This is a genomic window from Streptomyces sp. f51 (genome assembly GCF_037940415.1).
Lineage (GTDB): Bacteria > Actinomycetota > Actinomycetes > Streptomycetales > Streptomycetaceae > Streptomyces.
In genome coordinates this window covers 4,693,936-4,750,243 of the sequence record NZ_CP149798.1, presented here as the reverse complement: position 1 = coordinate 4,750,243, position 56,308 = coordinate 4,693,936, and the positions used below count along the sequence as shown (strand labels likewise).

The following is a 56,308-nucleotide window of genomic DNA, read 5'->3' as shown; positions in this document are numbered from 1 at the left end:
TGTGCCACCATCGACGTCGTCCATCCCCCAGGGAAATTCCCCCAAAAAGGGCTATCCCTAGCTGCTAGGAGAGTTTGTGCTCACTGTCGGTGACAAGTTCCCCACGTTCGACCTGACCGCCTGCGTCTCGCTGGAGAAGGGCCAGGAGTTCGAGCAGATCGACCACAAGACCTACGAGGGCAAGTGGAAGATCGTCTTCGCGTGGCCCAAGGACTTCACCTTCGTGTGCCCGACCGAGATCGCGGCCTTCGGCAAGCTGAACGACGAGTTCGCCGACCGTGACGCCCAGGTCCTCGGCTTCTCCGGCGACTCCGAGTTCGTGCACCACGCCTGGCGCAAGGACCACGACGACCTGCGTGACCTGCCCTTCCCGATGATGGCCGACTCGAAGCACGAGCTCATGCGCGACCTCGGCATCGAGGGCGAGGACGGCTTCGCCAAGCGCGCCGTCTTCATCGTCGACCAGAACAACGAGATCCAGTTCTCCATGGTGACCGCCGGCTCCGTCGGCCGTAACCCCAAGGAGGTCCTGCGGGTCCTGGACGCCCTCCAGACGGACGAGCTCTGCCCGTGCAACTGGACCAAGGGCGAGAACACCCTTGACCCGGTCGCCCTGCTGGCCGGTGAGTGACCTTCCATGGCCCTCGACGAACTGAAGTCCGCGATACCGGACTACGCCAAGGACCTGCGCCTGAACCTCGGTTCGGTGATCGGCAACAGTGACCTGCCGCAGCAGCAGCTGTGGGGCACGGTGCTGGCCTGCGCGATCGCCACGCGCTCCCCGCGCGTGCTGCGCGAGCTGGAGCCCGAGGCGAAGGCCAAGCTGTCGCCCGAGGCGTACACCGCCGCGAAGTCGGCCGCCGCGATCATGGCGATGAACAACGTCTTCTACCGCACCCGCCACCTGCTCTCCGACCCGGAGTACGGGACGATGCGGGCCGGTCTGCGGATGAACGTCATCGGCAACCCGGGTGTGGAGAAGGTCGACTTCGAGCTGTGGTCGCTCGCCGTCTCCGCGATCAACGGCTGCGGCCAGTGCCTCGACTCGCACGAGCAGGTGCTCCGCAAGGCCGGCGTCGACCGGGAGACGATCCAGGAGGCGTTCAAGATCGCCTCCGTGCTCCAGGCCGTCGGCGTCACGCTGGACTCCGAGGCGGTCCTCGCCGAGTAGTCCCCGCGCACACCGGGCGGCCTTCGGCCCGCTCGCACTTCACAGGGCCCCGCCCACCGTCATGGTGGGCGGGGCCCTGTGCGTCGCGCGAGGGCCACCACGGCACCGGCCGGTTGCCCGACGGCGGGACCGGCGGCGGCCGGGTGTCCTGTGGCCCCGGGGGCAGGATCGATGTCGGGCCGGCATCCCGGAGGCCGGACCGGCGTCGGAGGGTTGTCCGGTGGCCCGGAAGCCCGGTGGCCCGGAGGCGGGATCGGCGTCGGGCGGTTGCCCGGAAGCCTGGTGGCGCCCGGAGGCGGGATCGGCGTCGGACGGTTGTCCGCTAGCCCGGTGGCCCGGAGGGGTGCCCGGAGGCGGGATCGGGCGGTTGTCCGGAAGCCCGGTGGCCCGGTGGCCGGACCGGCGTCGGGCGGTTGCCCGGAAGCCCGGTGGCGCCCGGTGGCGGGATCGGCGTCGGGCGGTGCCGGGGGCTGCCGTCGGGTCAGGTTCTGTGGGCCGGGGACGCGTCCACCGCGGTGGCGCCGCGGGGCTCGGGCGCGTGGCGCAGATCCGCCTCGTTCGCGTACGAACGCAGGTACGCGACCACCGTGTTGGTCACCGCGACCAGCGGCACCGCGACGACCGCACCGCCGATGCCGGCGATCATGCCGCCCGCGGCGACCGAGAGGACCACCGCGAGGGGATGGACGCGGACCGCGCGGCCCAGGATGAAGGGCTGGAGGATGTGGCCCTCGATCTGCTGGACGGCGAGGACGCCCACGAGGGTCATGAGGGCGATGAAGACCCCCTGGGTCACCAGCGCGACCACCACCGCGAGCGCCCCGGAGATCACCGCGCCCACCAGCGGGATGAACGCGCCGAGGAAGATGAAGACGGCCAGCGGCACGGCCATGGGGACCTTGAGGAAGTAGATGATGATGCCGATGCAGATCGCGTCGATCATCGCGACGATCACCGTGCCGCGGACGTACGCCGTGAGCGTGCGCCACGCGCGCGGGCCCGCGCCCGCGACCCCGGGACGGGCGGCGGCCGGGACGAGCTTGAGCGACCACTCCCAGATCCGCTTGCCGTCGTAGAGCAGGAACAGCGTCGAGAACATCGTGAGGAGGATGCCCGTCAGCGCCTCGACCACCACGGTCACGCCCTGGAGGCCCGCCGAGGTGATCTGGTCCGTGTTCGCGCCGATCGCCTCGCGGAGGTTCTTCGCGATCTTGTTGATCTGCTTGTCGGTCACGTGGAACGGGCCTCTGAGGAGCCACTTGCGCAGCTCGTCGATGCCGTCCTGGATCTGGTTGGAGAGGTTGTCGATGTTCTCCTGGACCTGCCAGACCACGAACCAGCCGATCAGCCCCATGATGACGAAGCCGAGGATCGCGGTGAGCGCGGTCGCGAGCCCGCGCGGCACCCGGTGACGCGTCAGCCGGGCCACCGTCGGCTGGAGCAGCGCGGTGATCAGCAGCGCGGCCACGAAGGCCAGCACCACCAGTTGTACGGCGCTGATGACCCGCATCAGGACCCAGACGGTGCCCGCCAGGATCAGCAGCCGCCAGCCGGCCTCGGCGGCGACACGCACCCCCCAGGGCACGGCGAGGGCGGGGTCGGGACGGTGGGGCGCCGGTGTGTACGCGTACGCCGTGGCCTTCTCCTCGGCGGGACGCTGGACCGGGAGCGCGGAGGCGTCGCCGTCCACCGCCGGAACCTCGGGGGACCCGGACGGACCGGAATCCTCCGGGACGGCGGCGGGAGCGTCGAGGACACGTCCGCCGAGGCCGTCCTCGATGCCGAGGGGGCCCCGCGACTCCATCTCGACCTCGGCCCGGCGTTCGTCCAGCCGTTCACCGAGTTCGGTGAGTCCGGCGCCGAGCCGGCCGAGCCATCCTGGTACACGCGACATGATGCGTCCTTTTCCCCCGCTGCTCCCCACCACTCCCCCCCTGGAGTCGTCGGGTCCGACCGTACATGGCCGAAGCCCCTCCCCCTAGGACGGGGAGGGGCTTCGCAAGGTTGAGCGGCCGGTGAAAGGCGTGGTGCCTAGTACCAGCTGTTGGCCTGCCAGAACGACCAGGCGTCACAGGGACTGCCGTAGCGGCTGTTCATGTAGTTGAGGCCCCACTTGATCTGCGTGGCCGGGTTCGTCTGCCAGTCGGAGCCGACGGACGACATCTTGGAACCGGGCAGAGCCTGGAAGAGACCGTAGGCACCCGAGGATGCGTTGACAGCCCGGTAGTTCCAGCTCGACTCGTGGTTCACGATGTTGCTGAAGCACTGGAACTGACCGCTCGGCACCATCTGGGCCGCCATCGCCTGGATCTGGGCGACGGTGTACGAGGCCTGGACGGAGAAGCTGGAGGCGTCACGCGTCGCGGAGCGGCTCGCCGCTTCCGAGGCCGCCTTGCGCGCCTTGGCCTCCTTCTCCGCCTTCGCCTCAGCAGCCTTCTGCTTGGCGACGGCGTCGTCGGCGGCCTGCTTGCGTGCGGCTGCCTCCGCGTCCTTCTTGGCGCTCGCGTCGGCGGCGATGGCCTGGGCGTCGGCCTGCTGCGTCAGGGACGCGGTCTGCACCTGGGCCTGCTGGCCCGCAGGTATGTCAGCGAGGAGAGTCGAGTCGCTCGCCGTCGCCTCGGCATCGTTCGAGGGCTGGGCGACGCTGCCCGAGGCAACTCCGACCACGCTTCCGACAGCGGTGACCGCGGTGGCCGAAGCCACTGCGAATCCCCGGACCGAAATCCGGCTCACACGGTTTCCTTCCAGCATCGCCCGTTTAGGTGACCCTCGCGGACGCAATCGTGCCCCTCGGCGCTGGCCTCCCAACTGCGGGGTCACGGGGAGACACGGGCCCGGTGGGCAACTCCCGCTGAGGGAGCGCCGCGTGGTGCGCGGGCGGCATACGACGGCTCTATGGAGTTCTGAGGTTCCGGTGTTGCCGTACCGCTGGGGATACAGCTGTGTCGTATGCGGGGCCTGACAGGAGTGAGACTCTAGCCGTAACCCGGCTCCGCATCGCAATTCCGTGTCGCGTGTGAAAGCTCACACCCCGTTTGCCTCAGCTGTTTCCTGGAAACACCGGCGCAGCAAGACGCCGCCCGGCTAGGCTCTTCGCCTTTGCCGGACGGCGCCAACCAGCGTGTATGCACCACCCTTTGACCAGGTGGTACAGCCGGGGTCAGATCTGCCCGTCCTCCAGCATTTCGGTCACGAGTGCCGCGATCTGGGACCTCTCGGAACGATTCAGCGTGACGTGCGCGAAGAGCGGATGGCCCTTCAACTTCTCTACGACGGCGACCACTCCGTCGTATCGCCCGACGCGCAGATTGTCCCTTTGTGCCACGTCATGGGTCAGAACGACCCGTGAATTGGCCCCGATACGGGACAGAACGGTCAACAGGACGTTCCGTTCCAGGGACTGGGCCTCGTCCACGATCACGAACGCGTCGTGGAGGGAGCGGCCGCGGATGTGCGTGAGCGGCAGGACCTCCAGCATGCCGCGCGCGGTGACCTCCTCGATGACATCGCGGCTGGTGACCGCCGAGAGCGTGTCGAAGACCGCCTGGGCCCAGGGGCTCATCTTCTCGGACTCGGAGCCGGGCAGATAGCCGAGCTCCTGCCCGCCCACCGCGTACAGCGGCCGGAAGACCATCACCTTCTGGTGCTGACGGCGTTCCAGGACGGCTTCCAGGCCCGCGCACAGCGCGAGCGCGGACTTGCCGGTGCCGGCCCGGCCGCCCATCGACACGATCCCGATGTCCGGGTCGAGCAGCAGATCCAGCGCGATGCGCTGCTCCGCGCTGCGGCCCTTGAGCCCGAACGCCTCACGGTCGCCGCGCACGAGCCGGACGTCGCCGTCGGCGGTGACACGGCCGAGGGCCTTGCCGCGCTCCGACTGGATCGTCAGCCCCGTGTGCACGGGCAGGTCGGCCGCTTCGGGGACATGGACACGCCCCTCCTCGAAGAGGACGTCCACCTGTTCACCGGCCAGGTTCAGTTCGGACATCCCGGTCCAGCCGGAGGAGCCCGTGATGGCGAGCTCCGCGCGGTACTCCTCGGCGAGGAGACCCACGGAGGACGCCTTGATCCTGAGCGGCAGGTCCTTCGAGACGACGGTGACGTCGTACCCCTCGGCCTGGAGGTTGCGGGCGACCGCGAGGATGCGGGAGTCGTTGTCCCCCAGGCGGTACCCGCTGGGCAGGACGCTGGGGTCCGAGTGATTGAGCTCGACGCGTACCGTCCCGCCGAGGTCCCCGACCGGGATCGGGGAGTCGAGGCGGCCGTGCCGGACCCGGAACTCGTCGAGCAGGCGCAGCGCCTGCCGGGCGAAGTAACCGAGTTCGGGATGGTGCCGCTTGGCCTCGAGCTCCGTGACCACGACGATCGGAAGCACGACTTCGTGCTCGTCGAAGCGGCTCAGGGCATTCGGGTCGGCCAGCAGGACGCTGGTGTCGAGAACATAGGTGCGCCGGTCTGGCGTGCGGCGCTTTGTGCTGGTCACCACGGAAGGACGTACCCCCTCGGATGAGGTCGGGGAGCGACGAAGGAGATCTGGACCGGTTCGCGGCACCGATGCACGGGCCGAAAACCGGCCCTCCGCTTCGTCCGTGCTGACCGCACGATCGGGCTGGTGCAAAGGGCCTCCCGGGCGGACGGCCCCGTGCCGTCCGCTGAGATACGACACCCGTGGTTCGGGCATCGACCTGCAAGGCTTATGCCCTCGAACGAGCCAAGCCATGCCAGGGCATATGACGGCGCGTTCGTTAACTCCCGATGACGTACGTCCCTCCAGGGCGCCCCCGGTGACGAGGGGCACCCCGGTATTCAGCCTCCGTAACGGCGGTGTCGCGCCGCGTAGTCGCGCAGGGCGCGCAGGAAGTCGACCTTGCGGAAGGCGGGCCAGAAGACTTCGCAGAAGTAGTACTCGGAGTGGGCGGTCTGCCAGAGCATGAATCCGGACAGCCGCTGCTCGCCGCTGGTGCGGATCACGAGGTCGGGATCGGGCTGGGCCCCGGTGTAGAGGTGCTTGCCGATGAGGTCGACGTCGACGCGGTCCGCGAGGTCCTCCATCGAGGTCCCCTTGTCCGCGGCGTCGAGGATCATCGCGCGCACGGCGTCGGCGATCTCCTGGCGGCCGCCGTAGCCGATGGCGACGTTGACGACTATCCCCTCGACATGGGCGGTGGCCTCCTCGGCCTCCTTGAGGGCCGACTGCATCGGGGAGGGCAGGATGTCCCGCGTCCCGACGTGGTGCACCCGCCAGCGGCCGTCGGCCGCCAGGGTGCGCACGACGCCCTCGATGATGCCGAGGAGCGGACCGAGCTCCTCCTGCGGGCGGTCGAAGTTGTCGGTGGACAGCAGCCACAGGGTGACGACCTCGACATCGGTCTCGGAGCACCAGCCGAGGAATTCCCCGATCTTGTCCGCTCCGGCCCGGTGTCCCTGGGCGGTGGTGGAGCCGGCGGCCTTCGCCCAGCGGCGGTTGCCGTCCATGATGACCCCGATGTGCTTGGGCACCTGGTCGTGGTCGAGGTGGCCTTCCACCCTGCGTGCATAGAACCTGACCAGCAGACGGCGCAGGTTGTCGCGCAAGGTCACGTGTTGTCAGCCCCTCCGTGCGGATCGGACAGCCGCGCCCGAGCACAGTCCCTGTCCATATGGCGGTCCCCCGGGGCGAAGCCTACCCCTGCGAAACGCGGGGGCTGCCGAGGGCCCTGTGCACCCTGGCATAGGTTCGTCCCCATGAACGACCCCACTCTGTACCGGGCCGCAACGGAGCGGTACGACTCGATGGAATACCGGCGTACGGGCCGCAGCGGCCTCAAACTGCCCGCGGTCTCGCTCGGCCTGTGGCACAACTTCGGCGACGACCGCTCGCTGGAGTCCCAGCGCGCGATCCTGCGCCGCGCCTTCGATCTCGGTGTCACCCACTTCGACCTCGCCAACAACTACGGACCGCCGCCCGGCTCGGCGGAGCTCAACTTCGGCAGGCTACTGAGGGAGGACTTCGCCCCCTACCGGGACGAACTGGTCATCTCGACCAAGGCCGGCTACCTCATGCACCCCGGCCCCTACGGCGAGTGGGGCTCCCGCAAGTATCTGCTGTCCTCGCTGGACGCCTCGCTGCGGCGGATGGGCACGGATTACGTCGACATCTTCTATTCTCACCGCTTCGACCCGGACACCCCGTTGGAGGAGACGATGGGCGCGCTCGCGTCCGCCGTCCAGCAGGGCAAGGCACTGTACGTCGGCGTCTCCTCGTACAGCAGCGAGCAGACGGCGGAGGCGGCCCGGATCCTGACCGGCATGGGCGTCCGTCCGCTCATCCACCAGCCCTCGTACTCGATGCTCAACCGCTGGACCGAGGACGACGGCCTGCTCGACACGCTGGAGGCGGCCGGGATGGGCTGCATCTCCTTCGCTCCGCTCGCGCAGGGCCTGCTGACCGGCAAGTACCTCCAGGGCGTCCCGGAGGGCTCGCGCGCCACCCAGGGCAAGTCGCTGGACCCGGGCCTGCTGAGCGATGACGTCGTACGCCGGCTGAACGGGCTGAACTCCATCGCGGCCCGGCGCGGCCAGTCGCTCGCCCAGCTCGCGCTCACCTGGGTGCTGCGCGACCAGCGGATGACCTCCGCCCTCATCGGCGCGTCCAGCGTGCGTCAGCTGGAGGAGAACCTGGAGGTGCTGGCGGCCCCCGGACTCACGGACGAGGAGCTGAAGGAGATCGACACGTTCGCGGTGTCGACCGAGGGCACGAACATCTGGGCCCAGCGGCACTGAGTCACCGGAACCCCGGGCCGCGCGGGACGGTCCGTCCGGGGGGGCGCACGGGGGCGCCTGCCGGACGGGCCGTCGCGGGCACAAAAAACGGGCCGGTCCGTGGGGGGGAGACGGACCGGCCCGAGGGGGGGTTTCCACCATAACCCTTCGTAAGTGATGCTGCGTGCATCCGCGTGCCACAACTACTCTCCGGAGTCGCCCGGCAACGCCATGACGAGCATGGAACCATCGATTCCGGGTGTGATCATGGCCGAATCACGGCTGATTCAAAGGGATTCGCGGAGGATCGGCAGAGATCCAATGGGTCTGTGTGCGTTCTGGGGACGTGGGACCTGCTTGTCCACACATACTCCGGGCGGGTGACCGGCGTGGCGTCCCCGCGCTTGACCGCTCCGCTAACTTCGCACGCATGGCCACCTTCACGACGGACACGACGGAGGGGGCGTCCGAGCCGGTGCCCCTGGAGCTCGCCACCACGGCGCGGGCCCGGCGGCGGGGGCTGCTCGGGCGCCGGGGGATCCAGGGCGCGCTGCTGCTGGCACCGGCGAACTCGGTGCACACGCTGGGGATGCGGTTCGCGATCGACGTCGCCTATCTGGACAGGTCGTCGCGGGTCCTGGCGGTACGCACGATGCGCCCGGGCCGGCTGGGGCTGCCACGACCCCGGGCCCGGCAGGTCCTGGAGGCCGAGGCCGGGTCGATGGAGCGGTGGGGCGTGCGGCGCGGCACGCGGATCACCGTCCGGCACGCCTGACGCCATGTCACCGGGCAGGGCAGCACCGCGCAGCCCCCTCCTCTGCGCGGTGCCACACGCGCAGCTTTGCTGACGCGAATTACCTTGGCCTGAACTTACGTGAGCCTGACATCGCTGGCGACAGCCGCCGGATAACGATGTGGAAACCCCGTGCGGATCTTCCGCACGCGACGTGCCCCAAGGGGCGCTCCTCGGCCGGTGATCCGGACGGACACCTCGCGCCGAGCGCCCGCCATTGGGAGGTTTTCGGTCAATCTGCTCCGGCCGGCCCGGACTACGGCCGGAGGGCTTGCGGCTCGGGGGCCCAGGGACTGGAGCTCCGATCGCCACCTCCCGGGAGGTCCGGGGGCCCGGGGAATCGAGGGACGGACGAGCCGACGGCCCGTGAGCCGGCGGGCCGGGTACCGGGCGCCGTGGGTCGCGAGGGTCCGGGTCCTAGGGCGCCGTGGTGTCGCGCTCGTAGCGCAGGAGGGCCACGCCGTTGCCGAAGGTCCGCGACTCGACGAGGCGGAGGTCGGTGGGCGCCTGGGCCTCGGGGAACAGCGGCTTGCCGGCCCCGATGAGGACGGGGTGCACGTACAGCCTGATCTCGTCGACGAGGCCCAGCCGCAGGAACTCCGCGGCGAGATCGGCGCCGCTGAGCGCGAGGTCCCCGCCCTCCTGGTCCTTGAGCGCCCGGATCTCCTCGGGCACGACCTCCCGTACGACCGTGGTGTGCCCGGTGCCGCGCTCCAGCGTCCGGGAGAACACCACCTTGGGGATGTTGCGCCAGATCCCGGCGAACTCGGCCATCTCCGGGCTGATGTCCGGGTCCTTGTCGGCCGTGGGCCAGTAGGCGGCCATCAGCTCGTAGGTCACCCGTCCGGACATCAGGGCGCCGAAGCCTCTGACCAGGTCGTTGAAGTGCTGGTGCAGTTCGGCGTCGACCCGGTGCCAGTCGATCTCGCGGTTCGGGCCCTCGATGAATCCGTCGAGGGACACCGACGACATCAACACGATCTTCCTCATGGCTGACTCCATCGACCTCGTGCGCGACCCGTTCGTCGGGGGCATGCTGCCAGGAGGCAGGGCCCTGGAGAAGATGACGCGCGCGTCAGGCGCTGTTCCCGCCGGCGGCGCCCCTGGGAAAGGTCACCTCCACCCGGCGGTTCTTGCGGCGGCCCTGTTCCGAGGTGTTGTCGGCGATCGGGTAGTCCTCGCTGTAGCCCCGCACCTCGAAGGTGATGTCCGCCTCCGCGGAGCCGAGCGCGGCGGCCAGCAGGTCGTGCACCTGCTCCGCGCGCTTCTTGGAGAGGGTCAGGCCGTGCGCGTACGAGCCGAGGTTGTCGGTGAACCCGAAGACGCGGACGGTGGTGGCGTGCTGGGCCTTGATCTCGTCCGCGATCGCCTGGATACGGGACTGGGAGTCCGGGTTGAGCGTCGAGCTGTCCTTGGGGAAGAGGACTTCCGCCTGGAGCGCGAAGGTGACGTCCGCGTTGGTGTCCTCACGGCGTTCCTCGCCGCCCAGGTCCTCCACGACCGACTTGATGTCCAGCACCTTGGCGGGCGCGAGGGTCGCTCCGTCGGCGAGCTTGAGCCCGGGGCTGTTGGCGTCGACCTCGGGGGGCGGGGAGGTGGTGACGCTGCCGGGCGGGGCACTGGGGTCCCCGCCGTCCGCGTGCGCGGGGCCCGGGAGGCCGAGGGTGATCAGCACGGCGAGGGCCGTGAACGTGGTCGCGGCAGCGCGGGGCGGGAGGGCCATGGCTCAGCCCTCGGAGATCTCGATGGAGGCGGGTGGCATGGAGCCGACCTGGAAGTCGACGGCATTCGTTCCGGCGGGGGGTGCGGGGAACTGGGCGAACCAGTCGGCCGACTTGCCGGCGTCCACACCGCCTCCGTCGAACTTGGTGCACAGGCAGCGCCCCTGGGTGTCCCGCAGGACCAGGTACTTCTTCTTGCCCTTGCTGTCGGTCAGCGAGGCTCCGGCCATGGAGGCGCCGTTCCTGCTCAACTCACGCTCGTCGCCACGCCAGTTCGCGGCGACCCAGAACTGGCCGCCGCCGTTGGTCACCGTCCCGCTGACGGTCACGAATCCGCCTTGGTCCCGCACCGCCGAGGTGATCGTGAGGGTCACGTCGTCACCCTTGACCTCGGCCAGTACCTGGTCCTGACTCGCCGTCGGCGACGCCTGCTTCCCGTCGTCGCCACCCCCCTTGGTCGCCTGAGGGGATGACGGGACCGCCTTCGGCTTGTCGCCTCCGGCTCCCCCGCCGCACCCGGACACCGTGAGGAGCAAGCCCATGCTGATCGCCACCGTGGCCATGACCCTGCGGCCCTTCATGGTGTGCCGGAGATCCATCGGTACGGCTTCCTCTCACTCGGCCAGATGCACTGAGAACAGCACGGACGCGTCGGGAAGGTCGTCCGAATGGAAATGTTCGGGATCGATGTCCACACTGTGCCCGGCGCAATCCAGCCGGACGGGCTTCTTGGGGTCCGCGTCGGCGGCGAACGTGCAGCGCGGCTCGATAACCGCGGTCGCCTGGGCCGTGGCATGGCGGCTCTCCGTGCCCGGGATGATCGAGGCGCCGACCGTGTACCTGGTCTGGATCGCCACGTGATAGCCGGGGAAGCCGTTCACGACGGTGGGCTGGGCCCCGCCCTGCACCGTCGAGTCGTTCTCCGCGGCCAGCCGGTCGGCGGCGGCGGACGCGCCCGCGCCCTGGAACTTGTCGCCGCCGAGCCAGTCCAGCCAGTGGTCGTCCGTGCCGACGGCTCCGGACAGCCCCTTCATGAGCTCGTCGCGGGAGTCCTGCGCGGCCGCCAACGCGGCAGCGTCCGCCGCGGATTGAGCTCCATTGCGGGCGGACGCTGCTTGGGCGAAGACGAAGAAGGCGAACGCGGCGAAGAGCAGAATCCCCGTCAGCCAGATATAGATGGGGAGGGTCTGCCCCCGGTCGCCGCGGACCGATCGGATCAGCCGCCGGTGACCTGGGTGACCGCGTTCCTGATCGCGCCGGAGATCATTCCGTCCAGGCCGATCTGGTCGATCAACGTGAAGATCCCCGCGATGATGATCATCAACCCCGCGTACTCCACGAACCCCGCCCCCGCGTCCCGGTGGGCGCCCCGCGTGCGGGAGATCACCGTTCGGGTCCATGTGGTGAACCTGTTCATCAGGACTGCCCTCCCTGCCGAGGCCACTAACGACCCGAGCACCGTACGTGAGAAGTCGCCTACCGCGAGTGGGCCCAGGGGCCCAACTTCGCTGGTGATGAGCCCGGGGCGGAGTCATCGGCTCCACCCCTCGCGCGTCGTGCCCAGCCAGTGGGCGATCGCTTCACTGCGCGAGGAACTGTGCAGCTTCGCGAAGATGCGATTGATGTGATTCTTGACCGTCTTCTCCGCGATGAAGCAGGTGGCGGCGATCTGGCGGTTGTTCATGCCGGCCGCGATGAGGTCCATCACCTCCACCTCCCTAGAGCTCAGGCCGAACGCGGACTGATGGACGGTATGGCGGTGAAGTCCCGCCGCCGGTAAGGGCCGAGCCCCCGAAGACTGTGCCACAGCCGGTTGCAGATGCGAAGAGAACGAGGGGGGTTGGTACGAAACTCCGAGTGAATCCGGGACAGTCGGGCGTCCGTGGCGTACGTCCCGTACGGCGGCGATGAGTTCGGCCGCCGTGAACGCGCCATGGACGAGATAGCCGGACGCGCCCCTGCGCAGCGCCTCCGCCACGACCTCGGGTTCGCTGCTGTACGTCAGCATCATCACGGGGGCGATCGCGCACAGTTGGGGCAGTGCGGTGAGGCCGTCCGTGCCGGGCATCCGCACGTCCAGGAGCACGACGTCCGGGGTGAGGAGGGCGGCTCGGTCCACCGCCTCCGCTCCGTCGCTCGCGGTCGCGACGACCGCGATGTCGGGGTGCGCGTCCAGCAGCGCGGTCAGCCCGGCCCGTACGACCGGATTGTCGTCGGCCACCAGAACACGCAGGGACGGGCCGGAAAGTGCCTGGTCAGGCATGTGCGGCCTCCTCTTGGGAAGTGGGGGGAACGGACAGGGCGGCCGTCGTGAGCGGGAGGGTCAGCCGGACCTCGGTCCCCCCTGCGGGCGACCGGTCCAGGGCGATGAGGCCACCGGCGCACGCGGCGCGTTCCGTCATGCCGAGCAGGCCGAAATGGCCGGATCTCGTCCAGGCGGCGAGCGTCGCGGGGGTCGTGGGCACGGGCAGACCCGTGCCGTCGTCCCGTACGAGCAACGTGAACCGGCTTTGCGCCAGGTCGAGTTCGATCGTCACCGTGCGCGCCTCGGCGTGACGGTGGGCGTTCTCCAGGGCCTCGGCCACGATCGCGAGGACGTGGTGGGCGGCGGTGCTGGGCAGGACCGGGTGCGCGCCCCGGTGCCGTACCGCCGTGGCCACACCGGTACGGGCCGCGAAGTCGGCGGCCATGGCGTCGAGTTCGGGGCGGAGGTCGATGTCGGGGTCGGTGAGGTCGGTGTGCCGCCGCAGGTCCGACAGGAGGGTGCGGGACTCGGCGGCGGCCAGGCGCGCGGCGTCCGCGACCACGGCCGCCTGCCGTTTGAGCGCCCGCGGGTCCCCGTCGTCCGCGGAGGCGGCGAGGGCCTCCGCGGCCAGCGCCAGGCCGTACAGCGTCTTGGCCACCGAGTCGTGCATCTCGCGTGCCAGGCGGGCCCGTTCGGACTCCACGGCCTCCGCGACGGCGAGCCTGCTGGTCGCCTCGGCCAGCGCCTGTCCCGCCGTGCCGAAGCGGAACAGCAGATTGCGCAGGGTCACTCCGATGATGCCGGCGCCGACGCAGAACCCGGCGATGAGCAGGGTGCTGGAGCCCGCTCCCGGCCGGTGTTCCCAGGCCCTGAACACCGTGAGCAGCACGACGAGCTGGAACCCGGTGAAGACCCCGGCGCCGCGCCAGCCGTACAGCAGGCCGGACAGGAGCGGGGTGCAGACCGTGGCGTAGGCGAGGGGGGAGGCCGGGGAGGCGGTCAGGAGCAGGACCGCGCCGAAGGAGAGGTCCAGGCCCATCAGCGTCGGGTGGGCGAGGAGGCGGGGACCGAAGCGGTCCCAGTCGCGGAGCATCGCGTACGAGCCCATGACCCCGAGGACGGCCGCGGCCAGGACCGCCCAGCGCAGGAGGCCGCCGGTGGCGTTGGTCATCGCGAAGGGGGCGCCGACCACGATGGCCGCCAGGCGGACGGCGAAGGCCTGCCGGCACAGGGCCTGGAGGGCGTTGAGCTGGAGGCGGATGCCGCCGGGCGCGGGCTCGTCGTCCGCGAGGTAGCCGGTGCCCCGGTCGCGGCCGCGCGCGAGCCGGAGGAGCCGGTTCGCGCGGCTCCGGGCGAGCCGGAGGGTCCGGCGCGGGAGCTCGCGGACCGCGTGACCCCGGCCGCCGGGAAGCCCGTTCATCAGCGCCCCAGGATCGAGCCGAAGTTGGTGCCCGAGCCCAGGAACATGCCCGTCGCGATGAGGATCATCGTCGCCGGGAGCATGAACACCAGCGTGACCATCGTGGCCTTGGGGATGGTCTTGGCGGCGCGGCGGCGGGCGTTCTGCGCGTCCGTACGGCGCATGTCGGTGGCCAGCTGGATGAGGGTCTCGGCGATGGGTGAGCCGAGCTCCTCGCCCTGCTGGAGCGCCGAGACGAACTGGGCCACCTGCTCGGACGAGTTGCGTCTGCGCAGTTCGTCGAAGGCCTGGCGGCGGCTGACGCCCATGTCCATCTGGCGCAGGGTGATGCGCAGTTCGTCCGCCCAGGGCCCCTCGTACTTCTCCGCCACGCGGTCCAGGGCCTGCCGGAAGCCGAGGCCCGCGGAGACGACGACGGCGAGGACGTCGAGGAAGTCGGGCAGGGTGCGGTCGATGACCTCCTTGCGCTCCCGGACGGCCTGCCAGATGAGGGCGTCCGCCGCGACCAGCCCGAAGGCGAACGTGAGGACGGCGAAGAGGAGCTGGCCGTTGGAGAGGAACACCAGGCCGAGGACGACGCCGAAGACCCCGTACACCGCGCGGCGGGCCGCGTAACGGTTCAGGGTCAGACCGCCGGGGTTGCCCGCCATGTCGATGCGCCGGCGTTTGGCGTCCACGCGCCGGGGGCCCATCAGACGCAGGACGGTCGGCGCGAAGCGCATGCCGAGACGGTCGACGGCCGAGTCCGCCACCGAGACACGGGAGCCGCCGACCTCCAGGGCGAGCTGGAGGTCGCTGGGGAGTTTGACCTCGGAGCGGATCATCCGGACGCCGAGGAGGACGCCCGCGACGGCCGCTCCCATCAGGACGGCGAGCAGCAGCGGCAGCATGGTGGCCCTCCCTCACACTTCGATCTTGCCGAGGCGACGGATGACGAAGAAGCCCACGGTGTAGAGCCCGAGGGCGAGCAGCACGAGGCCCTGCCCGAGCGGGGAGCCGGTGACACGGGCGAGCGCTCCCTCGTTCGAGGAGTTGATCAGCACGAGCGAGCCGATGCCGAGGAAGGGGACCGTGAAGGCGGTCGCGTTGACCTCGGAGAGCATGGTGCGGACCTCGCGGCGGGTCTCCTTGCGGTCTTCCAGGGTCTGGGTGAGGTTGCGCAGGGAGCTGACGACGGAGCCGCCCGCCTTGTTGGCGAGGACGAGGGTGGTGACGAGGACGATCAGCTCGCGCGAGGGCAGCCGTTCGGAGAGTTCCCCGAGGGCGTCGTCGATCGTGCGGCCCAGCATCAACTGGTCGGCCACATGGGCAAGTTCCTCGCCCGCCGGGGCCTCCAGCTCCTCCGCGGCCATGGCGAGGGCCGTGCGCAGGGCGAGACCCGCGGCCGTGGCGTTCGCCAGCAGGCGTGCCACGTCGGGGAGTTGGTTGATGAACGCCTCGATGCGTTTCTGGCGCTGCCAGTTGAGGAAGACGGCCGCGCTCCATCCGCCGAGGATCGCGGCGATCGGGCCGAAGAAGGGGGCCAGGGTCGAGGCCGCGATCAGCCACAGGGCGACGATCACGGCGGTGACGTAGGTGAAGAACTCGCCCGCCGTGAGGTCGAGCCCCGTGGCCGTCAGGCGCAGATGGATCGTGCGGCCGAGGCGGGTGCGGCGCAGTCTGCGGTCGACGCCCGCGAAGCGGCGGGTCCGGCCGCCTTCCGTGTGCGGGCGGCCGCCGCCGGAGAGCCGTTCGTAGAGCTCCCGTCGCTGGGCGCGGCCCGAGGCGTAGATGTGCACGCCCGCGACGGCGAGCGTGCCGCCGAGGAGCGTCCCGCCGAGGGCGAGGAGCGCGGGGTCGTTCATGGCTGCCTCCCTTCGGAGGTGAGCGGGGCGGGGGTGGACGGGGCGGGGGGGGACGGGGCGAGGGTGGACGGGGCTGGGGTGGGAGGCACGGGGGTGCGAGGCACCGGGGTGGGCCTCACGCGGGCGGGACGCGTGGGCGCGGCGGGCTCGGAGGCGGGGTGATCGACGGCGGGGGATCCCGCGGTCGCGGGTTTCGCGGCAGGGGGCGTCATCCGATGGCCTGCCTCGTGTTGAGCGCGTCGATGGCCTCGGCGACGCCGAAGGCGGGCGGGAGCGGCTCGTTGGCGACGTACAGCTTCTCCGCGACGGAACGCGGCAGCGGCAGGTGCTCGAAGTGGCCTCGCACCACGCGGTCGGCGCCGACCGGGCGGGGCACGAAGCGGGTGACCGGGGTGACGCGGAACTGTTCGCGGCCGTGCGAGACGAGCAGCGCGACCTCCGTGACCTTGCGGGAGCCGTCGGCGTGCCGGGACAGCTGGACGACGACGTCGACGGCCGAGTTGATCTGGTCCTTGAGCGCCTCGAAGGGGATCTGGACCTCGGACATCGAGCCGAGGGTCTGGAGGCGCATGAGGGCGTCCTCGGCGGAGTTGGCGTGGACGGTGGCGAGCGAGCCGTCGTGGCCCGTCGACATGGCCTGGAGCATGTCGAGGGTCTCGCCGCCGCGGACCTCGCCGACGATGATGCGGTCGGGGCGCATGCGCAGGGAGTTGCGGACCAGGTCGCGGATGGTGATCTGGCCCTTGCCCTCCACGTTCGGGGGGCGCGATTCGAGGCGGATGACGTGCTCCTGCTGGAGCTGGAGTTCGGCGGAGTCCTCGATGGTGATGATGCGCTCGTGGGAGGGGATCAGTCCGGAGAGCGCGTTGAGCAGGGTGGTCTTGCCACTGCCGGTGCCGCCGCTGACGATGACGTTGAAGCGGGCCCGCACGAAGGCCGCGAGCAGCATGAGCGTCTGTTCGTCGAGGGAGCCGAGGCCGATGAGCTCCGGGAGGGTGTACGCCCGGGGGAAGCGGCGGATGGTGAGGGTGGGGCCGGTCAGGGCGAGCGGCGGGATGATGACGTTGACGCGCTCGCCGGTGGGCAGACGGGCGTCGACCATCGGGTTGGACTCGTCGACGCGGCGGTTGACCGTCGAGACGATGCGCTCGATGGTCTGCATGAGCTGCTCGTTGGACGCGAAGCGCAGCGGCAGCTGTTCGACGCGGCCCGCCCGCTCGACGAAGATCGAGTCCGGGCCGTTGACCATGATCTCGGTGATGGACGCGTCGGCCAGGAGCGGTTCGAGGACGCCGAGTCCGAGTGCCTCGTCGACGACCCTGCGGATCAGCTGGGAGCGTTCGGCGGTGGAGAGGACCGGGCCCTCGCGGCTGATGATGTGGCCGAGGACGCGTTCGAGACGGACCCGGCGTTCGGCGGCCGCCAGGCTGGACATCTCGGCGAGGTCGATCTCCTCCAGGAGTTTGGCGCGGTAGACGGCGACGAGGTGTCCGTCCTCACGGGCGGGTCCGCCCTCGTCGGGGGCGGCGATGCGGGATCGCAGGCTCATGGTGTCGGCTCCTCCCGGTCAGTCGTCGGTGGGCATGGTGGCGTGGCGGGTGACGTCGTAGCCGCCGAAGAGGGGGATGACGCCGGGGACGTGGACCTGGACCGTCGCGGTGGTGGTCTCGGCTCCCCTGTCGGGGGTGACCCGCGGGTCGAGCCATCCGCTGACCGCGGCGCGTCCGGCGGCCCCGCCGTCACCGCCCTGCGAGGCGACCCGCGCGGCGGCGCGCGCCGCGGTACCGGCCTGGTTGACGCCGTACCCGATGAGCCCGAGCTGGACGGCGGCCAGCCCGACGAGCAGCAGGATCGGCAGGAACCCCACGAACTCCAGGATGGAGACACCCCGGTCGTCCAGGGGCCGGCGCGCGGGCTCGGGAGCGGACGCCGGTGCGGCCGCCGGCGCGCGGTGGGTCGGGGGCGTGCCGGTGCATCCGTCCGCCGCCGCTGGATCGGACGTCGGCGCGGTGTGCGGCGTCGCCCGATCCGGACGTGAGCGACGGACAGACGACGTACCGGCACGCCCCCTTCCGCCGGGTGCCGTCCGCGGGTGCGTCTTCATCGGTCGTCCCCCTCCAGCGCCGCGCCCGCCTTGCCCCGTACGCGGAAGCCCGCGTCGAAGCCCGGGAAGAACAGCGGGACGTCGACCTGGACGGTGGCCGTCATGACCTGGCCGTCGGGCCCGCAGGCGATGTCCGCGCCCTTCCAGGAGCCCGGCAGATGCTTGCCCCCGGCGGCGGCGCAGGCGCCCGGTACGTCGCCGTGGACGGCGTAGGCCGCGGTGGCGGCCCGTGCCGCCTCGTCCGCCGCGTTCCCGGCCAGCGAGTACGAGTAGCCGTAGAGCACGCACTGCCACAGGATCGTCATGACGACCAGCAGCAGCGGGAACATCCCGGCGAATTCGAGGGTGACCGCCCCCCGGTCGCCGCCCCGGCCGCGCAGCGAGAGTGCGCCCCGGTCCGGGACGGAGGCCTTGCGGCGTCTGCCGCCGCCCCCGCCCTCCTGGGGGACCACGAGACCGAGGTCGCCGGCGAGGGCCCACAGCGCCTGCTTGACGGTCGAGCGGGCGTCCAGGTCCTGGAGCCGGCCCGCGTCGACGACCGACTGGAGTTCCTTGAACGCGGCGGGGATCGCGGTGCGGGCCACCCGGGTGCCGGTGACGCGTTCGACGAGGGACGGCTGGATCTCCGTACCGCGGGCGAAGCGGTTCACGACCGTCGTGGTCTCCTCCGCCTTGCGGATCTGGAGGCGGTCCCACATCCGGACCATGCGTTTGGCGGCGCGTACGGCGATGACGTCGGGGGTGACCAGGAGCAGGGCCTGGTCGGCCATCTCGACGACCGCGGCCGTGGCGGAGTTCATCTGGGATCCGCAGTCGACGACCACGACGTCGTGACGTGAGCGCAGTGCCCCGAGGACCTGGCGGGCGACCCGGTCGGTGACCTCCTCGCCGCGCTCACCCTCGCCGGGGGCCAGCAGCAGGGCGACACCGCTGTCGTGGGTGTAGACGGCGTCCTGGAGCACGCGCGGGCTGATGTCGGTGATGGCCGCCAGGTCGGCCACCGACCGGCGGAACTGCACGTCGAGGTACGAGGCCACGTCGCCGGACTGGAGGTCCAGGTCGAGCAGGGCCACGGTGCGGCCCGAGGCCTTCGCGGCGAGGGCGAGCTGGACCGCCGTGACGGTCGCGCCGACCCCGCCCTTCGCACCGGTCACGGTGACGACGGTGCCGCCGGGGCCCGTATACAGCTCCGGCGCCCCGCTGTGCAGATGGCGGCGCATTCCTGCGGACCAGGCGGCGGCCGCCTGGACGCGTTCGGCGAGGGCGTCGTAGCCGAGCGGGAGGCCGATGATCCCGCGGGCGCCGGAGTCCATGGCGGCGGTGAGGACGCCGGTGCTGGTGTCGGCGGTGATGAGGACGACGCCGACGGCGGGGAAGCGCATCACGAGGTCGCGGATCAGGTCCAACGCCGGTACGGGGCCGATGCGTTCGTGCACCAGGACGACTTCGGGCAGCTCGTCCAGCGAGTCGGCGGCCAGCCGGGCGAGGGTGTCGAGGAGCGCGGTCGAGTCGGGTACGGGCGGGGCGGGTTCGGTGTCGGCGAGCTGGCTCAGCAGGGTGGTGAGCGCGCGGGCCGAGTCGATGTCCCCGACGGCGGGAAGGATACGGATGGTCATCGGCGAAGCTCCTCGCTGGCGTACCGCGTTCCGGTCCCGGTGGGCATGGACCTCATGCGCGGCCTCCTACTTGTCCTCGTCGAGGGTGTACGTACGGTCGCCGGGCGCCACGATCGTGTCGGAGCCGCCGGCGACCAGGGCGAGCCGGACGTGCTCGGCGAACGACTCGGCGTAGGCGACGCGTTGGGCGTCGGCGGTACCGAGCGCGAAGGTGATCGGGACGGCCTGGGCGGCACTGTTGCGCCGGTCGGCGCTGGACTGGTCGGGTTCGAGGGCGGTGAGCTTGCCGACGTCGATGACGCGGGCGTTCTCGACGATCACCTTGGACTGGTCCCGGCCCTTGTCGTTCTGCGCCTTGAAGGTGGCGTAGATGTTGACCCGCGACCCGGGGTCGATCTTGCCGGCGACCCCGGTCGACGCGTCGATCATGATGGCTATCTCCTGCTGCCCGGGGGCGAGCTGCGGCTTGTCCACGATCATGTCGGCCTGGAGCAGGGAGCCCTTCTCCAGCCGGGTGACGGCGATCTTCCCGCGGATCCGCGCGAGGTCGGTGACCGCGGTGGACGACAGCCACCGCTCGGGCATCGAGATCTTCTCGAACTGGTCGGCCGACAGCTCCTTGTAGGGCGCGATGTCGCTCTTGAGGCGGTACGCCGTGACCTCCGGGCCGACCTTGGAGTTCACGTCGCGGATCACCGAGAGGACTCCGGCGAAGGCGCCGAGGGCGCACAGGACCGAGAGGGCCAGCAGGATGACGCCGCGGCGCTGGCGCGAGTTCACTGAATCTCACCTCGTGGGGCGGTACCGGGGACTGGACCGGGCTGTCGTTCCTGGGTGGGGCGGTGGTGCCTGGGTGGCGCGGTGGTGCCTGGGCGGGACGGTGGTGCCTGGGCGGGACGGTGGTGCCTGGGCGGGACGGTGGTGCCTGGGCGGGACGGTGGTGCCTGGGTGGGGCGGCGGGGCCCAGGGGCCTAGGTGGCGCCCCGGGGAAGGGCGCGTACCGGAGAGGCTGCCCGGACGGGGGCGGCCGGATGCTCCTCGGCGGAGGGCGGGGACAGCGGGGCGGCGCAGAACCCGCAGCGGTCACCGATGAGTTCGAGGCCGCACCAGCGGCACGCGTCGCGCCGGACGGAGGAGACGAGCTGGTAGAGGACCGAGACGTCGTACAGTCCGGCGGCGAACTCGACCAGTTTGCCGGTCCCCCACCAGCGGACCGATTCCCCGGGCAGCGGGACGGTCGCGGTGCCCTGGACCTGCCAGGCGGGCGCGAGGGTGGAGGTGACCCAGTCGGACGGCGGCTGGCCCGCGGCCCAGAGCAGCCGGGTCCCGAACTCCGGTCCGGGCAGCTCCTCCTGGCCGATCCGGATCAACTCGGCCCGGGGGTTGGCGAGTACGGCGAACTGGGCGCCCGGGACCCAGGACTTGGCGTGCGACTTCAAAGAGACCGGGACCCGGTCCAGCTTGGCCACGGAGCCGAGCAGGGCGCCCGCGTAGATGTAGTGGGCGAGCAGCCGGGCCGCGGAGGCGAGCACGCCGGGGCTGAAGTCGCAGACCGAGAGCTGGCGCAACTGCTGGGCCAGCAGGGCGATTCCGAGCGGTGGCAGGTCGATGCCGAGCAGCGCGATGCGGTCGCTCTCCAGGACGGAGCGGACGGTGTGCAGCCGCTGGGTGACCGCGTTCCCGGTTCCGGCCGGGTACAGGGAGATGACGTACCCGTGCTGTTCGATGAGCGCGTGCATCCCGGTGAGGGAGTCCTCCAGGGTGCCGAGCGGCTGGACGACCGCCGGCGGGGTCTGCCGGTCGTGCGGCGGGAGCACCAGATCGGGACTGGTGACGGCTATCGCGGTCGGCACGGCACACACCCCGTTCACTGCGGCAGGGTGGTCAACCACCGCCTCAGATCGCCCCTTTGTCGCCACAGAGCGCTCACGGACGTTCCCATACGGCCGCGGATCGCCACTGTGACGCCCTCTTGCATCAGCACCATATCCACGGCATGGCCCGCTCAACACAGAATCACCGAGATCATCTCACCGAAGGTGCGGGCGTGATCAACGGAGAGTAAGCCGCCTCAAAACAACTGGGCCCTCCCATAAGGGTGTTGAGAATGCCGCGGGGCTTGACAACCCGATTGGTCTGGACCAACTTGTATCCACCGGCGGTGGCCACCGTTCCGTTCCCCCTCCCCTCCCCCACTTCTCCCTGGAGGACCCAGTGGACCGCGTCATCCGTATGCCCGGACGGAGATGGGCGGGAGCCCTCGCCGCCGCCCTCACCGCCTCGGTGCTCACCCTCACGGGGCTGGCCGGCCAGGCCCAGGCCGCCGACGTCAACAACGTCAAGAACGGCGGCTTCGAGTCCGGCCTGAGCAACTGGACCTGTTCGGCGGGCAGCGGCACGACCGTGTCCTCCCCGGTCCACAGCGGCGCGGCCGCCCTGAAGGCCACCCCCGCGGGCCAGGACTTCGCCCAGTGCTCGCAGTCCGTCGCGGTCAAGCCCAACTCGACCTACACGCTGAGCGCCTGGGTCCAGGGGTCCTACACCTACATCGGGGCGAGCGGCACGGGGACCACCGACGTCTCGACCTGGACGCCCAACACCACCTGGACGCAGCTCTCGACCACCTTCACCACCGGCGCCTCGACGACGTCGGTGACGGTCTGGACGCACGGCTGGTACGGACAGCCCGCCTACCTCGCGGACGACGTCTCGGTGTTCGGGCCCGACGGCGGCGGTGGCGGCGACCCGGCCCCCACGGTCCCGGCGACCCCCGCGGGCCTCGCCGTGTCCTCCACGACCTCCTCGTCCGTCTCGCTCGCCTGGAACACGGTGTCGGGCGCGACCGGCTACAACGTGTACCAGGGCGGTTCGAAGGTCCAGGCGGTGACCGGGACCTCCGCGACGATCTCGGGGCTCACCGCCTCCACGGCGTACTCGTTCCAGGTGAGCGCGACCAACTCGGCCGGTGAGTCGGCGAAGTCGTCGGCCGTCACCGGGACGACGACCGCGTCCGGTGGCGGAGGGGGCGGCGGTACCGTTCCGGCGCACGCCGTGACGGGCTACTGGCAGAACTTCAACAACGGTGCCACCGTGCAGACCATCGCCGCCGTGCCGTCGCAGTACGACATCATCGCCGTCGCCTTCGCCGACGCCACGGGCACGCCGGGCGCCGTGAGCTTCACGCTCGACTCGGCCGGCCTCGGCGGCTACACCGTCGACCAGTTCAAGGCCGACATCAAGGCCAAGCAGGCCGCGGGCAAGAAGGTCGTCATCTCCATCGGCGGCCAGAACGGCACCATCTCGGTGAGCGACTCCGCCTCGGCCACGAACTTCGCCAACTCCGTCTACTCCCTGATGCAGACGTACGGCTTCAACGGCGTCGACATCGACCTGGAGAACGGCCTCAACGCGACCTACATGTCCCAGGCGCTGCGGTCCCTGTCCGCGAAGGCGGGCTCGTCCCTGGTCATCACCATGGCCCCGCAGACCATCGACATGCAGTCCACGTCGAACTCGTACTTCCAGACGGCGCTGAACGTCAAGGACATCCTCACCGTCGTCAACATGCAGTACTACAACAGCGGTTCGATGCTCGGCTGCGACGGCAAGGTCTACTCGCAGGGCTCGGTCGACTTCCTGACGGCACTGGCCTGCATCCAGCTCCAGGGCGGCCTCGACCCGTCCCAGGTCGGCCTCGGCCTGCCCGCCTCCACCAGCGGCGCGGGCAGCGGCTACGTCTCCCCGACCATCGTGAACAACGCCCTCGACTGTCTGACCAAGCTCACCAACTGCGGTTCGTTCAAGCCGTCCAAGGCCTACCCGGCGCTGCGCGGCGCGATGACCTGGTCGACGAACTGGGACGCCTCGTCGGGCAACGCCTGGTCGAACGCGGTCGGACCGCACGTGCACGCCCTGTAGTCCCCCCCGCCTCCTTCCCCTTCCCCGGCGGTGCCCCTCGGGCCCCGCTCGCCGCAGCCGCGGCGGGCGGGGCCGTCGCCGTTGCCCAGGGCCGGCAGGGGGCGTGTCCGGTGCCGCTCGGCGCGGCTGATTCCCGCCGACGCCCTTTGTCGTCTCTTGACCTGCTCATGCCATGACCCTCACCATGAGCGCCACACCGCACCAGACACGTCACCTTGAGCCACTCCCCAGCTCCGCTCCCCCACAATTCCGGAGATCCCGGGATTACCGGAGAAACAAGGAGACTCCATGCGATTTCGCCCACGTGGCAGCGCACGCGCCGACGGCAGGGGCAGCGGCGGCCGGCGTTCCGCCGCCCTCGCCGTCCTGGCCGCGCTCGCCCTCGCGGCTCCCCTGACCGCCACCGCCACCGACGCGACGGCGAGCGGGGCCAGGACCCTCCACCCCTCGCCCGACGACGTCAGGCAGTACGAGATCCACCAGAACTCGACCCCCGCGTCCCGGACCGAGATCCAGCGGTCGGGGGTCACCGTGGACGAGGCCGACCGGGAGAGCGTCGTCGTCTCGGGCCGCGCGGACCAGATCGCCGCGCTGCGCCGGCGGGGCTACGACGTCACCCCGCTGGGCGCGGCGCCCGACCGCTCCGCCGCCGGCGTACGCCTGTTCGACTTCCCGACGGCGGACGCGAAGTACCACAACTACGCCGAGATGAACGCGGAGATCGACCAGCGGCTCGCGGCCTATCCGAACATCATGAGCAAGCGGGTGATCGGCAAGTCCTACCAGGGCCGGGACATCGTCGCCATCAAGGTCAGCGACAACGTGGCGACCGACGAGAACGAACCCGAGGTCCTGCTCACCTTCCACCAGCACGCCCGCGAGCACCTCACGGTGGAGATGGCCCTGTATCTGCTGCGCGAGCTCGGGGCCGGCTACGGCAGCGATTCCCGGGTCACGAACATGGTGAACAACCGCGAGATCTGGATCGTCCCCGACCTCAACCCGGACGGCGGCGAGTACGACATCGCGAGCGGCTCCTACCGTTCGTGGCGCAAGAACCGCCAGCCCAACTCCGGTTCCTCCTACGTCGGTACGGACCTGAACCGGAACTGGAACTACAAGTGGGGCTGCTGCGGCGGCTCTTCGGGCTCCACGTCGTCCGAGACCTACCGCGGCGCCTCGGCCGAGTCGGCGCCCGAGGTGAAGGTGGTCGCCGACTTCGTGCGCGGACGGGTCGTCGGCGGCAAGCAGCAGATCACCGCCGGGATCGACTTCCACACCTACAGCGAACTCGTGCTGTGGCCGTTCGGGTACACCACCTCCGACACGGCCACCGGAATGACGGCGGACGACGCCGCCGCGTTCAAGGCCATCGGACAGAAGATGGCCGCCAGCAACGGGTACACGGCCGAGCAGGCCAGCGACCTCTACATCACGGACGGCTCGATCGACGACTATCTCTGGGGCACCCAGAAGATCTTCGACTACACCTTCGAGATGTACCCGACGTCCAGTTCCGCGGGCGGCTTCTACCCGCCCGACGAGGTCATCGAGCGCGAGACGTCCCGCAACCGCGACGCGGTGCTCCAGCTCCTGGAGAACGCCGACTGCATGTACCGGTCCATCGGCAAGGCGGCCCAGTACTGCCCGTAGGGGACCGCGCGCCGGCAGCACCGGCCGCCGGCAGGGGATCCGCGCGCCTTCCTGACGGGGCGCGCGGATCCCCGTACCGCCTACGGCTTCTCGACGGCCTCGGCCGCGTCCGCCGTGTCCTCGGCCCCGGAGACCTCGGAGTCGGTGCTCACCGCGGAGTCCTCGGGGCCCTCCGGCTCCGCCGTCACCGCGGACTCCTCCGCGGCCCCGGCGTCGTCGCCGTCCTCGAAGTAGGCGTCCAGGACGGCGTCGAGCTGCTCCTCCCACTCCTTGAAGCGTGCCCGGGCGTTCGCCTCGATCTCTATCGGATACCAGCGGCGCTCCGGCGTGTGCACCGTGATGGTGAACCGCTTGCCGAAGCGCGGCGACTCCGTCTCGACCGCGCCGATCTCGTCCCAGCGGAACTCCGCCTCCTGGTCGTCCAGGCGCAGCAGGACACCGCTGTGGTCGGCCCGGATCGAGGCGCGCCGGTCGGAGGCCTCGAAGACGGGACCGCCGGCGACGGGACCGGACTCCGGGTCGGCCGCGGAGACGGTCTCCTCCTCGGCCACCGGCTCCTCGGGCACGGACTCCTCCTCGGACACGGTCTCCTCCGAGGTCCCGGCGGCGGGCGCCTCGTCGGACGCCGCCTCGCCGGAGACGGTCTCCTCCTCGGCGACCTCCTCGACGGTGGCCTCCTCGGCCTCCACGGCCGCGTCCTTCGGCTCCGCCGGCACGGGTGACGTAAGCCCGGGGATGTACGCCGGGTTCACCGCGGCGGCGTCCAGGGGCTGGCTCTTCGAACCTATGCGCTGCTCCACAGCGGGAAGTATGGTCGAAGATCCTGTGCGGAGCACAGCCAGGCCCGAATTGGCGATGCCACTGTTACACGAAGGGACTCATCGCGGCGGCCACGGCGAACCCGGCGACGGACAGCACCGATTCCAGGACGGTCCAGGTCCTCAGCGTGTCGCGCTCGCTGATGCCGAAGTACTTGGCCACCATCCAGAAGCCGCCGTCGTTGACGTGCGAGGCGAAGATCGAACCCGCCGAGATCGCCATGATGACCAGGGCGACGAAGGCCTGCGAGTGGTGGCCCTCGGTGAGCAGCGGCGCGACGATGCCGGCCGTGGTGACGATCGCGACGGTCGCCGATCCCTGGGCCACGCGCAGGACCAGCGAGATCAGATAGGCCAGGACGATCACCGGGAGGCCGACGTCGTTGAAGGTGTCCGACAGCGCCTGGGCGACCCCGCTGGCTTTCAGCACCGCGCCGAAGACACCGCCCGCGCCGACCACGAGCAGGATGTTGCCGACCGGCTTGAGGGACGAAGTCGACACCTTCTCCAGGGACTTGCGGGACCAGCCGCGCCGGATGCCGAGCAGGTGGTAGGCGAGGAGCAGGGCGATGGTCAGGGCCACGAACGGGTGGCCGAAGAACTCGATGACGGAGCGGAGGGTGGAGGGGTCGAGAGCGATCGAGGAGAAGGTGGCCGCGAGGATCAGCACCAGCGGCGTACCGATGATGCCGAGGACCGTGCCGAGCGGCACCGGCTCCTCCCGGGGCTCCACCCCCGACGCCCGCTGCTCCTCGACGACGGCCCGCCTGGCCTCGGCGGCCGCCTCGACCATGTCCTGCGGTACGGGCACGAAGAGACGCCTGCCGATCCAGGCCGCGTAGACCCAGGCGGCCAGCACGGCGGGGACGCCGCAGACGATGCCCATGAGGACGACCCAGCCGAGCTGGACGTGCAGCAGTCCCGCGGCGGCGACCGGGCCGGGGTGCGGCGGCAGGAAGGCGTGGGTCATCGAGAGACCTGCGAGCAGCGGCAGGCAGTAGAGGAGGATGGATTTGCCCGACCGTTTGGCGGCGGCGTAGACGAGCGGCGCGAGGACGAAGATGCCGACGTCGAAGAAGACCGGGATGCCGAAGATCAGGCCGGTCAGGCCCATGGCGAGCGGCGCCCGCTTCTCCCCGAAGAGGCCGAGCAGCCGGGAGGCCAGCACCTCGGCGCCGCCGCTGACTTCGAGGATCGCCCCGAGCATCGTGCCGAGGCCGATGATGATCGCGACATGGCCGAGGATGCCGCCCATGCCCGACTCGACGACCGAGACGGCGTCGGACCTCTGGACCGTGCCGAACAGTTCCGTGACGGAGAGTCCGGCGGCGAGGCCGACGGCTATGGAGACGGCGAGCAGGGCGACGAACGGCTGGAGCCGGACCTTGATGATCAGGAAGAGGAGGAGCGCGATGCCGAGGGCGGCGACCGTGAGCAGTCCGGCGGTGCCGTCGAGGAGGAGCAGGAGACCGCCGGTGTGCGGTGGGGCCGGTGGGGCCGGGGCTGTCGCTGCGAGCGGGTACGACGACATGTCGGGGGAGCCTCTTTTTCGTCAGTCCGTGGGGGCTTTCGGGCAGGGCGGATCGCGGTGCGGCTCCCCGGGGATGGTGGGGTGCCGCACCGTGACGTCGTACGGGGTGCGGGAGTCGCGCGGGTCGCGCCGGATGTGCGGGGCGCGCGGTGGCGCCGGAGCCGGGCGGGTGTGGGCCCGGAGGGGACGTCAGCCGAGGACGGCGAGGACGTCGATCTCGACGAGGAGTCCGGCCGGCAGGCCGACGTAGACCGTCGTGCGGGCGGCGGGGGGCGCGGTGAGGCCCTGCTCCTCGAAGTACTGGTTGTAGATCTCGTTCATCTCGGCGAAGTGCCCGGTGTCCGTGAGGTAGACCCGGATCATCATCGCGTCGTCCCAGCCGGAACCGCCCTCTTCGAGAATGGCCTTGACGTTGGCGAGGGTCTGGAGGGTCTGCTCGCGCAGGGTCGGGCCCGCGGGCGTCGGAGGCCGGCCCTCCTCGGCGGGCAGGAAGCCGACCTGCCCGGCGACCTGGAGGATGTTCCCCTTCCGCACGCCGTGCGAGAACCGGGCGGGCGGGGTGGTGTGGGTCGACGGGGTCAGGGCGATCTTGTCGGTCATGCGGTGCTCATTCCTTCGGGTCTTCCTTCGTGGGGGCTTTGCCGGAGTAGTCGCGGCTGATGGCGTCCGCCGTGCGGCGCACCAGTGGGAGCAGGGCCAGGAGTTCCTCGGCGGTGACGACGACATTGGGCGCGGAGACCGACATGGCGGCGGCGACACGCCCGTCGGCGCCCCGGACGGGGGCGGCGACGCAGTTGATGGACTCCTCGTGGCCGCCGAGGTCGGTGGCCCAGCCCTGTTCGCGCACCGCCGCGAGTTCCTTGAGGAAGGCGGGGGCGCCGGGGGTCGAACGAGCCGTGTACATGGGGTAGTCGAGCCGCTCGGCGACGGCGCGGCGCTCGGCCTCGGGCAGATCGGCGAGGAGCAGTTTGGCGACCGCGGCGACGGTGATGGCGACGGGCTTCCCGATCCGGGAGTACATGCGCACCGGGTAGCGGCTCTCCACCTTGTCGATGTAGAGCACCTCGTTCTCCTCGTACACGGCGAGGTGGACGGTGTGTCCGCAGCTCTCGTTGAGGCGGACGAGGTGGGGGTGCGCGATCTCGCGGACGTCGAGGTTCTCGACGGCCTCCTGGGCGAGGGCGAAGAGCCGGGCGCCGAGCCGGTAGCGCTGGTCGGACTGGCGGTACACCAGGCCGTGTTCGTGCAGGGTGCGCAGCAGGCGCAGGGCCGTGGACTTGTGGACGCCGAGCCGCTCGGCGACCTGGCCGAGGTCGGCGGGGCCCTCGGCGAGCAGCGGCAGGATGCTCAGCGCTCGGTCGACGGTCTGGCTCATGGCGTACGTACCTCCTCGGCGGCCCGTGCGTCGGCTTCGGTCCAGCCGGGGCCGAGACGAAGTGTCCCCCAGGCACGGTCGTCGAGAGCCGCCAGCTTGTCGGCGAGCCCCCGGGCGGGGGGCTCGGCGAGGTCGCCGGGGACGGTGAGGGCGGCGGCGGCCGTCAGATGGCCGTGCCGCAGCCGGTCGCGGGCGGGCAGGCCGCGCAGGGTGGCGGAGAGGAATCCGGCGGCGAAGGCGTCTCCTGCGCCGACGGCCGCGACGACGTCGACCTGCGGGGCGGACACGAGGACGGCGGTGTCGGCGGCGCCCTCGTTCCCGGCGAACATGACGGCTCCGGACCCGCCGTCCTTCACGACCAGGACGCCGGGTTCGGGCAGCGCCTCGCGGATCGCCCGTGCCCCGTGCAGACCCCAGGCGTCACGGGCCTCGTCGTCCCCGACGAAGACGATGTCGGCACCGCGCGCGAGGTCGAGCAGGACGCGCGGGCCCTCGGGACGGCCGCGCCACAGGGCCGGTCGGTGGTTCACGTCGAAGGAGACGAGGGGGCGGCCGGCTCGAGGGGCGGTCAGCTCGCGCATCAGGTCGAGGCAGCCCTCGGAGAGCGCGGCGGTGATGCCGGACAGATGGAGCACGCGGCCCGAGCGCGCGGCGGCCAGGTCCGTGTTCCGCGCCGTCATGGCCGAGGCGGCGGATCCGGCCCGGTAGTAGGCGACCTCGTGGGCGTCGGTCGCCCGGTCGCCCGCGGTGCGGAAGTAGACCCCGGTCGGACGGTCGGGGTCCCTGCGCACGGCGGAGGTGTCGACGCCGTACGCGGTGATCGCCTCCACCAGATGGTCGCCGAACCCGTCGGCGCCGACCCTGCCGACCCAGCGGGCCGAGTGACCGGCGCGGGCGAGTACGCAGGCCACGTTCGACTCGGCGCCGCCGATGCCCCGTTCGAAGGACGGCACGTCGGCGAGGCGTCCGGCCCGGGTGGGCAGGAAGGTGACCATGGACTCGCCGAGCGCCACCACGTCGACGGCGCCGGTGCCGGCGTGGCTGCCCGTGTGGCCGCCCGCACCGGTTCCGGTGTCGGGAGTCACGGGACCCTCGGGTCCGTCGCTGCTCACGATGGGCGGGCTCCTCGCTCTGGCGGCCGTCGGCGGCGAACGGCACCGTTGACCCTGCGTCGGCTGGGATGTTAGACAGCTGCGAACGACATACGCAACGAGCGTTGCACATGATGCAATGCCGAACAGGCCGAGGAGGCCCCATGAGCGCCGAGACCGCCGCCGCACCCCTGGCCGCTCTCGCGGCGGAGCGCGTCGACCACCGCTTCAAGGGCCTGCCGCCGGACGCCGACGGACTGAGCGTCGGCGAGCTGACCGCCCAGCGCCGGAACCTCTTCACGGACGGCTTCGGCACCCCCGTCCTCACCCTCTCCGCCGAGCGGCTGACCCACAACCTCGAACTCATGGAGACGTACGCCACCCGGCACGGACTCGCCTTCGCGCCGCACGGCAAGACGTCCATGGCACCCCGGCTGTTCTGGCGGCAGATCGAGCACGGCGCCTGGGGCATCACCCTCGCGGTCCCCCACCAGGTGCGCGTGGCAAGGGAGTTCGGCATCGACCGGATCTTCCTCGCGAACGAGCTCGTCGACCCGGCGGCCCTTCGCTGGATCGCCTCCGAGCTGGCCGCGGACCCGGACTTCACGTTCGTCTGTTACGTCGACTCCGTGCGCGGGGTGGAGCTGATGGACGCCGCGCTGCGCGGCTGCGCCCGCCCGGTGGACGTCGTCGTCGAACTCGCGGCGGGCGCGGGCGCAAGGACCGGCGCGCGGACCGAGGAGGAGTGCGCGGCCGTCGCCGACGCGGTGGCGGCGACCGGGACCCTCCGGCTGGCCGGCGTCGCCGGGTACGAGGGCGAGGTGCCGGACGCGAACCCCGAGCGGGTGCACGCCTGGCTGCGGCGGCTGACCGCGCTCGCGGCGGACTTCGACGGCGCCGGGCGGTTCAAGGACGTCGACACGATCGTCGTCAGCGCGGGCGGCAGCGCCTGGTTCGACGCGGTCGCCGACGTCTTCGCGGAGATCCCCAGACTCTCGCTCCCCGTCCTGAAGCTGCTGCGTTCGGGCGCGTACGTGTCCCACGACGACGGCCACTACCGCAGGCTCACCCCCTTCGTCCGCGTCCCGGGCGAGGGCGCCCTGCACCCGGCGTTCCGTCTCTGGTCCCAGGTCGTCTCCCGGCCCTCGCCCGAGCAGGCCTTCACCAACGCGGGCAAGCGGGACGCGGCCCACGACCTCGACCTGCCCTGCGCCCAGGTGGTGCGCCGCGACGGAACCGAACGCCCTGCGGCCGGCATCGAGGTGACCAGGCTCTCCGACCAGCACGCCTGGCTGAGCACGGCCCCCGAGGCGGACCTGGAGGTCGGCGACTGGGTCGGCATGGGCCTGTCCCACCCGTGCACGTCCTTCGACAAGTGGCAGCTGATCCCGCTGGTCGAGGCGGACGGCACGGTCGTCGACTACATCCGTACGTTCTTCTAGGGACGGGAGAGGCTCATGGACGACCTCGCCGACCTGGTCATCCAGGACGCGGACGTCGCCGACGGCAGCGGCGCGCCCTCCTACCGCGCGGACGTGGCGGTCAAGGGCGGCCGGATCGTCGCGATCGTGCGGGAGGCCGCGGCGGCCGGCTGCCAACGGCCGCGCGGCACGCGGGAAGTGGACGCCGAGGGACTGGTCCTGTCCCCCGGCTTCATCGACATGCACGCGCACAGCGACCTCGCGCTGCTGCGGGACCCGGACCACAGCGCGAAGGCCGCCCAGGGCGTGACCCTCGAAGTCCTCGGCCAGGACGGCCTGTCGTACGCGCCGGTCGACGACCGCACGCTGGCCGAGGTCCGCCGGACGATCACCGGCTGGAACGGCCACGGCGACGACATCGACTTCGACTGGCGCTCCGTGGGCGAGTATCTGGACCGCCTCGACCACGGCTTCGACGGCCAGGGCATCGCGGTCAACGCCGCCTACCTCGTCCCGCAGGGCACCGTCCGCATGCTCGCCCTCGGCTGGGAGGACCGCGAGGCGACTCCCCAAGAGCTGGACCGGATGCGGCGGTTGGTGGCCGACGGGCTGCGCGAGGGCGCGGTCGGCATGTCCTCGGGACTGACGTACACCCCCGGGATGTACGCCCGTGACGCCGAACTCACCTCCCTGTGCCGGGTGGTGGCGGAGTACGGCGGCTACTACTGCCCGCACCACCGCTCGTACGGGGCCGGCGCCCTGGAGGCGTACGAGGAGATGGTGGCCCTCACCCGCGAGGCGGGCTGTCCGCTCCATCTCGCCCACGCCACCATGAACTTCGGGGTGAACGAGGGGAAGGCGCCGGAGCTGCTCGCCCTGCTCGACGAGGCGCTGGCACAGGGCTCGGACATCACCCTCGACACCTATCCGTACACCCCCGGGTGCACCACCCTGGCGGCGCTGCTGCCCAGTTGGGCGGGCGAGGGCGGCCCGGAGGCCCTGCTCGCCCGGCTGCGGGACGACGACACCGCCGAACGCGTCCGTCACCACATGGAGGTCCTGGGCGCCGACGGCTGCCACGGCGTCCCCGTCGCGTGGGAGACCGTCGAGATCTCGGGGGTGAACGACCCCGGTCTCGGCGCGTACGTCGGCCGGACCGTCCTGGAGTCCGCCGCCCTGCGCGGCGAGGAACCCTGGACGACCGCCCGGCGATTGCTGGTCGAGGACCGGCTCGGCCCCACGATCCTCCAGCACGTCGGCCACGAGGAGAACGTCCGGACGATCATGCGCCACCGCGCGCACACCGGCGGCTCGGACGGCATCCTGCACGGCGCCAAGCCGCACCCGCGCGCCTACGGCACCTTCCCGCACTATCTCGGCCACTACGTCAGGGAGTCGGGCGTCCTGACCCTTGAGGAGTGCGTCGCCCATCTCACCGGCAGGCCCGCCGCCCGGCTGCGGCTGCCCGACCGGGGCCTGGTCCGCGAGGGCTACCGCGCCGACCTGGTCCTGTTCGACCCGGCGACGGTCGCGGCGGGTTCGACGTTCGCGGCGCCGCGCACCCTGCCGACCGGCATCCCGCACGTCCTGATCGACGGGCGGTTCGTGGTCGAGGACGGGCGCAGGACGGACGTCCTCGCGGGACGGGCGGTCCGCCGCACGGCGTGACCGCCCGCCCTCCCGCGGTGTTACGGCTTGGGCAGGACGCACCCGCTCAGGCTCAGGTCGAGCTTGTTGCCCGTCGTGAAGCAGGCCGGGATCTGGTAGGTCTCCTCGGCGTAGTTGATGCCCTGGCGGACGGTGACGGTGCCGTTCGCGTCGACCTCGCACGGGTTGTCGACCGTGCAGCGTTCGCCGCTCTCGTTGCCGGTGTTGTTGACGGCGACGACCTTGCCGGTGGACTGGTCGACGACCGGTGAGCCCGAGGTGCCGCCGATGGTCTGGCAGGCGGAGGTGTAGCGGACCGAGTCCTTCCAGGTCCAGTCACCCTCCTTGAGGCGGTACACGAACCCGTCGATGGTGCAGCTGTAGAGACGCTTCCAGTAGCCGGAGGCCACCGTGATGGCGGTGCCGGCGACCGGGTGCGTGTCCTGCACGGTCAGCGCGCTGATGCCGTACGAGTTCTTGATGGTCGCGTAGGTGCTGGTGAGCTGGTAGATCGTGATGTCCGTGTCGGTCATGGTCGAGTACGCGACCTTGTTCGCGCGCAGGGTCGCCACCCTGGTGCCCGCCGAGTTCAGCAGACCGAAGGTCCGGCTGGAGGACTGACCGACGATCACCTCACCGGGGTCCGGGAAACCGGTCTCCAGGCAGTGCCCGTTGGACAGCACGAGCGCCGGGTCGGAGTCCGCCGAGTTGGGGAAGCGGATGACCGAACCGGAGCAGTTGCTGAGCGAGACGGTCCCGGCGAGGCTCACGGCCTTGAGCGTGGGCGCCACCGCGTGGGGAGCGGATGCCGCCGTGTGACGTACGGGCGCCACCGCGTGGGGTACGGGTGCCACCGTGGGGGGAGCGGGTGCCGCGACCGCGGGTGCCGCGCCCGCCCCGGCGAGCACCAGGGCGAACAGAACGGCGACGAGAGGCTTTCTCATGTGGGGGTCCCCTCTTGCGACTTGGGGCCGCCGGAGGTCGTCCAGCGGCCTTCCGCTGACCGGAGGTCTTCCGGTCAGTTGTTGTCATGCGCATTGTGAGGGGAGAGGGAGAAGTGAACAAGGAGCGGTTTCCGGCCTAGGACGGAGACGATCCGGGGCGCGTCCGTCCGGGAGGCGACGCACTCCGGCCGGACCTGGCGGGGCCTGACCGGGTCCGACCGGACACGGCGGCGGGACCTGACCGGGCCTAGCCGCCGTGTCCGTGGCCGTGCCCGTGGCCGTGACCGCCGCGGGTGCTCGTGGCCGAGGGGGCCGGGGCGTCCGAAGGGGGCGCGGTGGTGGCGGAGGCCGGGGGCGCGGAGGACGCGGGGTCCGTGCCGGCGATCGCGGGGTCCGTGGACGCCGTCGCGGATGTGGTGGCGGTGGCCGTCGTGGTCACGGTCGCCCCTGTGGAGGCGGTGGCCGCGCCGGCGGAGGCGGTGACCGCACCGGGCGGGGACGTGGTGGCCGGCGGGGCCTGGAGGGGCCGCGCGGAGGCGGTCGCGGTGGGGCCGCCGCCGGCCTCGGCGGGGCCGGTGGCGCGATGGGCCGGCCGGGCCGTGGACGAGGGTGTGCCGCCCGGCGCCCCGGTCACCCCCGAGTCGAGGGCGCCCACGGTGACGACACCGAGGACCACGACGACGGCCGCGCCCCCGGCCACGGCGAGCCGCCGGTTGTTCCGGCCGCGCCTGCGGTGCCGCATCCGCTCCCGGCGCGCCCGCTGCCCGCCGGGGACGACGGGCAGGGCGGTGGTGTCGTCGCCGTCCGTGTACGCCTTCCGCCAGCCGTGCGCCTCGGCGGGATCGGCGTACGTCTCATAGGCCAAAGGCGTCGTCCCGTCGCTCTGCGGGAGGTACACCGTCGGCCGGGCTTCGGGATCTCCGGACTGCCAGGACATGATCGCGCATTGTAGGGACCACCAGGGCTTTCGGCGCCGCCGGAGGGCACGGCCGCCGCGAGCGACACGTCTCACGTGGTGAAAAACACGCCCCGGTGCGCGATCGGCCGCCGTAAGCTCACGGACATGCAGGTGATCCAGTCCACGAAGCTCGCCAACGTCTGCTACGAGATCCGGGGTCCGGTTCTCGAGGAGGCGATGCGGCTCGAAGCTGCCGGTCACCGCATCCTCAAGCTCAACACGGGCAACCCGGCCGCGTTCGGCTTCGAGTGTCCGCCGGAGATCCTGGAGGACATCCTCCGCAACGTCTCCTCGGCGCACGGCTACGGCGACGCCAAGGGCCTGCTCGCCGCCCGTCGCGCGGTCGTCATGCACAACCAGACCCTCGGCATCGAGACGGACGTCGACCACGTCTTCATCGGCAACGGCGTGTCCGAGCTGATCGTGATGGCGATGCAGGCACTGCTGGACGACGGCGACGAGGTGCTCGTACCGGCCCCGGACTACCCCCTGTGGACCGCGGCGGTCTCGCTGTCCGGCGGCACGGCCGTGCACTACCGCTGCGACGAGCAGTCCGACTGGATGCCCGACCTCGCGGACGTGGAGCGGAAGATCACCGATCGCACCAAGGCGATCGTCATCATCAACCCGAACAACCCGACCGGCGCGGTCTACGACGACGCGATGCTCCGGGGGCTGACGGACATCGCCCGGCGCCACAACCTGCTGGTCTGCTCCGACGAGATCTACGACAAGATCCTCTACGACGGCGCCACGCACACGGCGACCGCCAAGATCGCCCCCGATCTGCTCACCCTCACCTTCAACGGCATGTCGAAGGCGTACCGGGTGGCGGGCTACCGCGTCGGGTGGATGTCGGTCTCGGGGCCGCGCGCGCACGCCGCCTCGTACATCGAGGGTCTGACGATCCTGGCGAACATGCGGCTGTGCGCGAACATGCCGGGCCAGCACGGCGTGGTGGCGGCGCTCAGCGGACGCCAGACGATCAACGACCTGGTCCTGCCGGGCGGGCGCCTGAAGGAGCAGCGGGACGTCGCCCACGAGCTGCTGACGCAGATCCCGGGCGTGACCTGCGTGAAGCCGAAGGGCGCGCTGTATCTCTTCCCGCGCCTGGACCCGAAGGTCTTCAAGGTCAAGGACGACCGGCAGATGGTGCTCGACCTGCTGCGGGCCGAGAAGATCATGGTCGTCCAGGGGACGGGCTTCAACTGGCCCGAGCCGGACCACTTCCGGGTGGTGACCCTGCCGACGGTCGCGGACCTGACGGACGCGGTGACCCGGATCGGCACCTTCCTGGACGGCTACGGCCAGCCCTGACCCCCGCCGGGACGCGACCCCGCTCACCCTGCGTGCGCGCCGCGTCCCAATATGCGAACCAGCTCAACTTTAGACGAAATCCAAGCTAGGATGGCTTCCTGTCAGGCACAGGAGGCCATCCCATGTACGAACCGATCCGCTCGAAGTCGGTCCACACGATGGCCGGCGCCCCCTCCTCGGACTTTCCCCACCGGTCGCGCGAGGAGGAGCTGGACATCCAGCTCGCCGGTCACCTCGCCGCACTGCTCGCCGTCACGGACGAGATCCGCGCGCTCGCCCCGTCCGCCGACCTGGACGCCGGCGCCGAGCGTCTCACCGAGCAGGTCGCCCGGCTCCGCGGCGGTGCCCCGCTCCGCACCCAGGCCGCCGCCCCGGCCGCCCCCGAGCCCGAGGAGTCCCATCTCGTGACCCTCCACCGGCGGGCCCACGCGCTGGCGGGCCGTGCCCTGGTCGTCGCGGCCTCCCGCGCCGACACGGCCGCGGCGATCCTCTCCGCCGAGCGGATGGACGCCCACGCCCCGGTCGCCGAGCCCCGCGAGCTCGCCGCCCGCTGACCCCCGGGCCACCCGCCCGCGGTCCCCGCACGGCCCCGGTCCGCGCGTCTTCGAGGACGCCCGGACCGGGCGCCACACCCGGCCTTCCCGGCCCGCTCCCCGCCCCGCCCGGCACCCCGCGCCGGCCGCCGGGCGGCGCCCTCCCCTCCGGTTGCGTACCGGGACCCGGTGGTCACCTCGCGTTCACTCCCCGAGACGGGGAACGTTGGATTCCGAGGTGCACGCTCCAGGCGTGAGACGCATAGCGGGAATCGTCCTGGCGGTCCTGTTGATCGGCGGAGTGGCAGCAGCCGTCGTCGCGGGCCGCACCGGTCAGGACAAGGGCACGGCAACGAAGACCGTGCACGGAGTGATCGGTTCGGAGAAGGCGGAGTTCTTCTCCGATCCGGCCGTGGTGAAGGCCCTCGCCGCCAAGGGCTACACCGTGAGGACGGAGACCTCGGGTTCCTGGGCCATGGACGGCCTGAACCTCAAGGGGTACGACTTCGCCTTCCCTTCCAGCCAGGCACCGGCCGACGAACTCGCGGACAAGTACCACGTCCGCCAGCCGCTGCCCCGGCCCTTCTACTCACCCCTCGTCGTGGTGGCCCACCGCAGCGCGGCCCAGGTCCTCGCCGCGAACGGGCTGGCCACCCTCGACAGGAACACCGGCACGCTTCGGATGCGCGCCTATCTCGACGCGGCCCGGCACGACCGGACCTGGCAGCAGCTCAAGGGCGCGGCGGCGCACGGTGAACTGACCGGCACGCTGTACATCGCCAGCACCGACCCGGAGACCTCCAGCTCCGGCGCGCTCTACCTCGCCGCCGCCTCCTATGTCGCCGACGGCGGGCGGGTCGCCGACGGCGACGCGGCCGTCGGCCGCACCGCGCCCCTGATGCACCGGCTCATCAGCGTCCAGGGCGCCCAGCAGCCCAGCACCGACGCCGCGTTCCACGACTTCGTCAGCGGCGCGGGCAACCCGCTGGTCCTCGTCTACGAGTCGCAGGTCGCCGCGCTGCTCGCCGAGGGCCAGGACACCGGCGACCTCACGGTCCTCTACCCGGACACCACCGCCAACAGCGACCACACGGTCGTACCGCTGACGCCCGCGGGCCGCGCGCTGGGTGAACTCCTCAGCACCGACCCGGCGTTGCGCGCACTCGCGGTCCGGCACGGATTCCGTCCGCAGGGGTCGACCGGCGAGTTCACGGCGGCCACCGCCGCCCACACGGCCTACCTCAACCAGAAACTGACCGGCGTCCGGCAGGCGCCCGTGCCCGCCTACAAGGTGCTGCACGAGATGGCGCGCCGGGCCGGGAACTAGGGGGAAACGCACATGACCACCGACGACACGTTCACCCTCACCCCGCCCGAGGCCGTGGCCCCGGTGCCCCCCGAGAAGGCCGGCGGACTCGTCCCCGTCGACCCGGGGGTGCGGGACGACATGGCGCGCAGGGCCGCGGAGTACGTCGAGGGACTCGCCGTCCTTGACGCCCGCTCCCCCGAATTCGCCGGCAAGGTGGGCGAGATCGCCGGCCTGGGCGCGAACGAGATGCGCGGCGCCGCCGCCCAGTCCAACCGCATGCTGGAGCGGACGATCCGCAGCCTGCCCTCCACGGGCGAGGACGCCCAGTCGCACGTCGCCGGCTCGCTCGTCGAACTCCGGCGCGTGGTCGAGGACCTGGACCCGCGCGACCTGTCCGCGAGCAAGGGCAGGAAGTTCCTGTCCAGGCTGCCCGGCGGCAACAGACTGCGCGACCACGTCGCCAAGTACGCTTCCGCGCAAGGCACGTTGAACAGGATCGTCGGCGCGCTGCGCGGCGGTCAGGACGAACTGCGCCGCGACAACGCGGCACTCCAGACCGAACGCGTCCGGCTCTGGGAGACGATGGGCAAGCTCCAGGAGTACGTGGTGCTGACCCAGGCCCTGGACACCGCGGTGGAGGCCCATGTCGCGGGCGTCGACGGCACCGACCCTGCGCAGGCCGACACGCTCCGCTCCGACGTGCTCTTCCCGGTCCGGCAGAAGCACCAGGACCTGCTCACCCAGCTCGCGGTGTGCGCCCAGGGCTATCTCGCGATGGACGTGGTCCGGCGCAACAACGACGAACTCATCAAGGGCGTCGACCGTGCGGCCACCACCACCGTCTCCGCCCTGCGCATCTCCGTGATGCTCGCCTCCGCCCTCGACAACCAGCGCAAGGTCGTCGAGCAGGTCAACGCCCTGCGCGGCACGACGGAGGACCTCATCCGGGGCAACGCCGAGATGCTCTCCACCCAGAGCGGGGAGATCCAGCGCATCGCCGCCGACCCCGCCGTCGGCGCCGAGACCCTGCGCACCGCCTTCCAGGAGATCTACCGCACCCTCGACGCGATCGACACGTACAAGGCCAGGGCGACCGAGACGATGGCCGCGACCGTGGAGTCCCTGACCTCCGAACTCCAGAGCGCCGGAACCTACTTGGAGCGCAGCAGGACCCGGGGCGCACTGGAGGGCGGACAGGGATGAGAGTCCTCCGGCAGGCGGCGTGCGCCGCCGCGGCCCTGCTCGCCGTCACGGCCTGCACCGCCCACGGGGGCACGAAGTCCGGGGACGACGGCGCCCCGCGGCCCGGCACCCTGCGTGTCCTCGCCTCCAGCGAACTCGGCGACATGAAGCCGGTGCTCGACCGGATACGGCGGGACACCGGCATCACCGTCAGACCCACCTACATGGGCACCCTCGCCGCCGTGGACCTGATCGCGCGCGGCGCCTCGGACGACCGGTACGACGCACTGTGGCTGTCCTCCGACGCCTATCTGCATCTGCGCCCCGAAGCCGCGAGGAAGGTCGTCTCCGAGACGCCGGTCATGTCGAGCCCGGTGGCCATCGGCGTCAAGCCGGCGACCGTGCGGGCCCTCGGCTGGCGACCGGACGACGTCACCTGGTCGCAGGTGGAGAAGGCCGTGGCCGAGGGAAGGCTCACGTACGGGATGACCGATCCGGCCCGCTCCAACTCCGGTTTCTCCACGCTGATCTCGGTGGCCTCCGCGCTGTCCGGCGCCCAGTCGGCGCTCACGGACGCCGACGTGGCCAAGGCGACGCCCAGACTGCGGGAGTTCTTCAAGGGGCAGAAGCTGACCTCGGGTTCCTCGGGCTGGCTGGCCACCGCCTACGAGCGGCGTGGCACCGTGGACGCCCTGCTCAACTACGAGTCCGTCCTCAAGGGGGTGAAGGGGCTGACCGTCATCCGCCCGCGCGACGGCGTGGTGACGGCCGACTACCCGCTCTCCTCCCTCGCCGCGTCGTCCAGGGACACCCGCGACGAGGTCCGCCGGCTCGCCGACGCCCTGCGCGCGCCCGCCGCCCAGAAGCTGATCACCGAACGGACGCACCGCCGCCCGGTCGTCGCCTCCGTCGCCCCGGCCGCCGGACTCGGCACCGGACGACGGCGGGAACTCCCCTTCCCCGGAAGCCGGTCCGTGGCGGACCATCTCCTCGACTCCTACGAGAACACGCTGCGCCGGCCCTCCAGGACGGTGTACGTCCTCGACACCTCGGGCTCGATGGACGGCGACCGCCTCACCCGGCTCAAGAAGTCCCTCGGCGACCTGACCGGCGACTTCCGCGACCGCGAGGAGGTGACGCTGATGCCGTTCGGCTCCCGGGTCAAGAGCGTCCGTACGCACGTGGTCCGCCCCGAGAACCCGAAGGCCGGGCTCGACGCGATCCGCCGGGACACCCGCGCGCTGAGCGCCGACGGCGACACCGCCATCTACACCTCGCTGGAGAAGGCCTACGAGCACCTGGGCGCAGGCGACGACACGTTCACCTCGATCGTGCTGATGACGGACGGCGAGAACACCAGGGGCGCGAGCCCCGCCGACTTCGACGGTTTCTACCGCCGGCTGCCCGGCGCGCAGCGGCAGATTCCCGTCTTCCCCATCCTGTTCGGCGACTCCGACCGGGGCGAGCTCCAGCACATCGCCGACCTGACCGGCGGCCGGCTCTTCGACGCCCACAAGGGCTCGCTCGACGGCGCCTTCGAGGAGATCCGTGGCTACCAGTAAGTTCCTCGGCTTCCTGGAATCGCGCAAGAACCTCACCGGCAGCGCCTGCGGCATCGCCGGGCTCGCGCTGACCTTCACCGGGGTGGCGGGCCCGTACTGGCCGGTCGTCGTCGCGGGCCTGTACGGAGCGGGCGCGCTGATCGCGCCGCCGGAGCGTCCGGCGCCGCCCGACTTCCCCGACCCCTCCGCCCAACTGGCCGAACTGCGGGTGGACTTCGCCAAGCTGCGGGAGTACCTCGACGGTGTCGAGCTGCCCCCCGCGGCGGCCGGGCGCCTCACCGAGCTGACCGAGGTCCTCGCCGCCCTGCTCGATCCGGGCTGGGTCGCCGAGATCCTCGCCCAGGACCCCGAGGGCGTGCACGCCCTGTCGCGCGCGGTGCGCCAGGACGTCCCGGAGGCGGTCGACACCTTCGTCCGCACCCGGTGGTGGACCCGGCTGGCCCCCGGCACCGAACCGCCGGAGCGCCATCTGGAGCGCCAGCTCACCGTGCTCCAGGAGGAGTCGGACCGGCTGGCGGCGGCCCTGCGCGAGACGGAGGCACGGCGCCAGGAGTCCCACACCCGCTATCTGGAGGACCGCGGCCGCTCCCAGTGACCGGGCCCGCCCTGCCGCGGACGCTCACGGGAGAGCGGGGTCGCCCGCCGTCCGTGCCGGCGAGCGGGCCCCGCTCACGCGTTCGCCACGATCACCACCAGGATCACGACCGCCAGGATCAGCAGCGCCACCTTCAGCCCCGTGGGCCACGGCTCCCCCGGGGGCGGCACGGGCGGCTGCGGCCGGGGCACCCCGGGCCCCGGGACCGCCACCGGGACGTTGAACACGTCGTGCCCCGTGAGCGCCGCCCGGTTGCACCAGGGGCACGCGGTCAGATGCGAGCCGAACGCGTGCAGCGGACGGGCCGGGCAGACCCGTACGAGCCCACGCTCCTTGTCCAGCGCGCGCAGCCACGCCTCCGCGTTCGGCCGGGTGTCGGGGTCGTGCACACCGGAGCCGAAGGCGGTGCGGGCCAATGCCAGGAGTTCGGGCGGGAGCACGGAGGGGTCGATGGTGCCGCGCGGCATGACGACCCGCTCGGGGCGCACGACGTAGGAGATGCTGGCGGCGATGTTGTCCTTGACGGTCGACTCGGAGGCGCTGTCGTGCGGGACGCCGCCGAAGGGGTGGTTCCCGGCGGTCAGCAGCTGGTAGACGAGGACCGCGAGGGCGAACTCGTCGGTGGCGCGGGTGGCGGGGCCGCCTGCCTGCCGCTCGGGCGAGGAGTAGTCGGTGGTGTGCATCAGACAGGGGAAGAGCTCCCCGGTCACCGGGTCCTTGAAGGCGATGGAGTCGCAGTCGAGGAAGGTGACGAAGCCGTTGGCGTCGACGACGACGTTGCTGCTGGAGAAGTCGCCGATGACGAGATCGTCGTAGTGCATGCGGGCCGTCATGAAGGCGAGGTTCCAGGCCACGCCGAGCAGGAAGCGCCAGTCGGCCCGGTCGCCGAACAGCTTGAGGCGCTGGGCGCGGGTGAACAGCCCGATCAGCTGCACGTGCTGGGGCTCGCCGAAGCGGCGCATCGCGTAGCCGAGGAACTCTCCCTGCGGGCCGCGCGCGAGCGCGGTCGGCCAGGCCAGCTCGGGCGGCTGGGAGGCGTCGGTGGGACGGGTCACCAGCGGTGACATGGTCAGCATCCGCTTCAGCCGCTGCTCCTCGTTGGGACCGGGCGGTTCGCGGTACAGCTTGACGACGATGCCGTCGTCGCCGACGACCGGGAAGACGGCCGCCTGGCCACCGCCCTTGAGGGGCAGTTCGGCGAGCGTGACCGGCTTGCCGTCCAGGAACACGGTGCGGCCGCTCATGGCCGCGCCTTGAGCACGGCCCGCAGCAGGGTCTTGTCGTCGGCGTTGAGCGCGGTGAGCCGGTCGGACCTGAGCAGGGTCCCGAGTCCCTCGTGGGCGCTCGCCGTCACCGGCCCCGGCACGTCCAGGGAGCGGAACACGGCCTCGGCGAACGAGGCGTTCGGGGACAGCGCGCCGCCCGCCGACCGGTTGAGCGCGGCCTGCGCCAGTCCGTCGGTGGACAGCAGCACCCCGTCGATCCCGTCGTCGCGGACGCAGTCGGTGTGCACCCAGCGGGCCGCGTCGGGCGAGGTGAGGAACACCGTCTCGTTGCTGTACTCGCTGGCCGCGGCCGGCTGCGGCAGCAGATGGAACTGCCGCTCACCGTCCTCCGTGCCGGCCCGCAGGACGACGAACCCGTCCCCCACGGACAGATGGCCGAGCCAGCCCCGCGCGAGCACGACCACGGTGAGCGTGGTCGCGAAGTCCGCCGCGTCGGGGCCGGTCCGGTCCAGGAACTCCTTGCAGACGTCGTGGAAGGCGTCCCGCAGGAGCTCGCGCACGGCGGGGCCGGGACCGCGGTCGGCCGCCGCGGCGGTCCGGTGCGCGAAGTGTTCGGTGGCCAGTTCCACCGCCAGCCGGGCCCCCTCCTCGGAGCGCGGCCTGCTGCCCGCGCCGTCGGCGACGGCCAGGACCGCCACGGACGGCGTCACCGTGTACGCGCAGGCGTCCTGGCAGGGCTGCCCCTGACGGCGGTGCCGGTATCCCTCGACGCTCATCCCGTGGATCCGCCACGGCGTCTCCCGCTCGTCGGCTGCGGTCATGAGTCAGGCATCCCATCGGATCATCGGTCACGATTCCCAGGCCGGGCGCTGCGTCTTGAACTGGCTGAAGATCTTCTCGAAGACCTCGTCGCCCGCGCCCTTCTGCTCGGCGTTGGCGCTCGCGGACATCATCTGGAGCAGTTCGCGGAACGGGAATCCCTGGAGCCGGGCGTTGAACTTCGGCGCGAACGACCTGAGCACCTGCTCGCCCCGGTCCGTGATGCCGCCGACGCCGATCGCGTACAGCCGGAAGCGGCGGGCCTGCTGCTCGTCGGCGAGCACCGGGATCAACCGGTGCCAGGAGTCGGTGAGATGACCCGTGGCGTCGGTGGGCACTCCGTCGGTGACGAGACAGATCTGCGGCCGGTAGTACTGGAGCCCGGAGGCGCGCAGTTCGGCCTTGCGGGCGGCGATGATGTTCATGGACAGTTCGAGGGCCTCGGTCATCAGGGTGACTCCGGCGGCGGCGAGCTGCGGCGGGTGGAACATGTGCGCCGGCACGAAGGGGCTCACCGGGGCTCCGGGGGCGAGGAGTTGGGGCCCGCGCCAGGCCGCGACGCCCTGGCCGCCGAAGGTGACCAGGGCGACCTCGACGCTGTAGCTGAGGCTGACGTCGTCGTGCAGTTCCCGGGTCCACTCCGCGAGCGCGTTGTTGAGCGTCTGGATGGGCGGGCCCGCCATGGAGCTGGAGATGTCGAGGCACAGGACGAGCGGCAGCCGCTGCGCGTTGTTCTCGAACTCGATGTCGGCGTACTCCGCCGGCAGGGTGGGCGGGTAGTCGCTGTGCATGGGGTTCTCTCCTGGTCTCAGGGCCGGGCGGCCTTGGCGTGCCGTCCGGGTGCGGGCGGGAACGCGTACAGGACGTCGGAGTCCCGCTCTCCCGCCTCGGTGACGTCGACGAGTCCGCCGGGCGCGGGCGGCGGGCGGTCCGGCTCGGCCCAGACCGCCCGGTGGAGCACGTGGTCCACCTCGACATAGCCCTGTGGGTGCAGTTCGGTGCGGACGACGGCGGCCCGGGCGGGGCCCGTCACGCCGCCGACCCGCCGTCCGTGGCTCCGGGCCGCCGGCGTGGCCCGCAGGCGGGTGGTGGCCTCGTCGGGCGGGTGCGTACGGGGACGGGCCGCGGCTTCGTCCGGCACGCGGGTACGGGTGGTGGCCTCGTCGGAGCGGTGGGCACGCGGACGTGCGGTGGGCTCGTCGGCCACGGGGGTACGGGGACGGGGGCGCGGGCGGGGCGTCGTGGTGGCCGGTACGGCGCCGACGCCCGGGGCGGCGAGTGAGCGCCGGGAGAGGCTCCCGACGGCGACGGACCGGGCGGACCGGCGGATCAGGACGAGCAGCAGGCCGAGCAGGAGGACGAGCACGGCGCACAGGACGGTGAGCACCTCGGTGGCGGTGTCCCACCCGGAGTCGCCGCTCCCCTCGGCGCCCGCGTCGCTCCCGTCGGCGCCGGCGTTCTGCCGGTCCTTGGCGGCGGTGGTCTCCGCCGTGGGGGTCGGGGCCGCGGAGGAGCCACTGCCCCGACCGCCGGCGGTGTACGTGTGCCGGGAGAGGTTCTCGGCCAGGCTCGCGTCGATCAGTTGGCGTCCGGTCAGCGCGCTCTTGCCGAGCCGGACGCACAGGTCCCTGGGGTTGCCGGTGTGGCAGGCCCCGAGGCCGGTCAGCTCCTTCACGGCCTCGGGCGTCAGCCGGTCGATGCGGGCGTCGTCCGCGACGAGTCTGCCCCTGCCGTCCGCCAGCACGAGGAGCGCCGATCCGCCCGGGCCGGTGTGGACGCCCGACGGCACCTCGACCAGGAGTCCGTAGCTCCGGGCCGCCAGTGCCTGTTCGTGCTCCTTGCGGCTGTCGGCCCTGCCGTCGAAGGGCAGGGTCCGGTCGAGCGTGACCCGGACCGTTCCCTCGTCGACCACGCCGGCCCAGCAGCCGAGGTGCTGTGCGAAGGTCGGCCCGCACGGCTCACCGGCCGCGGCGGGCACCGCGGGGGCGAACGCGGCCAGGAGTCCGGAAAGCATCAGGAAGGAAAGCCGCCGCATGAAAAAGACCCCCCGTGGCCTTACGAAAGAACACCCCCGTGGCCCTGAAAGGCACGCATCCATAGTGGCGGAAAACGGCGGTCGTCCGTAAGGGTTTGGGGAATGCCGCGGAATTCACTTCTACAACTCGAACACCTGATGGCATCGGGTGAACATCTGTCTCGCCCGTTCCACCCAATCGCTGGCCAAAGCATCGAAATCCGTTTGCGTCATGCGACAGGTCAGGGGAAGGTCGCACACGCCCGCGAGGCAGGGGCGCGGCCCCCGTACGTCCCAGACGGACAGCATGGGGTGGAGCTGTTCGGTGTTCCACGCGTTCGACGCGGCGGCGGCGAGGGCCAGTTGGTCCTTGCGCAGGAAATGCCCGTCGGTGGCGAAAGCGACCAGCAGTCTCTTGGTCGTCATGAACCGGACGGTAACCATCCGGCCCGTTTCCTCGATGTCGAATCGCATGGAGACGGAAACCGTGTCGGTCACGGTGTGGAAATTCCGTTTGGCCACCCAGTTCTGCACCAGCTGCCGCCAGTGCGTTCCGATTTCGAGGATCTCCCGGCCCCGGCCCGGAAAGGAGTCAGGCGTCGCCACGGCCCACCGCCTCGGCGACCATCGCGTCGGTCAGTCCGGCGTCGAGCAGCGCCTGGGCGTGCGAGAGCAGACAGGAGGGTACGGACACGCTGGTGCTCTCCTTGCGGCGCTTGATCAGATCCTGGGTGCGCACCTTGATGCTGTGGGCGACGGTGGGCGGCGGCCAGTCGGCCCGGCCGGGCTCGCGTTCCAGCAGCATGTCCAGGAGCCGGTCCAGCCGGGGCCGGTCCTCGGGGCGCTTGGCCAGACAGCGCGCGACCAGGTCCCGCATCGGCCCCGCGATGCCGTCGAGTCCGGGTTCCTCGAAGGCGACGCGGTAGCGGACGGCCTCCCCGCTGCCGTGCGGCGGCCGCCCCGTGAGCGCGTACACCAGGACTCCGCCGAGGGAGAAGACATCACTCTCCGGGCCCACCTCGGCCCCCCTGATCTGCTCGGGCGACATGAACGGCGGGGTGCCGACGACGACGCCGACCTGGGTGAGGCCCGGGGCGCCGTCCACCCGGGAGATCCCGAAGTCGATGACACGCGGCCCGTCCGCGGCGAGGAGCACGTTGGCCGGTTTGAGGTCCCGGTGCACCACGCGGGCCGCGTGGATGGCCTGGAGCGCCTCGACCAGGCCCGCGCCGAGCCGCCGCACCTGCGGCTCGGGCAGGGGTCCGTCGGCCTGGACCGCCTCGGCGAGCGAGGGGCCGGGCACGTACAGGGTGGCCAGCCACGGCAGTTCGGCCTCGGTGTCGGCGTCGACCACGGCCGCGGTGTAGGCGCCGCTGACGACCCGGGCCGCGGCGACCTCGCGCGCGAAGCGCTCCCGGAACTCGCCCTCCGCGGCCAGTTCGGGCCGCACCACCTTGACCGCGACCTCGCGCCCGGCGGGCGAGCGGCCGAGATACACCCATCCCATGCCACCGGAGCCGAGCCGGCCCACGATGCGGTACGGACCGATCTTCATGGGGTCACTGACAGGCGTACGCACCCCGCCCACCTCATTTCGGGGTTCAGTGCAGGATGTCAGGAGTGTCCCTCGAAATCCCCGCTTTTTCAGCCGTTCCGGCACGGGTGGGAGCATCGGGCACGAAAAAGCCGGGGTCCCGCACGGATGTGCGCGGAACCCCGGCGGGCGCGGTCACCGCGGCCGACGCCGCATCGGTCGCAGGTCAGGGCAACTCGGGTCGGCCGCGGAGTGGTTGAGGGCCTCAGCCCAGGCGCTGCACCAGGGCGCGGTACTCGTCCCACAGCTCCTTGGGCGTGTGATCGCCGAAGGTGTTGAGGTGGTCGGGGACCAGGGCGGCCTCCTCGCGCCAGACCTCCTTGTCGACCGTGAGCAGGAAGTCGAGGTCGGCGTCGGCCAGTTCGAGACCGTCGGTGTCGAGGGACTCACGGGTCGGCAGGACGCCGATCGGGGTCTCGACGCCCTCGGCCCTGCCGTCGAGGCGCTCGACGATCCACTTCAGGACACGGCTGTTCTCGCCGAAGCCGGGCCACACGAACTTGCCCGCGTCGTTCTTGCGGAACCAGTTCACGTAGTAGATCTTCGGGAGCTTCGCCTGGTCCTTGTCCTTGGCGACGTCGACCCAGTGGCCCATGTAGTCGCCCATGTTGTAGCCGCAGAACGGCAGCATGGCGAAGGGGTCGCGGCGCAGTTCGCCGACCTTGCCCTCGGCGGCGGCGGTCTTCTCGGAGGCCACGTTGGCGCCGAGGAAGACGCCGTGGTTCCAGTCGAAGGACTCGGTCACCAGCGGGACGGCCGTGGCGCGGCGGCCACCGAAGAGGATCGCCGAGATCGGGACGCCCTTGGGGTCCTCCCACTCCGGCGCGATGATCGGGCACTGCGAGGCGGGCACCGTGAAGCGGGCGTTGGGGTGCGCGGCGGGCGAACCGGACTCGGGCGTCCAGTCGTTGCCCTTCCAGTCGGTCAGGTGGGCCGGAGTCTCCTCCGTCATGCCCTCCCACCAGATGTCGTTGTCGTCGGTCAGCGCGACGTTGGTGAAGACGGAGTTGCCCCACAGCGTCTTCATCGCGTTGGCGTTGGTGTGCTCGCCGGTGCCGGGCGCGACGCCGAAGAAGCCGGCCTCGGGGTTGATCGCGTAGAGACGGCCGTCCTCGCCGAACCGCATCCAGGCGATGTCGTCACCGATGGTCTCGACCGTCCAGCCGGAGACCGTCGGCTCCAGCATGGCCAGGTTGGTCTTGCCGCAGGCGCTCGGGAAGGCGGCGGCCACGTACTTCGACTCGCCCTGCGGCGGCGTCAGCTTGAGGATCAGCATGTGCTCGGCGAGCCAGCCCTCGTCGCGCGCCATGACGGAGGCTATGCGCAGGGCGTAGCACTTCTTGCCGAGCAGGGCGTTGCCGCCGTAGCCGGAGCCGTACGACCAGATCTCACGGGTCTCGGGGAAGTGGGAGATGTACTTCGTGGAGTTGCACGGCCACGGCACATCGGCCTCGCCCTCGGCCAGCGGCGCTCCGAGCGTGTGCACTGCACGCACGAAGAAGCCGTCGGTGCCGAGCTCGTCCAGGACCGGCTGTCCCATACGGGTCATGGTGCGCATGGACACGGCGACGTAGGCGGAGTCGGTGATCTCGACGCCTATCGCGGACAGGTCCGAGCCGAGCGGGCCCATGCAGAACGGGACGACGTACATCGTCCGGCCGCGCATCGAGCCGCGGAAGACGCCCTGCTCGCCCCGGAAGATCTCCCGCATCTCGGCGGGGGCCTTCCAGTGGTTGGTCGGGCCCGCGTCCTGCTCCTTCTCGGAGCAGATGTACGTCCGGTCCTCGACCCGCGCGACATCGGTCGGGTCGGAGGCGGCGTAGTAGGAGTTGGGGCGCTTGATCGGGTCGAGCTTCTTGAAGGTGCCCTTGCGGACGAGCTCCTCGCTCAGTCGCTCGTACTCGGCCTCGGATCCGTCGCACCAGACCACACTGTCCGGCTCGGTCAGTTCGGCGATCTCGTTGACCCACGAGATCAGTTCTTTGTGGTTGGTCGGGACGGGAGCCGCGATGTCGCGCGCCACGATTGCTCCTAAATGAGGGGTTTGTTGTTGTGCCCCGTGGGGGCTGCGACCCGGATGCTTCTCGGTGGTTGGACCTCTGGCGCTCATCCGGTGCCGACCGCACTCATTTGATGATCGGACCGATCCGCGCATATGTCCAGAGAGCCTCACACCTGAGCGGAGTGAGCATCGCCACTTCCCGGAAGGTTTCCGCCCGCTCACTCCGGGTTCATCGTGGGTACCCCGGCGGCTCCCCCCGACGGGGTGAGATCATGGCCACTCTTGCGGTTCGCTTACGCGGCACTGATACGTAACTTACGGTTCCGTAGGTACGATTCGGCCCATGACTGCGTCCGTCCCCGACGCGCCCACGGACTCGCCGGCCGCCGGCCGCACGTCCGTCGCGCACTCCTTGTCGGAAGAGATCAAGCCCAAGCTCCGCGGCTGGCTGCACCTCGGCATGTTCCCGGCCGCCCTCGTCTCCGGACTGGTTCTCACCGCACTGGCGGACTCGACCCGCGGCCGCATCGCCTGCGGGGTCTTCGCCCTGACCGCCTGCCTCCTGTTCGGGGTCAGCGCCCTGTACCACCGCGGCGACTGGAGCCCGCGCATGGACGGCGTCCTGCGCAGACTCGACCACGCGAACATCTTCCTGATCATCGCGGGCACCTACACGCCGCTGACCCTGCTCCTGCTGCCCGACGCCAAGGGCCAGTGGCTCCTGTGGAGCATCTGGGCCGCCGCGGCGGCGGGCATCGTCTTCCGGGTGTTCTGGGTCGGCGCCCCGCGCTGGCTCTACACGCCCTGCTACATCGCCATGGGCTGGGCGGCCGTCTTCTTCCTGCCCGACTTCATGCGCACGGGCGGCATCGCCGTGCTCGTCCTGGTGATCGTCGGCGGGCTGCTCTACAGCGCGGGCGGAGTGATCTACGGGATCAAGCGGCCCAACCCGTCACCCCGCTGGTTCGGGTTCCACGAGGTCTTCCACTCCCTGACCCTCGCGGCCTTCATCGTCCACTACGTCGGCATCTCCCTGGTGGCCTACCAGCACGGCTGACCCCCCGACACCACCCCCTTCCCCCAGTGGCCGCGGCTCCCCAGCCGCGGCCACTGCTCGTTTTCACGCCCTGGGAGCCCCTTTCGATTGACAGCAACCATCTTTTGAAAGTTACTCTCATTTCATGGCGACTCTCACGCACGACGGCGCCGTTCGGCGCGACCCCCGCCGCTGGTGGGCCCTGGGGGCCCTGGTCGCGAGCATGCTGGTGCTCGGCTTCGACATGACGATCCTGAACGTGGCCCTGCCGACGATGGCCCGGGACCTCGGCGCGTCCACCGGTCAGCAGCAGTGGATGGCGGACGCCTACGTCGTCGTCTTCGCCTCGCTGATGCTTCCCGCGGGCCTGCTCGGCGACCGCTTCGGACGGCGCCGCATGCTCATCACCGGCCTCGCGGTCTTCCTCGCCGGCTCCCTGGCCGGTTCCCTCGTCGACGACGTCACCTGGGTGATCGTCGCCCGCGCCCTGATGGGCGTCGGCGGCGCGCTGGTGATGCCGCTCGCGCTCGCCGTGCTGCCCTCGCTGTTCGGACCCGACGAGCGCACCAGGGCGGTCGGCGCCGTCTCCGCCGCCTCGGCCCTCGGCCTGCCGCTCGGTCCGATCATCGGCGGCTGGCTCCTGAACCACTTCTGGTGGGGATCGGTGTTCCTGGTCAACGTGCCGATGGCCGCCATCGGCATCACCGCCTGCGTCCTCCTGCTGCCCGAGACCCGTGACCCCGCCGCACCACGGGTTGACGCCCTGTCCACCGCGCTCACGGCGGTCGGTCTCGGCGTCCTCGTCTACGCGATCATCGAGGCCCCGTCCCGCGGCTGGGGCGACCCGCTCGTCCTCGCCTGCTTCGCCGCCTCCGCCGCCCTGATCACCCTGCTCGTGGTCCGCGAACGCCGCAGCCCGCGTCCGATGCTGGACCTCGCCCTGCTCGGCCGGCGCGGCTTCCTGCTCAACACCCTCGCCGCGACGCTCGTCATGTTCGTCCTGTCCGGCCTGATGTTCGTGCTGCCGCAGTACCTCCAGGCGGTGCTCGGCCACGACGCCCTCGCGACCGGCGTACGGACGCTGCCGATGATGGGCGGGCTGCTGATCGCCTCCCGGGGCGCCCAGCCGCTGGTCGCCCGCTTCGGGGGACGCGGGGTGATCGGCGCGGGTCTCGTCGTCCTCGCCTTCGCCGCGTTCCTCGGCAGCCGTACGGCGGTCGGCGACGGGTACGGCGTCACCGCCCTGTGGCTCTCCGTCGCCGGTCTCGGCTTCGGCTTCGCCGTGGTGCCCGCGATGTCCGCCGCCCTCGGCACCCTCCCCCGCGACCGGGCCGGCAGCGGCTCCGGGCTGCTGATGACGGTCCGCCAGGTGGGCGGCGCGATCGGTATCGCCCTGCTCGGCTCCCTGCTGGCGAGCACCTACGCCGACCGCCTCGACACCTCCGCGCTGCCGCCGGCCGCCGTGCGGGCCGCCGACGGCTCGGTGGTCGGCGCCCATGTCGTCGCCGGACGGCTCGGCGACCGGGCCCTCGACGCCGCCGCGAACGCCGCGTACGTCCACGGCATGGACCTGGTCCTGCTGGTCAGCGGGGTCGCCGCGCTGGTCACCGCGCTGCTGGCGGCGGCGCTGCTGCCGAGCCCGCCCCGGTCCGCCCCCGCGTCCGAGGAGGGCACCGACATGGCACCGGCCACGGCCGATGCCGGACAATGAGACCCATGGCCGCCACCGCACAGAGTTCCACTCCCGCCGCGGAGCCCCAGCCCGGGCTCCGCGAGCGGAAGAAGATCAAAACCCGCATCGCGATCCGCGAGGCGACGTACCGGCTGATCGAGCGGCAGGGGTACGACGCCACCACGATCGAGCAGATCGCGGAGGCGGCCGAGGTCTCACCCTCCACGGTGTTCCGTTACTTCCCCACCAAGGAGGACATCGTCCTCACGGACGAGTACGACCCGCTGCTCGAACAGGAACTGCGCGAACGCCCCGCGGACGAGCCGTGGTTCGACTCCCTGCGGCATGTGCTCGGCAAGGCCGTGGGCCTCGGGGACTCCGAGGATCCCCAGGTCAGCCGGCTGCGGACCCGGCTGATGGTCGAGGTGCCCGCGGTGCGCTCCCGGATGATGGAGAGCGCGTCGGTCACCGGTCGCCTGCTGAGCCGGGCCATCGGCGAGCGCACCGGCCGCGACCCGGACAGCCTGGAGGTCCGTGTCTTCGCGATGTCCCTGATCGGCGGTCTCATGGAGACCTCGCTCTACTGGGCCGAGAACGGCCACCGGGACGACTTCGCCGGCCTCGTCGAACGAGCGGTGGACGTCCTGGAGCACGGTCTGCCGCCGCGAAACCCGGAGGCCACGCGGGCGCCCCGCGTGACATCCTGACCGGGTGAACGGACCGGAGATCCACATCGAATTCGCCCCCGAACTGGGGCTGTTCGTCCCGCACGCCCGCCGCTCGGGGGTGACTCCCGTCGGCACCGACGGCGTCTCCACGCTCGGCCATGTCGTCGAGTCGCTCGGCGTCCCGCTGACCGAGGTCGGCGCCCTGGTCGTCGACGGGCGGCAGGTGCCCTTCTCGCACATCCCGGCGGCCGAGGAGTCCGTGCGCGTCCGCGCCGTCGAACGCCCGCAGCGGGTGCCCGGCGCGCCGCTGCGCTTCCTCCTGGACGTCCATCTCGGCACCCTCGCCCGCCGGATGCGCCTGCTGGGCGTCGACACGGCGTACGAGTCCACCGACATCGGAGACCCGGCGCTCGCCGCCCGTTCGGCGGCCGAGCGGCGCGTCCTGCTCAGCCGCGACCGCGGGCTGCTGCGGCGCCGCGAGCTGTGGGCGGGCGGCTTCGTCTACAGCACCCAGCCCGACGACCAACTCCGGGACGTGCTGGGACGGTTCGCACCCGAGCTGAAGCCCTGGACACGCTGCACGGCGTGCAACGGACTGCTCGCCGAGGCCACCAAGGAGCAGGTCGCCGACCAGTTGGAGAGCGGCACCGAGCGGTCGTACGACGTCTTCGCGCAGTGCGCCGAGTGCGGGCGTGCCTACTGGAAGGGCGCGCACCACGACCGGCTGGAGACCGTCGTGGAACGCGCCCTCGCGGAGTTCGGGACCTGACGGACCGGCCGTCGGAGCCCGGCCGCCCGCCGTCCGCGCCTAACGTCTGATCAGATCCCTTGCTCCGCAGGCCAGTCCGTCCCGGTTGGGGTCGAGGCCGAGCGGGTCGTCCTTTCCGTTGATCCGCAGCCGTCCGTAGCCGTTCTCTTTCAGCCAGGCGCAGCGGGAGGCCGTCGTCCTCCTCACTCCGTCCGGGAAGACCGTGGGAACGCAGACGCCGACCGTGCCGTAGTGGCGGTCGCAGCCGGAGAGGGTGATGGACACCTTCTGCGAGGTCCGCTTCCCGCCGGCCCCGGTGACGGTGCCCGTCAGGGAGTCGGCGAAGGAGTGCACGTGCGCCGAGGCGGTGTCCGTGGCGAGCGCGGACGGACCCTGGAGGTGGACCCACCTGGCCACCGAGGGAACGCCGTTGGCGTCGACCGCGAAGAGCATGTACCAACCGGGCGGCGCCAGGTTCGGGTTGCTCGTCACATTGAGGTCGACGTTGTTCCCGTCCACGCTCAACGGCAGGTCCACGAACCGCTGGTTGGGGTCGGAGGAGTGCGTCACGGCCGCGGGCCGGATCAACTCGGCCTTCACGACGGGCCGGTCGACCGTGATGCGCTGCGTGTCCCCGTACACCCACTCGCCGTCGATCACCGAGGTGATCGTCGGACGGGTGCCCTTGAGGAGGTAGGGCGGGGTGTAGATCGACACGTCGTGGTTCCAGGTGCCGTTGCCCGGGTTGTCACCGGTGGCCATCACCCGGCCGTCCGGCAGCAGGAACGCCGAGGAGTGGTAGCCGCGGTCCTCCGGATCGGCGGCCACCGGGTCGAAGGTCGTGGTCGCCGGGTCGAAGATCGACGCCTCGCGGACCGGATCGGCGCGGTTGTGCAGGGCGCCGCCCGTCTCCAGGACCTTGCCGTCGGGCAGCAGCACCGCGGAGACGTACATCTTTCCCTGGGCTCCGGTCTCGGCCACCTGGCCGGCGCCGAGGTCCACCGTGCCCTGCGGGATCTGCGGACCCATCGTGTACGCCGGGTTGGCGGCCTTGAGGTCGATGATGTCGGTGAGCCGGCCCGCGTCCGGGTTCGAGTCGATGTTGCCGCCGCCGAGGGTGAGGACCTTCTGGTCCTGGGCCGGGGGCAGCAGCACGCTCGCGGACTGGTCGCGCTGGTCCTTGTTCTGGAGTCCGGGGATCGCGGTCGTGGTGTTGGCGTCGTAGTCGTAGACCGCCGAGCCGGTGCCCGGGGTGCCGTTGCCGAAGACATGGCTGCCCGAGTAGAAGAGCCGCCCGTCCTGCATCAGGATCATCGACGGGTACAGCCCCCAGAACGACCACGTCTGGTTGACCTGCCACAACGGCAGCCACTGCTGCTGGGCGTTCGACCAGCGCTCGGCGGTCACCGAGCCGGAGGAGTCCTCGCGCAGACCGCCGAACGAGATGATGTCGCCGTTGCCCAGCTCGGTCGCGGACGGATACCAGTGGCCGTCGTTGAGGTCGTTCGTCCTGCTGTACGTCTCGGTGACCGGGTCGAAGAGGTACGACTCCCTGTACCCCTCGTACCCGTGGCCGCCCGCGACCGGGAACGCCTTGTTGCCGCTGAGCACCAGCACCCGTCCGTCGGCCAGCTGGACGTGTCCGGAGCAGAACATGTCCTTGGGCGTCGGGATCACCTTGTACGAGCCGGTCGCCGGGTCGTAGACCGCCGAGGTGAACGTGCCCGCGTCGAAGTTCTCCTCGCTGTTGCCCGAGCCCGCGATCAGCAGCACCTTGCCGTTGTTGAGCACCACGGAGTGCATCGAGCGGACCGGGTTCTGCGTGGGCAGCACCGTCCACCTCCCGTTCGCGCACTCCTCGGCCGTGGCCGTGCAGGTGGCCGGCGGGATCGGATCGGAGACCTGCTCCATCGTGTAGTCGTCGGTGGTCGCCGAACCCGTGCCGTACACGGAGACGCCCCAGGTGATGCGGTCGGTGCCCGCCGGGACCGCCGGGGTGCGCACCGTCGCGGGCGCCCAGGCCGCCGACAGGTCCAGGGTCTTGAGGTCGGTCCAGTACTGCCAGCCGGCGGTGGTGTCGTGCCGGAACAGCGTGATCGCCGCGTCGGGGGTCGTCGTCTTGTAGAAGAGGCCGAGGTCGTACTGCCGGCCCGCGGTGACGACCGGCGCGCACGCGGTGGACTCGGTGATCAGCGCCTTGCGGTCGCCGTCGGCCCGGCGGGTCAGCGTGACCTTCATGGCCTTGGTGCCCGAGTGGGCGTCGGACACGGTCGCGAAGGCGAAGTCGTTGTCGCCCCAGCCGGACTTCTCCCAGCAGGACGGCATGCCGTCGGTGCCGGCGGTCTCGAAGCCGGGGTTGGTGACGAGGTTGGCGGCGGACGCGGGCTGCGGGGCCACCAGCAGCAGCCCGGCGGCCAGGCCCGTCACGGCCAGCAGCGCGGTTCTCCTTCGTGGTCCCACCCGGGACATCACGCGGCCCTCCCCGTCGTACGGCCGCCGTGCCGGCCGCTTCCACGGCGCGGCAGATACACCAGCGCCTCGGTCCCCGCGAAGCGCAGGACGAAGGTCGTCACCAGGGCCAGGGCCGTCGCGGACAGGGCGCCCATGCCGAGGTGGCCGACGAAGAACGCGATCAGCGGGATGCGCAGCACCAGGTCGGCGTTGGCGAGCAGCGCGAACCGGCCCGCCCGGTCCCACCCCTTGCGGTGCCTGCGGCGTTCCCGGAACAGCAGATGCTCGATGAGCAGGAAGTTCCAGGCCACGCCGAGCTGGTTGGCGAGGATCTCCGCCGGTACGTAGTGCAGTCCGGCGGCGGTGAGCGCGTACAGGCCGAGCAGGTTCGGCACGAAGCCGGTGGCGCCGAGCAGGCCGAAGACCACCATGCGGGCGGCCCGCGAGGCGGTGCGCAGTCCCACGAGGTGGCGCAGGAACCGCAGGCCCTCCGCCGCCGTCGACTTGGACTCGCCCGCGAAGCGGTCCTGGAAGACGAAGGGGACCTCGGTGACCTGACGGGGACGGCT

52 protein-coding genes (1 of these 52 cut by a window edge) are annotated in these 56,308 nt (G+C 71.3%); 18 read left to right on the top strand and 34 right to left on the bottom strand.

The annotated features are described in order from the left end of the window. Positions 1-76 precede the first annotated feature (76 nt). Complete coding sequence (locus tag WJM95_RS20825; RefSeq protein WP_339131199.1) at positions 77-631, top strand: peroxiredoxin; 555 nt, start codon at positions 77-79, stop codon at positions 629-631. Positions 632-637: 6 nt separating this feature from the next. Beyond that, positions 638-1,171 (top strand): alkyl hydroperoxide reductase, encoded by a 534-nt coding sequence (locus WJM95_RS20820; protein ID WP_339131198.1) that lies wholly within the window; start codon positions 638-640, stop codon positions 1,169-1,171. Between the two features lie 481 nt (positions 1,172-1,652). On the opposite strand, the gene WJM95_RS20815 is transcribed toward WJM95_RS20820, so the two are convergent. The 4 genes from WJM95_RS20815 to WJM95_RS20800 form a co-directional block, all read right to left on the bottom strand. Beyond that, positions 1,653-3,065, bottom strand: a complete 1,413-nt coding sequence (locus WJM95_RS20815; RefSeq protein WP_339131197.1) for an AI-2E family transporter — start codon at positions 3,063-3,065, stop codon at positions 1,653-1,655. 137 nt (positions 3,066-3,202) lie between these two features. After that, positions 3,203-3,922: a transglycosylase SLT domain-containing protein gene (locus WJM95_RS20810; protein ID WP_339131196.1), complete on the bottom strand. Its 720-nt coding sequence runs from the start codon at positions 3,920-3,922 to the stop codon at positions 3,203-3,205. A gap of 409 nt (positions 3,923-4,331) precedes the next feature. Continuing rightward, positions 4,332-5,657, bottom strand: coding sequence for a PhoH family protein (locus WJM95_RS20805; protein WP_339131195.1), 1,326 nt, complete (start codon positions 5,655-5,657; stop codon positions 4,332-4,334). 320 nt (positions 5,658-5,977) lie between these two features. Beyond that, the gene (locus WJM95_RS20800; RefSeq protein WP_339131194.1) at positions 5,978-6,751 is read right to left on the bottom strand and encodes an isoprenyl transferase; all 774 of its coding nucleotides are present in this window, start codon (positions 6,749-6,751) and stop codon (positions 5,978-5,980) included. A gap of 144 nt (positions 6,752-6,895) precedes the next feature. On the opposite strand from WJM95_RS20800, the gene mgrA reads away from it, so the two are divergent. Together mgrA and WJM95_RS20790 are read left to right on the top strand one after the other, a co-directional pair. Continuing rightward, positions 6,896-7,933, top strand: coding sequence for an L-glyceraldehyde 3-phosphate reductase (gene mgrA, locus WJM95_RS20795; RefSeq protein WP_339131193.1), 1,038 nt, complete (start codon positions 6,896-6,898; stop codon positions 7,931-7,933). A gap of 409 nt (positions 7,934-8,342) precedes the next feature. Then, positions 8,343-8,687: a DUF192 domain-containing protein gene (locus WJM95_RS20790; RefSeq protein WP_339131192.1), complete on the top strand. Its 345-nt coding sequence runs from the start codon at positions 8,343-8,345 to the stop codon at positions 8,685-8,687. A gap of 435 nt (positions 8,688-9,122) precedes the next feature. Here WJM95_RS20790 and WJM95_RS20785 read toward each other — a convergent pair whose 3' ends face one another. From WJM95_RS20785 to WJM95_RS20720, 14 genes are all read right to left on the bottom strand, one after another. Then, positions 9,123-9,695: a dihydrofolate reductase family protein gene (locus WJM95_RS20785; RefSeq protein WP_339131191.1), complete on the bottom strand. Its 573-nt coding sequence runs from the start codon at positions 9,693-9,695 to the stop codon at positions 9,123-9,125. Between the two features lie 85 nt (positions 9,696-9,780). Beyond that, on the bottom strand, positions 9,781-10,428 hold the full coding sequence (locus tag WJM95_RS20780; protein WP_339131190.1) for an OmpA family protein: 648 nt from the start codon (positions 10,426-10,428) through the stop codon (positions 9,781-9,783). 3 nt (positions 10,429-10,431) lie between these two features. After that, positions 10,432-11,025: a hypothetical protein gene (locus WJM95_RS20775; protein WP_339131189.1), complete on the bottom strand. Its 594-nt coding sequence runs from the start codon at positions 11,023-11,025 to the stop codon at positions 10,432-10,434. Positions 11,026-11,040: 15 nt separating this feature from the next. Further along, entirely contained in the window at positions 11,041-11,643 is a 603-nt protein-coding gene (locus WJM95_RS20770; RefSeq protein ID WP_339135727.1) for a pilus assembly protein TadG-related protein, read from the bottom strand. Next, positions 11,643-11,843 (bottom strand): hypothetical protein, encoded by a 201-nt coding sequence (locus WJM95_RS20765; RefSeq protein ID WP_339131188.1) that lies wholly within the window; start codon positions 11,841-11,843, stop codon positions 11,643-11,645. Before WJM95_RS20765 ends, WJM95_RS20770 begins: the two co-directional genes overlap by 1 nt. 114 nt (positions 11,844-11,957) lie before the next feature. Then, positions 11,958-12,689 (bottom strand): response regulator transcription factor, encoded by a 732-nt coding sequence (locus WJM95_RS20760; RefSeq protein WP_339131187.1) that lies wholly within the window; start codon positions 12,687-12,689, stop codon positions 11,958-11,960. Then, the gene (locus WJM95_RS20755) at positions 12,682-14,091 is read right to left on the bottom strand and encodes a histidine kinase (RefSeq protein WP_339131186.1); all 1,410 of its coding nucleotides are present in this window, start codon (positions 14,089-14,091) and stop codon (positions 12,682-12,684) included. Before WJM95_RS20755 ends, WJM95_RS20760 begins: the two co-directional genes overlap by 8 nt. Then, complete coding sequence (locus tag WJM95_RS20750) at positions 14,091-14,981, bottom strand: DUF5936 domain-containing protein (protein ID WP_339131185.1); 891 nt, start codon at positions 14,979-14,981, stop codon at positions 14,091-14,093. The genes WJM95_RS20755 and WJM95_RS20750 overlap by 1 nt, the downstream gene beginning before the upstream one ends. Positions 14,982-14,993: 12 nt before the next feature. Then, positions 14,994-15,935, bottom strand: coding sequence for a type II secretion system F family protein (locus WJM95_RS20745; protein WP_339131184.1), 942 nt, complete (start codon positions 15,933-15,935; stop codon positions 14,994-14,996). Positions 15,936-16,143: 208 nt separating this feature from the next. Then, positions 16,144-17,484 carry a CpaF family protein gene (locus WJM95_RS20740; RefSeq protein ID WP_339131183.1) on the bottom strand — a complete coding sequence of 447 codons (1,341 nt, stop codon included), beginning with the start codon at positions 17,482-17,484 and terminating at the stop codon, positions 16,144-16,146. An 18-nt stretch (positions 17,485-17,502) separates the two neighbouring features. Continuing rightward, the gene (locus tag WJM95_RS20735; protein WP_339135725.1) at positions 17,503-17,835 is read right to left on the bottom strand and encodes a TadE/TadG family type IV pilus assembly protein; all 333 of its coding nucleotides are present in this window, start codon (positions 17,833-17,835) and stop codon (positions 17,503-17,505) included. 200 nt (positions 17,836-18,035) lie between these two features. Continuing rightward, positions 18,036-19,655, bottom strand: a complete 1,620-nt coding sequence (locus WJM95_RS20730; protein ID WP_339131182.1) for an AAA family ATPase — start codon at positions 19,653-19,655, stop codon at positions 18,036-18,038. Positions 19,656-19,721: 66 nt separating this feature from the next. Beyond that, positions 19,722-20,435 (bottom strand): Flp pilus assembly protein CpaB, encoded by a 714-nt coding sequence (gene cpaB / locus WJM95_RS20725; protein ID WP_339131181.1) that lies wholly within the window; start codon positions 20,433-20,435, stop codon positions 19,722-19,724. 191 nt (positions 20,436-20,626) lie between these two features. Then, complete coding sequence (locus WJM95_RS20720; protein WP_339131180.1) at positions 20,627-21,508, bottom strand: hypothetical protein; 882 nt, start codon at positions 21,506-21,508, stop codon at positions 20,627-20,629. A 379-nt stretch (positions 21,509-21,887) separates the two neighbouring features. On the opposite strand from WJM95_RS20720, the gene WJM95_RS20715 reads away from it, so the two are divergent. Next, on the top strand, positions 21,888-23,573 hold the full coding sequence (locus WJM95_RS20715) for a glycoside hydrolase family 18 protein (RefSeq protein ID WP_339131179.1): 1,686 nt from the start codon (positions 21,888-21,890) through the stop codon (positions 23,571-23,573). A gap of 288 nt (positions 23,574-23,861) precedes the next feature. Continuing rightward, on the top strand, positions 23,862-25,226 hold the full coding sequence (locus WJM95_RS20710) for a M14 family metallopeptidase (protein WP_339131178.1): 1,365 nt from the start codon (positions 23,862-23,864) through the stop codon (positions 25,224-25,226). Positions 25,227-25,306: 80 nt separating this feature from the next. Here WJM95_RS20710 and WJM95_RS20705 read toward each other — a convergent pair whose 3' ends face one another. The 5 genes from WJM95_RS20705 to WJM95_RS20685 all read right to left on the bottom strand — a co-directional run bounded on the left by WJM95_RS20705 (position 25,307) and on the right by WJM95_RS20685 (position 29,966). After that, positions 25,307-26,026 (bottom strand): hypothetical protein, encoded by a 720-nt coding sequence (locus tag WJM95_RS20705; RefSeq protein WP_339131177.1) that lies wholly within the window; start codon positions 26,024-26,026, stop codon positions 25,307-25,309. A 64-nt stretch (positions 26,027-26,090) separates the two neighbouring features. Beyond that, positions 26,091-27,575: a gluconate:H+ symporter gene (locus WJM95_RS20700; RefSeq protein WP_339131176.1), complete on the bottom strand. Its 1,485-nt coding sequence runs from the start codon at positions 27,573-27,575 to the stop codon at positions 26,091-26,093. Positions 27,576-27,764: 189 nt separating this feature from the next. Then, positions 27,765-28,175 (bottom strand): RidA family protein, encoded by a 411-nt coding sequence (locus WJM95_RS20695; RefSeq protein ID WP_339131175.1) that lies wholly within the window; start codon positions 28,173-28,175, stop codon positions 27,765-27,767. A gap of 7 nt (positions 28,176-28,182) precedes the next feature. After that, positions 28,183-28,950 carry an IclR family transcriptional regulator gene (locus WJM95_RS20690; RefSeq protein ID WP_339131174.1) on the bottom strand — a complete coding sequence of 256 codons (768 nt, stop codon included), beginning with the start codon at positions 28,948-28,950 and terminating at the stop codon, positions 28,183-28,185. Beyond that, complete coding sequence (locus WJM95_RS20685; RefSeq protein WP_339135723.1) at positions 28,947-29,966, bottom strand: sugar kinase; 1,020 nt, start codon at positions 29,964-29,966, stop codon at positions 28,947-28,949. Before WJM95_RS20685 ends, WJM95_RS20690 begins: the two co-directional genes overlap by 4 nt. Before the next feature lie 239 nt (positions 29,967-30,205). Between WJM95_RS20685 and WJM95_RS20680 the strand changes: the two genes are divergently transcribed. Further along, positions 30,206-31,483 (top strand): amino acid deaminase, encoded by a 1,278-nt coding sequence (locus WJM95_RS20680; protein ID WP_339131173.1) that lies wholly within the window; start codon positions 30,206-30,208, stop codon positions 31,481-31,483. A 15-nt stretch (positions 31,484-31,498) separates the two neighbouring features. Further along, the gene (locus tag WJM95_RS20675) at positions 31,499-33,130 is read left to right on the top strand and encodes a D-aminoacylase (RefSeq protein WP_339131172.1); all 1,632 of its coding nucleotides are present in this window, start codon (positions 31,499-31,501) and stop codon (positions 33,128-33,130) included. A 20-nt stretch (positions 33,131-33,150) separates the two neighbouring features. On the opposite strand, the gene WJM95_RS20670 is transcribed toward WJM95_RS20675, so the two are convergent. Both WJM95_RS20670 and WJM95_RS20665 read right to left on the bottom strand, forming a co-directional pair. Continuing rightward, positions 33,151-34,053 (bottom strand): serine protease, encoded by a 903-nt coding sequence (locus WJM95_RS20670; protein ID WP_339131171.1) that lies wholly within the window; start codon positions 34,051-34,053, stop codon positions 33,151-33,153. A 247-nt stretch (positions 34,054-34,300) separates the two neighbouring features. Further along, a complete protein-coding gene (locus tag WJM95_RS20665; protein ID WP_339131170.1) occupies positions 34,301-34,990 on the bottom strand; it encodes a hypothetical protein in 690 nt (229 codons plus the stop codon). A gap of 126 nt (positions 34,991-35,116) precedes the next feature. On the opposite strand from WJM95_RS20665, the gene WJM95_RS20660 reads away from it, so the two are divergent. The 6 genes from WJM95_RS20660 to WJM95_RS20635 all read left to right on the top strand — a co-directional run bounded on the left by WJM95_RS20660 (position 35,117) and on the right by WJM95_RS20635 (position 41,509). After that, on the top strand, positions 35,117-36,328 hold the full coding sequence (locus tag WJM95_RS20660) for a pyridoxal phosphate-dependent aminotransferase (RefSeq protein WP_339131169.1): 1,212 nt from the start codon (positions 35,117-35,119) through the stop codon (positions 36,326-36,328). Between the two features lie 122 nt (positions 36,329-36,450). Further along, positions 36,451-36,882: a hypothetical protein gene (locus WJM95_RS20655; RefSeq protein WP_339131168.1), complete on the top strand. Its 432-nt coding sequence runs from the start codon at positions 36,451-36,453 to the stop codon at positions 36,880-36,882. 232 nt (positions 36,883-37,114) lie between these two features. Beyond that, positions 37,115-38,188: a substrate-binding domain-containing protein gene (locus WJM95_RS20650; protein WP_339131167.1), complete on the top strand. Its 1,074-nt coding sequence runs from the start codon at positions 37,115-37,117 to the stop codon at positions 38,186-38,188. Between the two features lie 12 nt (positions 38,189-38,200). After that, positions 38,201-39,373, top strand: a complete 1,173-nt coding sequence (locus WJM95_RS20645; RefSeq protein WP_339131166.1) for a toxic anion resistance protein — start codon at positions 38,201-38,203, stop codon at positions 39,371-39,373. Beyond that, the gene (locus WJM95_RS20640) at positions 39,370-40,914 is read left to right on the top strand and encodes a VWA domain-containing protein (protein WP_339131165.1); all 1,545 of its coding nucleotides are present in this window, start codon (positions 39,370-39,372) and stop codon (positions 40,912-40,914) included. The genes WJM95_RS20645 and WJM95_RS20640 overlap by 4 nt, the downstream gene beginning before the upstream one ends. Next, on the top strand, positions 40,901-41,509 hold the full coding sequence (locus WJM95_RS20635; protein ID WP_339131164.1) for a hypothetical protein: 609 nt from the start codon (positions 40,901-40,903) through the stop codon (positions 41,507-41,509). Before WJM95_RS20640 ends, WJM95_RS20635 begins: the two co-directional genes overlap by 14 nt. Before the next feature lie 74 nt (positions 41,510-41,583). On the opposite strand, the gene WJM95_RS20630 is transcribed toward WJM95_RS20635, so the two are convergent. The 7 genes from WJM95_RS20630 to WJM95_RS20600 form a co-directional block, all read right to left on the bottom strand. Next, positions 41,584-42,753: a hypothetical protein gene (locus tag WJM95_RS20630; protein WP_339131163.1), complete on the bottom strand. Its 1,170-nt coding sequence runs from the start codon at positions 42,751-42,753 to the stop codon at positions 41,584-41,586. Continuing rightward, entirely contained in the window at positions 42,750-43,556 is an 807-nt protein-coding gene (locus WJM95_RS20625) for a PP2C family serine/threonine-protein phosphatase (RefSeq protein ID WP_339131162.1), read from the bottom strand. Before WJM95_RS20625 ends, WJM95_RS20630 begins: the two co-directional genes overlap by 4 nt. A 27-nt stretch (positions 43,557-43,583) precedes the next feature. Then, positions 43,584-44,345, bottom strand: a complete 762-nt coding sequence (locus tag WJM95_RS20620; RefSeq protein WP_339131161.1) for a hypothetical protein — start codon at positions 44,343-44,345, stop codon at positions 43,584-43,586. Positions 44,346-44,362: 17 nt separating this feature from the next. Further along, complete coding sequence (locus WJM95_RS20615; RefSeq protein WP_339131160.1) at positions 44,363-45,589, bottom strand: hypothetical protein; 1,227 nt, start codon at positions 45,587-45,589, stop codon at positions 44,363-44,365. Between the two features lie 120 nt (positions 45,590-45,709). Then, positions 45,710-46,174 (bottom strand): hypothetical protein, encoded by a 465-nt coding sequence (locus WJM95_RS20610; RefSeq protein WP_339131159.1) that lies wholly within the window; start codon positions 46,172-46,174, stop codon positions 45,710-45,712. After that, positions 46,161-47,123: a serine/threonine-protein kinase gene (locus WJM95_RS20605; RefSeq protein WP_339131158.1), complete on the bottom strand. Its 963-nt coding sequence runs from the start codon at positions 47,121-47,123 to the stop codon at positions 46,161-46,163. The genes WJM95_RS20610 and WJM95_RS20605 overlap by 14 nt, the downstream gene beginning before the upstream one ends. A 244-nt stretch (positions 47,124-47,367) precedes the next feature. After that, on the bottom strand, positions 47,368-49,185 hold the full coding sequence (locus WJM95_RS20600; protein ID WP_339131157.1) for a phosphoenolpyruvate carboxykinase (GTP): 1,818 nt from the start codon (positions 49,183-49,185) through the stop codon (positions 47,368-47,370). Between the two features lie 322 nt (positions 49,186-49,507). On the opposite strand from WJM95_RS20600, the gene WJM95_RS20595 reads away from it, so the two are divergent. From WJM95_RS20595 to WJM95_RS20580, 4 genes are all read left to right on the top strand, one after another. Further along, complete coding sequence (locus tag WJM95_RS20595) at positions 49,508-50,221, top strand: hemolysin III family protein (RefSeq protein ID WP_339131156.1); 714 nt, start codon at positions 49,508-49,510, stop codon at positions 50,219-50,221. A gap of 124 nt (positions 50,222-50,345) precedes the next feature. Next, positions 50,346-51,911 (top strand): MFS transporter, encoded by a 1,566-nt coding sequence (locus tag WJM95_RS20590; RefSeq protein ID WP_339131155.1) that lies wholly within the window; start codon positions 50,346-50,348, stop codon positions 51,909-51,911. A 5-nt stretch (positions 51,912-51,916) separates the two neighbouring features. Then, positions 51,917-52,579 carry a TetR family transcriptional regulator gene (locus WJM95_RS20585; protein WP_339131154.1) on the top strand — a complete coding sequence of 221 codons (663 nt, stop codon included), beginning with the start codon at positions 51,917-51,919 and terminating at the stop codon, positions 52,577-52,579. 4 nt (positions 52,580-52,583) lie between these two features. Continuing rightward, the gene (locus WJM95_RS20580) at positions 52,584-53,309 is read left to right on the top strand and encodes a Mut7-C RNAse domain-containing protein (RefSeq protein ID WP_339131153.1); all 726 of its coding nucleotides are present in this window, start codon (positions 52,584-52,586) and stop codon (positions 53,307-53,309) included. Positions 53,310-53,348: 39 nt separating this feature from the next. Here WJM95_RS20580 and WJM95_RS20575 read toward each other — a convergent pair whose 3' ends face one another. Both WJM95_RS20575 and WJM95_RS20570 read right to left on the bottom strand, forming a co-directional pair. Then, the gene (locus tag WJM95_RS20575) at positions 53,349-55,757 is read right to left on the bottom strand and encodes a galactose oxidase early set domain-containing protein (RefSeq protein ID WP_339135721.1); all 2,409 of its coding nucleotides are present in this window, start codon (positions 55,755-55,757) and stop codon (positions 53,349-53,351) included. Next, positions 55,757-56,308, bottom strand: partial view of a glycosyltransferase family 2 protein gene (locus WJM95_RS20570; RefSeq protein ID WP_339131152.1) — the end only. 660 nt of this gene lie beyond the right edge of the window; only the last 552 of its 1,212 coding nucleotides appear in the window; its start codon lies off the right edge, out of view; the stop codon is at positions 55,757-55,759. Before WJM95_RS20570 ends, WJM95_RS20575 begins: the two co-directional genes overlap by 1 nt.

What these genes read in the sequence shown, in the direction of transcription:
- WJM95_RS20700 (WP_339131176.1), bottom strand. Translation starts at nt 27,575, where the DNA reads ATGTCGTCGTACCCGCTCGCAGCGACAGCCCCGGCCCCACCGGCCCCA.
- WJM95_RS20675 (WP_339131172.1), top strand. Translation starts at nt 31,499, where the DNA reads ATGGACGACCTCGCCGACCTGGTCATCCAGGACGCGGACGTCGCCGAC.
- WJM95_RS20695 (WP_339131175.1), bottom strand. Translation starts at nt 28,175, where the DNA reads ATGACCGACAAGATCGCCCTGACCCCGTCGACCCACACCACCCCGCCC.
- WJM95_RS20715 (WP_339131179.1), top strand. Translation starts at nt 21,888, where the DNA reads ATGCCCGGACGGAGATGGGCGGGAGCCCTCGCCGCCGCCCTCACCGCC.
- WJM95_RS20655 (WP_339131168.1), top strand. Translation starts at nt 36,451, where the DNA reads ATGTACGAACCGATCCGCTCGAAGTCGGTCCACACGATGGCCGGCGCC.
- WJM95_RS20785 (WP_339131191.1), bottom strand. Translation starts at nt 9,695, where the DNA reads ATGAGGAAGATCGTGTTGATGTCGTCGGTGTCCCTCGACGGATTCATC.
- WJM95_RS20615 (WP_339131160.1), bottom strand. Translation starts at nt 45,589, where the DNA reads ATGCGGCGGCTTTCCTTCCTGATGCTTTCCGGACTCCTGGCCGCGTTC.
- WJM95_RS20820 (WP_339131198.1), top strand. Translation starts at nt 638, where the DNA reads ATGGCCCTCGACGAACTGAAGTCCGCGATACCGGACTACGCCAAGGAC.
- WJM95_RS20625 (WP_339131162.1), bottom strand. Translation starts at nt 43,556, where the DNA reads ATGACCGCAGCCGACGAGCGGGAGACGCCGTGGCGGATCCACGGGATG.
- WJM95_RS20605 (WP_339131158.1), bottom strand. Translation starts at nt 47,123, where the DNA reads ATGAAGATCGGTCCGTACCGCATCGTGGGCCGGCTCGGCTCCGGTGGC.
- WJM95_RS20790 (WP_339131192.1), top strand. Translation starts at nt 8,343, where the DNA reads ATGGCCACCTTCACGACGGACACGACGGAGGGGGCGTCCGAGCCGGTG.
- WJM95_RS20780 (WP_339131190.1), bottom strand. Translation starts at nt 10,428, where the DNA reads ATGGCCCTCCCGCCCCGCGCTGCCGCGACCACGTTCACGGCCCTCGCC.
- WJM95_RS20745 (WP_339131184.1), bottom strand. Translation starts at nt 15,935, where the DNA reads ATGAACGACCCCGCGCTCCTCGCCCTCGGCGGGACGCTCCTCGGCGGC.
- WJM95_RS20585 (WP_339131154.1), top strand. Translation starts at nt 51,917, where the DNA reads ATGGCCGCCACCGCACAGAGTTCCACTCCCGCCGCGGAGCCCCAGCCC.
- WJM95_RS20755 (WP_339131186.1), bottom strand. Translation starts at nt 14,091, where the DNA reads ATGAACGGGCTTCCCGGCGGCCGGGGTCACGCGGTCCGCGAGCTCCCG.
- WJM95_RS20630 (WP_339131163.1), bottom strand. Translation starts at nt 42,753, where the DNA reads ATGAGCGGCCGCACCGTGTTCCTGGACGGCAAGCCGGTCACGCTCGCC.
- WJM95_RS20750 (WP_339131185.1), bottom strand. Translation starts at nt 14,981, where the DNA reads ATGCTGCCGCTGCTGCTCGCCGTCCTGATGGGAGCGGCCGTCGCGGGC.
- WJM95_RS20730 (WP_339131182.1), bottom strand. Translation starts at nt 19,655, where the DNA reads ATGACCATCCGTATCCTTCCCGCCGTCGGGGACATCGACTCGGCCCGC.
- WJM95_RS20690 (WP_339131174.1), bottom strand. Translation starts at nt 28,950, where the DNA reads ATGAGCCAGACCGTCGACCGAGCGCTGAGCATCCTGCCGCTGCTCGCC.
- WJM95_RS20815 (WP_339131197.1), bottom strand. Translation starts at nt 3,065, where the DNA reads ATGTCGCGTGTACCAGGATGGCTCGGCCGGCTCGGCGCCGGACTCACC.
- WJM95_RS20740 (WP_339131183.1), bottom strand. Translation starts at nt 17,484, where the DNA reads ATGAGCCTGCGATCCCGCATCGCCGCCCCCGACGAGGGCGGACCCGCC.
- WJM95_RS20575 (WP_339135721.1), bottom strand. Translation starts at nt 55,757, where the DNA reads ATGTCCCGGGTGGGACCACGAAGGAGAACCGCGCTGCTGGCCGTGACG.
- WJM95_RS20810 (WP_339131196.1), bottom strand. Translation starts at nt 3,922, where the DNA reads ATGCTGGAAGGAAACCGTGTGAGCCGGATTTCGGTCCGGGGATTCGCA.
- WJM95_RS20710 (WP_339131178.1), top strand. Translation starts at nt 23,862, where the DNA reads ATGCGATTTCGCCCACGTGGCAGCGCACGCGCCGACGGCAGGGGCAGC.
- WJM95_RS20620 (WP_339131161.1), bottom strand. Translation starts at nt 44,345, where the DNA reads ATGCACAGCGACTACCCGCCCACCCTGCCGGCGGAGTACGCCGACATC.
- WJM95_RS20670 (WP_339131171.1), bottom strand. Translation starts at nt 34,053, where the DNA reads ATGAGAAAGCCTCTCGTCGCCGTTCTGTTCGCCCTGGTGCTCGCCGGG.
- WJM95_RS20680 (WP_339131173.1), top strand. Translation starts at nt 30,206, where the DNA reads ATGAGCGCCGAGACCGCCGCCGCACCCCTGGCCGCTCTCGCGGCGGAG.
- mgrA (WP_339131193.1), top strand. Translation starts at nt 6,896, where the DNA reads ATGAACGACCCCACTCTGTACCGGGCCGCAACGGAGCGGTACGACTCG.
- WJM95_RS20640 (WP_339131165.1), top strand. Translation starts at nt 39,370, where the DNA reads ATGAGAGTCCTCCGGCAGGCGGCGTGCGCCGCCGCGGCCCTGCTCGCC.
- WJM95_RS20765 (WP_339131188.1), bottom strand. Translation starts at nt 11,843, where the DNA reads ATGAACAGGTTCACCACATGGACCCGAACGGTGATCTCCCGCACGCGG.
- WJM95_RS20760 (WP_339131187.1), bottom strand. Translation starts at nt 12,689, where the DNA reads ATGCCTGACCAGGCACTTTCCGGCCCGTCCCTGCGTGTTCTGGTGGCC.
- WJM95_RS20645 (WP_339131166.1), top strand. Translation starts at nt 38,201, where the DNA reads ATGACCACCGACGACACGTTCACCCTCACCCCGCCCGAGGCCGTGGCC.
- WJM95_RS20665 (WP_339131170.1), bottom strand. Translation starts at nt 34,990, where the DNA reads ATGTCCTGGCAGTCCGGAGATCCCGAAGCCCGGCCGACGGTGTACCTC.
- WJM95_RS20660 (WP_339131169.1), top strand. Translation starts at nt 35,117, where the DNA reads ATGCAGGTGATCCAGTCCACGAAGCTCGCCAACGTCTGCTACGAGATC.
- WJM95_RS20590 (WP_339131155.1), top strand. Translation starts at nt 50,346, where the DNA reads ATGGCGACTCTCACGCACGACGGCGCCGTTCGGCGCGACCCCCGCCGC.
- WJM95_RS20775 (WP_339131189.1), bottom strand. Translation starts at nt 11,025, where the DNA reads ATGGATCTCCGGCACACCATGAAGGGCCGCAGGGTCATGGCCACGGTG.
- WJM95_RS20595 (WP_339131156.1), top strand. Translation starts at nt 49,508, where the DNA reads ATGACTGCGTCCGTCCCCGACGCGCCCACGGACTCGCCGGCCGCCGGC.